This window comes from Acrocarpospora phusangensis (genome assembly GCF_016862995.1).
Lineage (GTDB): Bacteria > Actinomycetota > Actinomycetes > Streptosporangiales > Streptosporangiaceae > Acrocarpospora > Acrocarpospora phusangensis.
Map to the genome: position 1 here is coordinate 1 of NZ_BOOA01000007.1, position 56,437 is coordinate 56,437.

General features: G+C 70.1%; 54 protein-coding genes (1 of these 54 cut by a window edge). 28 read left to right on the plus strand and 26 right to left on the minus strand.

What is annotated here, in order from left to right; all coding sequences use genetic code 11:
• On the minus strand, positions 1–1,198 hold a 1,198-nt coding region (locus Aph01nite_RS41160; protein WP_239161432.1), incomplete at its 3' end, for a rhamnulokinase.
• A gap of 44 nt (positions 1,199–1,242) precedes the next feature.
• Positions 1,243–2,223, minus strand: a complete 981-nt coding sequence (locus Aph01nite_RS05765; RefSeq protein WP_307836761.1) for a LacI family DNA-binding transcriptional regulator — start codon at positions 2,221–2,223, stop codon at positions 1,243–1,245.
• Positions 2,224–2,396: 173 nt separating this feature from the next.
• Between Aph01nite_RS05765 and Aph01nite_RS05770 the strand changes: the two genes are divergently transcribed.
• The 7 genes from Aph01nite_RS05770 to Aph01nite_RS05800 all read left to right on the plus strand — a co-directional run bounded on the left by Aph01nite_RS05770 (position 2,397) and on the right by Aph01nite_RS05800 (position 10,691).
• Positions 2,397–3,908, plus strand: a complete 1,512-nt coding sequence (locus Aph01nite_RS05770) for a sugar ABC transporter ATP-binding protein (protein ID WP_204039696.1) — start codon at positions 2,397–2,399, stop codon at positions 3,906–3,908.
• Entirely contained in the window at positions 3,905–4,945 is a 1,041-nt protein-coding gene (locus tag Aph01nite_RS05775) for an ABC transporter permease (protein ID WP_239161417.1), read from the plus strand. Before Aph01nite_RS05770 ends, Aph01nite_RS05775 begins: the two co-directional genes overlap by 4 nt.
• Positions 4,935–5,930, plus strand: coding sequence for an ABC transporter permease (locus Aph01nite_RS05780; RefSeq protein ID WP_204039697.1), 996 nt, complete (start codon positions 4,935–4,937; stop codon positions 5,928–5,930). Before Aph01nite_RS05775 ends, Aph01nite_RS05780 begins: the two co-directional genes overlap by 11 nt.
• A complete protein-coding gene (gene rhaS, locus Aph01nite_RS05785; RefSeq protein ID WP_204039698.1) occupies positions 5,927–7,009 on the plus strand; it encodes a rhamnose ABC transporter substrate-binding protein in 1,083 nt (360 codons plus the stop codon). The genes Aph01nite_RS05780 and rhaS overlap by 4 nt, the downstream gene beginning before the upstream one ends.
• Before the next feature lie 47 nt (positions 7,010–7,056).
• A complete protein-coding gene (locus tag Aph01nite_RS05790; RefSeq protein ID WP_204039699.1) occupies positions 7,057–7,374 on the plus strand; it encodes an L-rhamnose mutarotase in 318 nt (105 codons plus the stop codon).
• Between the two features lie 13 nt (positions 7,375–7,387).
• A complete protein-coding gene (gene rhaI, locus Aph01nite_RS05795; RefSeq protein ID WP_239161418.1) occupies positions 7,388–8,536 on the plus strand; it encodes an L-rhamnose isomerase in 1,149 nt (382 codons plus the stop codon).
• A 139-nt stretch (positions 8,537–8,675) separates the two neighbouring features.
• Positions 8,676–10,691, plus strand: a complete 2,016-nt coding sequence (locus Aph01nite_RS05800; RefSeq protein ID WP_204039701.1) for a bifunctional aldolase/short-chain dehydrogenase — start codon at positions 8,676–8,678, stop codon at positions 10,689–10,691.
• A gap of 235 nt (positions 10,692–10,926) precedes the next feature.
• On the opposite strand, the gene Aph01nite_RS05805 is transcribed toward Aph01nite_RS05800, so the two are convergent.
• Complete coding sequence (locus tag Aph01nite_RS05805) at positions 10,927–11,379, minus strand: hypothetical protein (protein WP_204039702.1); 453 nt, start codon at positions 11,377–11,379, stop codon at positions 10,927–10,929.
• The gene (locus tag Aph01nite_RS05810; RefSeq protein ID WP_239161419.1) at positions 11,376–11,837 is read right to left on the minus strand and encodes a MarR family winged helix-turn-helix transcriptional regulator; all 462 of its coding nucleotides are present in this window, start codon (positions 11,835–11,837) and stop codon (positions 11,376–11,378) included. The genes Aph01nite_RS05805 and Aph01nite_RS05810 overlap by 4 nt, the downstream gene beginning before the upstream one ends.
• A 214-nt stretch (positions 11,838–12,051) precedes the next feature.
• On the opposite strand from Aph01nite_RS05810, the gene recQ reads away from it, so the two are divergent.
• Positions 12,052–13,941, plus strand: coding sequence for a DNA helicase RecQ (gene recQ / locus Aph01nite_RS05815; RefSeq protein WP_204039703.1), 1,890 nt, complete (start codon positions 12,052–12,054; stop codon positions 13,939–13,941).
• A 505-nt stretch (positions 13,942–14,446) separates the two neighbouring features.
• On the opposite strand, the gene Aph01nite_RS05820 is transcribed toward recQ, so the two are convergent.
• The 8 genes from Aph01nite_RS05820 to Aph01nite_RS05855 all read right to left on the minus strand — a co-directional run bounded on the left by Aph01nite_RS05820 (position 14,447) and on the right by Aph01nite_RS05855 (position 19,818).
• Complete coding sequence (locus Aph01nite_RS05820) at positions 14,447–14,722, minus strand: hypothetical protein (RefSeq protein ID WP_204039704.1); 276 nt, start codon at positions 14,720–14,722, stop codon at positions 14,447–14,449.
• Entirely contained in the window at positions 14,719–15,093 is a 375-nt protein-coding gene (locus Aph01nite_RS05825; RefSeq protein ID WP_204039705.1) for a hypothetical protein, read from the minus strand. The genes Aph01nite_RS05820 and Aph01nite_RS05825 overlap by 4 nt, the downstream gene beginning before the upstream one ends.
• 84 nt (positions 15,094–15,177) lie before the next feature.
• On the minus strand, positions 15,178–15,357 hold the full coding sequence (locus Aph01nite_RS05830) for a hypothetical protein (RefSeq protein WP_204039863.1): 180 nt from the start codon (positions 15,355–15,357) through the stop codon (positions 15,178–15,180).
• Positions 15,287–15,589: a hypothetical protein gene (locus tag Aph01nite_RS42555; RefSeq protein ID WP_373872264.1), complete on the minus strand. Its 303-nt coding sequence runs from the start codon at positions 15,587–15,589 to the stop codon at positions 15,287–15,289. The genes Aph01nite_RS05830 and Aph01nite_RS42555 overlap by 71 nt, the downstream gene beginning before the upstream one ends.
• A 224-nt stretch (positions 15,590–15,813) precedes the next feature.
• On the minus strand, positions 15,814–17,370 hold the full coding sequence (locus Aph01nite_RS05840) for a procyclic acidic repetitive family protein (RefSeq protein ID WP_204039707.1): 1,557 nt from the start codon (positions 17,368–17,370) through the stop codon (positions 15,814–15,816).
• A 294-nt stretch (positions 17,371–17,664) separates the two neighbouring features.
• Positions 17,665–18,171: a PH domain-containing protein gene (locus Aph01nite_RS05845; protein WP_204039708.1), complete on the minus strand. Its 507-nt coding sequence runs from the start codon at positions 18,169–18,171 to the stop codon at positions 17,665–17,667.
• Positions 18,172–18,277: 106 nt separating this feature from the next.
• Positions 18,278–18,592 (minus strand): hypothetical protein, encoded by a 315-nt coding sequence (locus Aph01nite_RS05850; protein ID WP_204039709.1) that lies wholly within the window; start codon positions 18,590–18,592, stop codon positions 18,278–18,280.
• Between the two features lie 263 nt (positions 18,593–18,855).
• Entirely contained in the window at positions 18,856–19,818 is a 963-nt protein-coding gene (locus Aph01nite_RS05855) for a hypothetical protein (protein WP_204039710.1), read from the minus strand.
• Positions 19,819–20,046: 228 nt separating this feature from the next.
• Between Aph01nite_RS05855 and Aph01nite_RS05860 the strand changes: the two genes are divergently transcribed.
• Entirely contained in the window at positions 20,047–20,784 is a 738-nt protein-coding gene (locus Aph01nite_RS05860; RefSeq protein ID WP_204039711.1) for a GbsR/MarR family transcriptional regulator, read from the plus strand.
• Here Aph01nite_RS05860 and Aph01nite_RS05865 read toward each other — a convergent pair.
• The 3 genes from Aph01nite_RS05865 to Aph01nite_RS05875 form a co-directional block, all read right to left on the minus strand.
• The gene (locus Aph01nite_RS05865) at positions 20,774–21,577 is read right to left on the minus strand and encodes an ABC transporter permease (RefSeq protein ID WP_204039712.1); all 804 of its coding nucleotides are present in this window, start codon (positions 21,575–21,577) and stop codon (positions 20,774–20,776) included. The two genes, Aph01nite_RS05860 and Aph01nite_RS05865, sit on opposite strands and share 11 nt — an antisense overlap.
• Positions 21,574–22,542, minus strand: a complete 969-nt coding sequence (locus tag Aph01nite_RS05870; RefSeq protein WP_204039713.1) for an ATP-binding cassette domain-containing protein — start codon at positions 22,540–22,542, stop codon at positions 21,574–21,576. Before Aph01nite_RS05870 ends, Aph01nite_RS05865 begins: the two co-directional genes overlap by 4 nt.
• Positions 22,543–22,626: 84 nt before the next feature.
• A complete protein-coding gene (locus Aph01nite_RS05875) occupies positions 22,627–23,166 on the minus strand; it encodes an EXLDI protein (protein WP_204039714.1) in 540 nt (179 codons plus the stop codon).
• Positions 23,167–23,359: 193 nt separating this feature from the next.
• On the opposite strand from Aph01nite_RS05875, the gene Aph01nite_RS05880 reads away from it, so the two are divergent.
• Positions 23,360–24,577 (plus strand): cytochrome P450 family protein, encoded by a 1,218-nt coding sequence (locus tag Aph01nite_RS05880; RefSeq protein ID WP_204039715.1) that lies wholly within the window; start codon positions 23,360–23,362, stop codon positions 24,575–24,577.
• Here the strand turns inward: Aph01nite_RS05880 and Aph01nite_RS05885 are convergent, their stop codons facing one another.
• Both Aph01nite_RS05885 and Aph01nite_RS05890 read right to left on the minus strand, forming a co-directional pair.
• Entirely contained in the window at positions 24,578–25,024 is a 447-nt protein-coding gene (locus Aph01nite_RS05885; RefSeq protein ID WP_204039716.1) for a hypothetical protein, read from the minus strand.
• 60 nt (positions 25,025–25,084) lie between these two features.
• Complete coding sequence (locus Aph01nite_RS05890; protein ID WP_204039849.1) at positions 25,085–25,417, minus strand: TetR family transcriptional regulator C-terminal domain-containing protein; 333 nt, start codon at positions 25,415–25,417, stop codon at positions 25,085–25,087.
• 32 nt (positions 25,418–25,449) lie between these two features.
• On the opposite strand from Aph01nite_RS05890, the gene Aph01nite_RS05895 reads away from it, so the two are divergent.
• The gene (locus tag Aph01nite_RS05895) at positions 25,450–26,004 is read left to right on the plus strand and encodes a hypothetical protein (RefSeq protein WP_204039717.1); all 555 of its coding nucleotides are present in this window, start codon (positions 25,450–25,452) and stop codon (positions 26,002–26,004) included.
• A 53-nt stretch (positions 26,005–26,057) separates the two neighbouring features.
• On the opposite strand, the gene Aph01nite_RS05900 is transcribed toward Aph01nite_RS05895, so the two are convergent.
• The 3 genes from Aph01nite_RS05900 to Aph01nite_RS05910 all read right to left on the minus strand — a co-directional run bounded on the left by Aph01nite_RS05900 (position 26,058) and on the right by Aph01nite_RS05910 (position 30,310).
• Positions 26,058–26,639, minus strand: a complete 582-nt coding sequence (locus tag Aph01nite_RS05900; RefSeq protein WP_204039718.1) for a DUF1707 SHOCT-like domain-containing protein — start codon at positions 26,637–26,639, stop codon at positions 26,058–26,060.
• Positions 26,640–26,910: 271 nt separating this feature from the next.
• Positions 26,911–28,299 carry an extracellular solute-binding protein gene (locus Aph01nite_RS05905; protein ID WP_204039719.1) on the minus strand — a complete coding sequence of 463 codons (1,389 nt, stop codon included), beginning with the start codon at positions 28,297–28,299 and terminating at the stop codon, positions 26,911–26,913.
• Positions 28,300–28,357: 58 nt separating this feature from the next.
• Positions 28,358–30,310 (minus strand): hypothetical protein, encoded by a 1,953-nt coding sequence (locus Aph01nite_RS05910; protein ID WP_204039720.1) that lies wholly within the window; start codon positions 30,308–30,310, stop codon positions 28,358–28,360.
• A gap of 436 nt (positions 30,311–30,746) precedes the next feature.
• Between Aph01nite_RS05910 and Aph01nite_RS05915 the strand changes: the two genes are divergently transcribed.
• Both Aph01nite_RS05915 and Aph01nite_RS05920 read left to right on the plus strand, forming a co-directional pair.
• Positions 30,747–31,826, plus strand: coding sequence for a sugar ABC transporter substrate-binding protein (locus Aph01nite_RS05915; protein ID WP_204039721.1), 1,080 nt, complete (start codon positions 30,747–30,749; stop codon positions 31,824–31,826).
• 155 nt (positions 31,827–31,981) lie between these two features.
• A complete protein-coding gene (locus tag Aph01nite_RS05920; RefSeq protein ID WP_204039722.1) occupies positions 31,982–32,158 on the plus strand; it encodes a hypothetical protein in 177 nt (58 codons plus the stop codon).
• Positions 32,159–32,167: 9 nt separating this feature from the next.
• Here Aph01nite_RS05920 and Aph01nite_RS05925 read toward each other — a convergent pair whose 3' ends face one another.
• On the minus strand, positions 32,168–32,494 hold the full coding sequence (locus Aph01nite_RS05925; RefSeq protein WP_204039723.1) for a hypothetical protein: 327 nt from the start codon (positions 32,492–32,494) through the stop codon (positions 32,168–32,170).
• Positions 32,495–32,556: 62 nt separating this feature from the next.
• Positions 32,557–33,750: an ROK family protein gene (locus tag Aph01nite_RS05930; RefSeq protein WP_204039724.1), complete on the minus strand. Its 1,194-nt coding sequence runs from the start codon at positions 33,748–33,750 to the stop codon at positions 32,557–32,559.
• Positions 33,751–33,915: 165 nt separating this feature from the next.
• On the opposite strand from Aph01nite_RS05930, the gene Aph01nite_RS05935 reads away from it, so the two are divergent.
• On the plus strand, positions 33,916–35,943 hold the full coding sequence (locus Aph01nite_RS05935; protein ID WP_204039725.1) for a beta-galactosidase: 2,028 nt from the start codon (positions 33,916–33,918) through the stop codon (positions 35,941–35,943).
• On the opposite strand, the gene Aph01nite_RS05940 is transcribed toward Aph01nite_RS05935, so the two are convergent.
• Positions 35,940–38,606, minus strand: coding sequence for an AAA family ATPase (locus Aph01nite_RS05940; protein WP_204039726.1), 2,667 nt, complete (start codon positions 38,604–38,606; stop codon positions 35,940–35,942). The genes Aph01nite_RS05935 and Aph01nite_RS05940 overlap by 4 nt on opposite strands.
• 41 nt (positions 38,607–38,647) lie before the next feature.
• Positions 38,648–39,238 (minus strand): RNA polymerase sigma factor, encoded by a 591-nt coding sequence (locus tag Aph01nite_RS05945; protein WP_204039727.1) that lies wholly within the window; start codon positions 39,236–39,238, stop codon positions 38,648–38,650.
• Between the two features lie 277 nt (positions 39,239–39,515).
• On the opposite strand from Aph01nite_RS05945, the gene Aph01nite_RS05950 reads away from it, so the two are divergent.
• The 5 genes from Aph01nite_RS05950 (at position 39,516) to Aph01nite_RS05970 (ending at position 44,651) form a co-directional block, all read left to right on the plus strand.
• Positions 39,516–40,712 (plus strand): hypothetical protein, encoded by a 1,197-nt coding sequence (locus Aph01nite_RS05950; protein ID WP_239161420.1) that lies wholly within the window; start codon positions 39,516–39,518, stop codon positions 40,710–40,712.
• A gap of 154 nt (positions 40,713–40,866) precedes the next feature.
• Positions 40,867–41,847 carry a sugar ABC transporter substrate-binding protein gene (locus tag Aph01nite_RS05955; protein ID WP_204039729.1) on the plus strand — a complete coding sequence of 327 codons (981 nt, stop codon included), beginning with the start codon at positions 40,867–40,869 and terminating at the stop codon, positions 41,845–41,847.
• Positions 41,844–42,878, plus strand: coding sequence for an ABC transporter permease (locus tag Aph01nite_RS05960; RefSeq protein WP_204039730.1), 1,035 nt, complete (start codon positions 41,844–41,846; stop codon positions 42,876–42,878). Before Aph01nite_RS05955 ends, Aph01nite_RS05960 begins: the two co-directional genes overlap by 4 nt.
• Positions 42,875–43,723: an ATP-binding cassette domain-containing protein gene (locus Aph01nite_RS05965; RefSeq protein ID WP_204039731.1), complete on the plus strand. Its 849-nt coding sequence runs from the start codon at positions 42,875–42,877 to the stop codon at positions 43,721–43,723. The genes Aph01nite_RS05960 and Aph01nite_RS05965 overlap by 4 nt, the downstream gene beginning before the upstream one ends.
• Positions 43,710–44,651, plus strand: coding sequence for a pirin family protein (locus tag Aph01nite_RS05970; RefSeq protein WP_204039732.1), 942 nt, complete (start codon positions 43,710–43,712; stop codon positions 44,649–44,651). The genes Aph01nite_RS05965 and Aph01nite_RS05970 overlap by 14 nt, the downstream gene beginning before the upstream one ends.
• 337 nt (positions 44,652–44,988) lie before the next feature.
• Here the strand turns inward: Aph01nite_RS05970 and Aph01nite_RS05975 are convergent, their stop codons facing one another.
• Complete coding sequence (locus Aph01nite_RS05975) at positions 44,989–45,150, minus strand: hypothetical protein (RefSeq protein WP_204039733.1); 162 nt, start codon at positions 45,148–45,150, stop codon at positions 44,989–44,991.
• 27 nt (positions 45,151–45,177) lie between these two features.
• On the opposite strand from Aph01nite_RS05975, the gene Aph01nite_RS05980 reads away from it, so the two are divergent.
• From Aph01nite_RS05980 to thrS, 6 genes are all read left to right on the plus strand, one after another.
• Positions 45,178–45,795: a C40 family peptidase gene (locus Aph01nite_RS05980; RefSeq protein ID WP_204039850.1), complete on the plus strand. Its 618-nt coding sequence runs from the start codon at positions 45,178–45,180 to the stop codon at positions 45,793–45,795.
• A gap of 378 nt (positions 45,796–46,173) precedes the next feature.
• Positions 46,174–47,430, plus strand: coding sequence for a BtrH N-terminal domain-containing protein (locus Aph01nite_RS05985; protein WP_204039734.1), 1,257 nt, complete (start codon positions 46,174–46,176; stop codon positions 47,428–47,430).
• 62 nt (positions 47,431–47,492) lie between these two features.
• Positions 47,493–48,353, plus strand: a complete 861-nt coding sequence (locus Aph01nite_RS05990) for a sulfotransferase family protein (protein ID WP_204039735.1) — start codon at positions 47,493–47,495, stop codon at positions 48,351–48,353.
• Positions 48,350–49,489, plus strand: coding sequence for a glycosyltransferase family 4 protein (locus tag Aph01nite_RS05995; protein WP_204039736.1), 1,140 nt, complete (start codon positions 48,350–48,352; stop codon positions 49,487–49,489). The genes Aph01nite_RS05990 and Aph01nite_RS05995 overlap by 4 nt, the downstream gene beginning before the upstream one ends.
• Before the next feature lie 22 nt (positions 49,490–49,511).
• Positions 49,512–50,105, plus strand: coding sequence for a glycoside hydrolase family 25 protein (locus Aph01nite_RS06000; RefSeq protein ID WP_204039737.1), 594 nt, complete (start codon positions 49,512–49,514; stop codon positions 50,103–50,105).
• Between the two features lie 57 nt (positions 50,106–50,162).
• Complete coding sequence (gene thrS, locus Aph01nite_RS06005) at positions 50,163–52,139, plus strand: threonine--tRNA ligase (RefSeq protein ID WP_204039738.1); 1,977 nt, start codon at positions 50,163–50,165, stop codon at positions 52,137–52,139.
• Between the two features lie 377 nt (positions 52,140–52,516).
• Here thrS and Aph01nite_RS06010 read toward each other — a convergent pair whose 3' ends face one another.
• A complete protein-coding gene (locus Aph01nite_RS06010) occupies positions 52,517–53,002 on the minus strand; it encodes an Asp23/Gls24 family envelope stress response protein (RefSeq protein WP_204039739.1) in 486 nt (161 codons plus the stop codon).
• Between the two features lie 133 nt (positions 53,003–53,135).
• On the opposite strand from Aph01nite_RS06010, the gene Aph01nite_RS06015 reads away from it, so the two are divergent.
• From Aph01nite_RS06015 to Aph01nite_RS06025, 3 genes are all read left to right on the plus strand, one after another.
• The gene (locus Aph01nite_RS06015; protein WP_239161421.1) at positions 53,136–53,681 is read left to right on the plus strand and encodes an HIT family protein; all 546 of its coding nucleotides are present in this window, start codon (positions 53,136–53,138) and stop codon (positions 53,679–53,681) included.
• Positions 53,682–53,767: 86 nt separating this feature from the next.
• Positions 53,768–55,570 (plus strand): ATP-binding protein, encoded by a 1,803-nt coding sequence (locus tag Aph01nite_RS06020; protein WP_239161422.1) that lies wholly within the window; start codon positions 53,768–53,770, stop codon positions 55,568–55,570.
• Positions 55,571–55,673: 103 nt separating this feature from the next.
• Positions 55,674–56,437: the 5' portion of an exonuclease SbcCD subunit D gene (locus Aph01nite_RS06025; protein WP_204039741.1), read on the plus strand. It continues 388 nt past the right edge of the window; 764 of the gene's 1,152 nt are visible here — the first part of the coding sequence; it begins with the start codon at positions 55,674–55,676; its stop codon lies off the right edge, out of view.

Genomic DNA, 56,437 nt, shown 5'->3' on the forward strand with positions numbered 1-56,437 from the left:
GATCGCTCGGCGGCTCCTGGCCGGTACGGCGGCATTCGGCCGCGATTCGCGCGGGAATGTCCCCCGGCGGGAGAAATATCGGCGTATCGGGGTCGACAATGGCGGCGAACGGCTGGGCTTGCTCGGCGGCGGCGAGCAGCGGGCCCAGCGCCGGGTCGCCCCATGCGCGCAGGGATTCTTGGAGCAGCCACAACCCCATGACGTTCCGCAGGTACCGGACCGTGCCGTCGATCCCGGCCTCGTTCGTGAACCCGGCCTCCCGGCTCTCCGCCGTCAGCACGGGCGCTGACAGTTCCACCCCCGCCAGCGACCAGGTACCGCAGGAGATATACGCGAAATCCGGATTCGCGGCCGGCACCGCGGCCACGGCGGACGCGGTGTCGTGCGAGGCCACCGCAGCCACCCTGCCCGCCCAGCCGATCTCCTCAGCCACATCGGCCGTCAGCTTGCCGGACCAATCGGTCAGCGTGGAGGCCGCCGACGTGCCCGCCCAGCCGATCTCCGTGCCCGTTCCAGCCGGACCACCGGGTGCGCGCAGAGGCGGAACCGGACCGCCTGGTACACGCAGAGGGGAAAAAGGAACGCCTGCAGCAGGCGGAGGGGGAACCGGACCGCCTGGTGCAGGCGGAGGCGGAACTGGACCGCCCGCTGCGCGCAGCGGGGGAAAGAGCCTGGCGGGCAGTCCGAGCCGCTCGATGAGCGGGTATGCCCAGGTCTGGGTTCTGACGTCCAGAAGCCCGGTGGTGGAGGCGTTGGTGAGTTCGGCCCCGATCTCCCCGGTGAGCCAGTACGTGAGCAGGTCGGGGATGAGAAGCATCGTCTCCGCGTCCTCCAGCCGCCGCTCCGACAGCAACTGGTAGACGGTGTTGAACGGCAGAAACTGCAATCCTGAAATGTCGTACATGTCGGCGGGGGAGACCCTGGCGAGGGTCCGGTCCATGACGCCGTCCGTCCGCGCGTCCCGGTAGTGCACCGGGTTGCCGATCAGAGAGCCACGAGCGTCGATCAGGCCGTAGTCGATGGCCCAGGAGTCGATGCCGATGGACGCGGCGGGGCCGGCGGCGCGCAGGCCGTACAGGATCTCGCGGTAGAGGCCGAGGATGTCCCAGTGCAGGGTGCCGCGCACGCGGACCGGGCCGTTCGGGAAACGGTGGGCCTCGGTCAGGGTCAGGCCGCCGCCGCTCAGCTCCCCGGTCATGACGCGCCCGCTGGACGCACCCAGGTCGATGGCCGCGAACCTGCTCACCGGGTGGACTCCCGGATCACCAGCTCGGGCTGGAACATGATCTGCTGATGGGCGTGCGTGTCGGGGTGGTCGCATTCGTCCAGAAGTAATTCGGTGGCCACCCGGCCCAGCTGGTGCGTCGGCTGGCGGATCGAGCTCAGCGACACCGCGGAGGCCGCCGCGAAGTCGATGTCGTCGTAGCCGATCAGCGCCACGTCGTCCGGCACCCGGACGCCCGCGTGCGTCAGCCCGCGCAGCATGCCCAACGCGAGTAAATCGTTCGCGCAGAAGATCGCGTCCGGCAGGTCGCCCTCGGCGATCATCTTGGCCGCCGCCTGCTGGCCGGCCCTGGGCGTCATCGCGGCCATCTCGATCACCCGCAGCGGCGCCCCGCCCAGCGCGCGCTCGGCGCCCACCCGGCGGTCGATGCACTGGCGGATGGTGAGCGGCCCCGTGACGTACGCGATGGACTCCGCGCCGCCGGAGAGCAGGTGGCTGACGGCCGTCGTGCCGCCCACGATGTCGTTGACCGCGACTGAGCACTGGTCGGCGCGGTGCGCGGGATGGTCCACCAGGACCACGCGGATGCCCCGGTCGCGCAGCCGGTCCAGCCGGGTCGGGTCCTCGTCCGACGGGGTGATCAGCACGCCGCGGACCCGCTGCTCGGCCAGGACGAGCAGGTTGCGCTCCTCCTTCGTCCGGGACCCCGCGGAGTTGCTGAGGATCACCGCGTACCCGAGTTCGCTGGCGACCTCCTCGACCCCGGCCGTGACGTCGGTGAAGAAGGGGTTGCCGATGTCGATCACGGACAGCCCGATGGTCTTGCTGTGCCCGGCCCGCAGGGTCGAGGCGGAGCCGTGCCGGACGAAGCCGAGTTCCCGCACCGCCTCCTCGACCTTGGCCCGGGTCGCCGCGGACACCTTCTCCGGCCGGTTGAGCACGTTCGACACCGTGCCGGGTGACACGCCTGCGCGCTCGGCGACGTCCCTGATGCCCACGGGGCTATGCATAAGGCTTGATTAAAACGTAACAACCGTGGTTCCGGCAAGAAGACCCCATGGTGGGGTGCATGCCAACGAGAAATCGCACCTTAACCAGCTATTGACGGTCCAGAAACACTGACCTACTCTCCTCCACAACTTTGAAACGTTTTTCTAAGTCAGGAGGGGGCATGGCCGACACGCCGCCCGTACTGGCGCTCCGAGGGGTCAGCAAGTCCTTCGGCGCGGTACGCGCGCTGCGCGAGGTCTCCCTGGAGCTGGCCGCCGGGGAGGCGCACGCGCTGGCGGGGGAGAACGGCGCGGGCAAGTCCACCTTGGTCAAGATACTCTCCGGGGTGCACCGGCCGGACGCGGGCCAGATCCTGCTCGACGGCGAGCCGGTGGAGTTCCACGGCCCCGCCGACGCGCAGGCCGCCGGAGTCGCGGTGATCTACCAGGAGCCGACGCTTTTCCCCGACCTATCGGTGGCCGAGAACATCTTCATGGGCAGCCAGCCGCGCGGCACGCTCGGCAGGATCGACCGGCGGGCCATGCGCGCCCAGGCCGTCGCCCTGTTCGACCGGCTCGGCGTCCCGCTCGACCCCGACCGGCCCGCGCGCGGCCTGTCCATCGCCGACCAGCAGCTGGTCGAGATCGCCAAGGCCCTGTCCCGGGCCGCCCGCGTGCTGATCATGGACGAGCCGACCGCCGCCCTGTCCGGCAACGAGGTGGCCCGCCTGTTCGGGGTCGCCCGCTCGCTCCGCGAGCAGGGCTGCGCCATCCTGTTCATCTCGCACCGGCTCGACGAGATCTTCGACCTCTGCAGGCGGGTGACCACCCTCCGGGACGGCGGGTACGTCGCGAGCGACCTCATCTCCGCCATCACCCCCGACGACCTGGTCCGCCGCATGGTCGGCCGGGACCTCGACGCGCTGTTCCCCAAACAGGACGCCGCCTTCGGCGAGGTGGCCCTCCAGGTACGGCGGCTGACCCGCGAGGGCGTCTTCACCGACGTCTCCTTCGAGGTCAGGCGCGGCGAGATCGTCGCCCTGGCCGGCCTGGTCGGCGCGGGCCGCAGCGAGGTCGCCCGCGCCGTCTTCGGCGTCGACCGCTGGGACGCCGGCTCGGTCGAGGTCGCCGGACGCCGCCTGAAGCCCGGCAGCCCGTCCGCCGCCATGGACCTCGGCCTGGCCCTGGTCCCCGAGGACCGGCGGCAGCAGGGCCTCGTCATGGAGTTGTCCATCGAGCGCAACATCGCCCTGGCCGGCCTCGGCGAGGTCCGGCGCGGGCCGCTCATCTCCCGCGTCGCCGAACGGGTGCGCGCCGCCGACTGGGCGCAGCGGCTCCAGCTCAAGCACCGCAGCCTCTCCGACGCGGTGGACGTGCTCTCCGGGGGCAACCAGCAGAAGGTCGTACTGGCGAAGTGGCTGGCCAGGAAGCCGGCCGTACTGATCGTGGACGAGCCCACGCGGGGGATCGACGTCGGAACGAAGGCCGAGGTGCACCGCCTGCTGTCCGAGCTGGCCGTCGGCGGCATCGCGGTGCTGATGATCTCCTCCGAGCTGCCGGAGGTGCTCGGCATGGCCGACCGGGTGCTGGTCATGCACGAAGGCCGGCTGGTCGCGGAGATCCCCCGCGAGGACGCGACGGAGGAGACGGTCATGGCGGCGGCGACCGGCAGGCCGGCAGGAGGAGGGGCGTGACCACCACCGCGAATCGACCGGAGGTCTCGCTCCGGACCGGCGGCCGCGGGCTCGTCGACCGGGTGGGCCGGGTGCGGGAACTGGGCATCGTGGCCGCGCTGGCCGTGCTGTTCGGGATCACCGGAGCCGTCAACCCCGAGTTCCTCAGCCTGGACAGCCTGCGCGACATCCTGCTCAACTCCGCGATCATCGCCACGCTGGCCGTCGGCCAGACCCTCGTCGTGATCACCAGGAACGTGGACCTGTCGGTCAGCTCGGTGGTCGGCCTGTCCGCGTTCGGCGGCGCGCTGATCCTCGCCGACCAGCCCGGGGTGCCGATCGCCGTCGTGGTCGCCGGATGCGTGCTGCTCGGCGCGCTCTGCGGCGCCCTCAACGGCCTGCTCGTCGGGGCCGCCGGCGTCCCCGCCCTGGTCGCCACCCTCGGCACCCTGTACGCCTTCCGCGGCATCGACTACGCCTGGGCCGGCGGACGCCAGGTCAACGCGGCGGACATGCCCGAATCCTTCCTCTCCCTCGGCTCCGGATCGCTCCTCGGGATCCCGCTGCTCGTGCTGGCCGCGGTCGTGGTGCTGCTGGCCGTCGGATGGATGCTGCGCAATCTCCGCTCCGGCCGCGAGCTGTACGCGATCGGGTCCAACCCGGCGGCGGCCGTCCTGGCCGGAATTCCGGTGCGGAAGCGCGTGATCACCGCCTTCGTCGCGAGCGGGGCGCTGGCCGGGCTCGCCGGAGCCATGTGGGCGGCCAGGTTCGGCACGGTCGACGCGGCCGCCGCCACCGGCAAGGAACTCGACGTCATCGCCGCCGTCGTGGTCGGCGGCGTGGCCATCTTCGGCGGCAGCGGCACGGTCTACGGCGCGGCCCTCGGCGCGCTGCTGCTCACCGGGATCAGCAGCGCCTTGGCCGTCCTGCGGGTGGACGCGCTCGCCCAGACCGCCATCAACGGCGCGCTCATCATCGCCGCCATCGTTCTGGACCGGCTGCTCGCGCTGCGCGTCGCCGCGGCACTGCGCCGAAGGAGGTACCGCGATGCCCGCTGACGCTTCGCGCCCCGGGACAGGCCTGTTCCACCGCTGGGAGGGCCTGATCCTCATCCTGCTCGTCGCGGTGACGACCTGGGCCTCGCTCGGCGTGGACGGCTTCGCCAACAGCTCCAACGTCTCCTTCCTGCTGCTGGACGTGACCGAGATCGCGTTGATGGCGCTGACCATGACGCTGGTCATCGTGGCCGCCGAGATCGACCTGTCGGTGGCCTCCACGCTCGGCCTGTCCTGCGCGGTTCTCGGCTGGCTCTGGAACGCCGGGCTGCCGATCGAGGCGATCATGCCGATCTGCCTGGTCGCGGGGGCGCTGTGCGGGGCGCTCAACGGCTACCTGGTGACCAGGCTGGGGCTGCCGTCCCTGGCCGTCACCATCGGCACCTTCGCCCTCTACCGCGGCCTCGCGTACGTGATCCTCGGCGACCAGGCCGTGGCCGACCTCCCGCCCGCGTACACCGGCCTGGCCTCCGCCACCCTCGGTCCCATCCCGGTGATGACGCTGCTGGTCGCCCTGCTGGCCGCCGGGTTCACGGCGATCCTGCACTTCACCTCGCTCGGCCGGGCCATCGTCGCGCTCGGCTCCAACGAGGAGGCCGCGTTCTTCTCCGGAATCCGGGTCAAACGCATCCGTTTCTGGCTGTTCGTGGCCTCCGGCGCGATGGCCGCCCTCGCCTCCCTGATCTTCACATTCCGGTACGCCTCCGCCCGCGCCGACAACGGCTCGGGCCTGGAACTGGCCGTGATCGCGGCCGTCCTGCTCGGCGGCGTGTCCATCTTCGGAGGGCGCGGCACCCTCCCCGGGGTGCTGATGGCGGTCCTGCTGCTCGGCGTCGTGCGCAACGCGCTCATCCTCGCCGACGTGGCCAACGAAGTCCTCAATTTCGTGACGGGCCTGCTGCTCGTCGCGTCTGTGCTGGCGCCGAATCTCGGGGCGGTCTGGCGGCGGCGTTCCTCTCCACCACTCGAAGGGAAATCGGCATCATGACTACGCGTACGGTGTGGCGTCCCATGGCGCTCGTAGCCGGTCTAGCCCTGCTCGCCACCGCCTGCGGCGGAACCACCAGGGAGGACGTGGCCCAGCAGGCGTCCGCCTCGGCCGCCGCGCCCGCCTCTTCGGCCGCCGCCGACCCGAATGCTCCCATCAAACCGGGATTGAAGATCGCTTTCCTGCCCAAGCAGGTCAACAACCCGTATTTCACCATCGCCAACGGCGGCGGCATCGACGCCGCCAAGGAGTTCGGCGGCGAGGGCAAGGAAGTCGGCCCGTCCGAGGCCAGCGCCTCCTCCCAGGTCTCCTACATCAACACCCTGATCCAGCAGAAACAGGACGCCATCGTCATCTCCGCCAACGACCCCAACGCCGTCGTACCCGCCCTCAAGCAGGCCAGGGACGCCGGGATCAAGGTCGTCAGCTACGACTCCGACACCGCGCCGGAAGGCCGCGACCTGTTCGTCAACCAGGCCAGCGCCGAGGACCTCGGCCGCACCGAGGTCCAGCTGCTCGCCGAGCAGATCGGCCACAAGGGCAAGATCGCCATCCTGTCGGCGACCCCGAACGCGACCAACCAGAACACCTGGATCGAGTTCATGAAGGACGAGCTCACCAAGCCCGAGTACAAGGACATGGAGCTGGTCAAGGTCGCCTACGGCAACGACGAGGACCAGAAGTCCTTCACCGAGACGCAGGGCCTGCTCCGCGCCTACCCCGACCTGGCCGGCATCATCTCCCCGACCACCGTCGGCATCGCCGCCGCCGCGCGCTACCTGTCCGACTCCAAGTACCGCGGCAAGGTCAAGCTGACCGGCCTCGGCACGCCCAACCAGCTGCGCAAGTTCGTCAAGGACGGCACCATCGACGGCTTCGAGCTGTGGAGCCCCGGCGACCTCGGCTACCTCGCCTCGTACGCGGCCGCCGCGCTCGCGTCCGGGCAGATCAGCGGCGCCGAGGGCGAGAAGTTCAAGGCCGGGAAGCTCGGCGAGTACACGATCGGCGCCGGCGGCGAGATCCTGCTCGGCAAGCCCACGGTGTTCACCAAGGACAACATCGACGACTTCGACTTCTGACGCGTTTCTGAAGTTTCGCGCTGGTTGCTCAGGCACCTGGAGGACCCATGGAACGCGTCTGCTTCCTGCTGAAAGTACGGCCTGAGCGGCTGGCCGAATACCGCGAGCGCCACGCGGCCGTGTGGCCCGGCATGCTCGACGCGCTCCGCGCGACCGGGTGGCGCAACTATTCGCTCTTCCTCCGCGAGGACGGCCTGCTGGTGGGCTACCTGGAGACCGACGACTTCGCGGGGGCCCGCGCGGGGATGGCGGCCACCGAGGTCAACGCCCGCTGGCAGGCCGAGATGGCGCCGTTCTTCGAGTCACTCGACGGGCGGCCCGACGAGGGCATGCGACCACTGACCGAGGTGTTCCACCTTGACTGAATCGGGGACGACTGTGGATATCAAGGCTCTCCTGCGAGCGCAGCACATCGAGACGCCGTCCTGGGCGTACGGGAACTCGGGCACGCGGTTCAAGGTGTTCGCCCAGCAGGGAGTGCCGCGCGATCCGTACGAGAAGATCGCCGACGCCGCGCAGGTGCACCTGTTCACGGGCGTCGCCCCCACGGTCGCGCTGCACATCCCGTGGGACCGCGTCGACGACTACGCCGACCTGGCCCGGCACGCCCGCGAGGCCGGCGTGGGCATCGGCGCGATCAACTCCAACGTCTTCCAGGACGACGACTACATGCTCGGCAGCGTCACCCACCCCGACGCCCGGGTCCGCCGCAAAGCCATCGGCCACCTGCTCGAGTGTGTGGACATCATGGACGAGACCGGCTCCGACACGCTCAAGCTCTGGTTCTCCGACGGCATCAACTACCCCGGCCAGGACGACATCCGCGCCCGCCAGGACCGCCTGGCCGAAGCCCTCGACGAGGTCTACGCCCGGCTGGGGCCGTCCCAGCGGTTCCTGCTCGAGTACAAGCTCTTCGAACCGGCCTTCTACGCCACCGACGTGCCCGACTGGGGCACCGCCTACGCGCACTGCCTGCGTCTCGGCCCGAAGGCGCAGGTCGTGGTGGACACCGGCCACCACGCGCCCGGCACCAACATCGAGTTCATCGTGGCCTTCCTGCTCCGCGAGGGGAAGCTCGGCGGATTCGACTTCAACTCGCGCTTCTACGCCGACGACGACCTGATGGTGGGCGCCGCCGACCCCTTCCAGCTCTTCCGCATCATGTACGAGGTGGTGCGCGGCGGCGGTTACAGCGCCGACGTGGCTTTCATGCTCGACCAGTGCCACAACATCGAACCCAAGATCCCCGGCCAGATCCGCTCGGTCATGAACGTCCAGGAGGCGACCGCCAAGGCTCTCCTGGTCGATCGCGCCGCGCTCGCCGCGGCCCAGTCCGCCGGGGACGTCCTGGGCGCGAACGCCGTGCTCATGGACGCGTACAACACCGACGTCCGCCCGCTCCTGGCCGAACTCCGGGAGGAGATGTCGCTCCACCCCGATCCGATGGGCGCGTACGCGGCGTCCGGGTACGGCGCGAAGATCGTCGCGGAGCGGGTGGGCGGCGCCCAGGCGGGCTGGGGGGCCTGAGTCCTCGCGCCCGGATGAGTGGTCGTCGGTGCCGCTCATCCGGCCGCGACCCAGGGGGAATCGATCATGGATCAGGATCGCCCGCCGGGTGTTCTGACGCGCGCGGCGTCTTCGTTTGATGGTCATTTGAGGAGATGTGATGAATCCAGTCGTCGGTGAGCTGCTGCGACGGGCCCATGAGCTCGGCGCCGACCCCCGCAACACGAACTATGCCGGAGGGAACGCCTCCGCCAAGGGAGTGGCGGAGGACCCGGTCAGCGGGAGCGACGTCGAACTGATGTGGGTCAAGGGGTCGGGTGGCGACCTGGGCACGTTGACGGAGTCCGGGCTGGCCGTGTTGCGACTCGACCGTTTGCGGGCCCTGACCGGCGTGTATCCCGGGGTCGGCCGCGAGGACGAGATGGTCGCCGCCTTCGACTTCTGCCGGCACGGCCTGGGCGGCGCGGCGCCCTCCATCGACACGGCGATGCACGGCCTGGTCGACGCCGCCCACGTCGACCACCTGCATCCCGACGCGGGGATCGCCATCGCCACCGCGGCCGACGGCCCGGCCCTGACCCGCGCCATCTTCGGCGACCGCGTGGTCTGGGTGCCGTGGCGGCGGCCCGGTTTCCAGCTGGGCCTGGACATCGCCGCCGTGCGCCGCGACAACCCCGGCGCGATCGGCGTGATCCTCGGCGGGCACGGCATCACCGCCTGGGGTGACACCTCCGACGCGTGCGCGAGCCACTCCCTGGAGATCATCAACACGGCGAGCGCATACCTGACCCAGCACGGCAGGCCGGAGCCCTTCGGTCCCACGCTGTTCGACCCCCTCCCGGAAGCGGTCAGACGCGAACGCGCCGCCGCCCTGTTCCCGCTGGTCAGAGGCCTGGCCAGCACCGACGCCCCGATGGTAGGCCACTACACCGACAGTTCCGGGGTGCTCGACTTCCTGTCCCGCGCCGAGCATCCCCGCCTGGCCGCCCTCGGCACCTCCTGCCCCGACCACTTCCTCCGCACCAAGGTCGCGCCCCTGGTCCTCGACCTGCCGCCGGACGCCGGCCTGGACACGGTCGCGGCGCGCCTGCGCGAACTGCACGCCGCCTACCGCGACGACTACGCCGCCTACTACCACCGTCACGCCACCCCCGACTCGCCGCCGATGCGCGGCGCCGACCCGGCCATCGTCCTCGTCCCCGGCGTCGGCATGTTCTCCTTCGGGCGCGACAAGCAGACCGCCCGCGTCGCCGGGGAGTTCTACGTCAACGCCATCAACGTCATGCGCGGCGCCGAATCGGTCTCCTCGTACGCGCCGATCGAGGAGTCGGAGAAGTTCCGCATCGAGTACTGGGACCTCGAAGAGGCCAAACTGCGGCGGATGCCGCCGCCTCGGCCGCTGGCCACGAGGGTCGCGTTCGTGACCGGAGGTGGGTCCGGCATCGGGGCGGCCACCGCGCGCCGTCTCGCGGCTGAGGGAGCCTGTGTGGTCGTCGCCGATCGGGATCTCTCGTCGGCGGAGAAGGTCGCTCAGGAACTCGGGGAGAGCGCGATCGCCGTACAGGTGGACGTCACCTCGGAGGAGGAGATCGCCGAGGCTGTCCGTACCGCCGTGCTGGCGTTCGGCGGTGTCGATCTGGTGGTCAACAACGCCGGGCTGTCACTGTCCCGATCCCTGCTCGACACCACGGCGGCCGACTGGGACCTCCAGCATCAGGTGATGCCCCGGGGCTCCTTCCTGGTCTCCCGCGAGACTGCCCGAGTCATGATTTCTCAGGGTATGGGCGGGGACATCATCTACATCTCCTCCAAGAACGCCGTCTTCGCGGGTCCCAACAACCTCGCGTACGGAGCCGCCAAAGCCGACCAGGCCCACCAGGTTCGCCTGCTCGCCGCCGAACTGGGGGAGCACGCGATCCGCGTCAACGGCGTCAACCCCGACGGCGTGGTCCGCGGCTCCGGCATCTTCGCCTCCGGCTGGGGCGCCAACCGTGCCGCCGTGTACGGAGTGCCCGAAGAACGCCTGGGGGAGTACTACGCCCAGCGCACCATCCTCAAACGAGAGGTCCTCCCCGAGCATGTGGCCCAAGCCGTCTACCTCCTCACCCAGCTGACGCACACGACCGGGCTGCACATCCCGGTGGACGCCGGAGTCTCCGCGGCCTTCCTCCGCTGAGAACTGCGGTTGGTCGTGGCCGGCTCCACTCCCGGGTCTGATCAGCCCATCGATGCGGCGCTGGTGCCTGACGCTCCTCGGCCTTGCGGCTTGCCTGAACTCCAAGGCCGGCGCGGCTTCGCTGCCGGTCATCGTTGTGCCCTGGCCAGAGCGTCCTGACGGTCTCTGTGGCGCCGGTGCGGAGAGTACGGTCACCTGCGTCAACGGTGCCGGATGACGGCGAGAGGCAGGTGTGTCAGGCGCTCTTAACGCGTGACCGGCGGCCGGACAGTCGCAGGCCTTCGCGGGCGTTGATCGACATCAGTGTGAGGTTGACTGCGCCGGCGATCAGTTCGAGCGACTGGACGGCGTAGAAGTGGATGCCGAAGTCTCCGCGGGAGGCGAGCATCGCCAGGTAGAGGGCGCACGGGACCAGGATCAGCAGGCCGTTTCCGGCGATGAACCGCATCCGGCGCTTCTTGGCCAGAATTCTCGGGGCGCGGGTCGCGCCGGACATCGACGATCCGGTCGCTCCGGCGGTGATCAGTGCGGGGATCAGGATGAGGAATCCCCACGGGATCGCCTGTTTCACCGATGCGATCATGCTGTCCGAGCCGAACAGCTCGACCGTGACGGTGGAGATCCAGAACGTCGGAATCATCGATAATCCGGCGATCGCCGCGATCAGATGGATGCGTTTGAGCGTCATGTTTCCTCTCTCGGAGAGATTTCTTCTTCGGATCCGTCGGCCTCAAGGTTGTCGATCATGCGGGTGACCAGCTCCAGGCACACGGCCACCTGTTCCGGGGTGAACCCGCGCATCGCCACCGCGTTCACCCGCAGTGCGGCATTCACGAGGTCGTCCTGCACCTCGCGCGCGCGGTCGGTGAGCATGATCAAGGCCCGCCGGCGGTCTGCCGGGTCGGGGACGCGCTGGATCAGCTCGTCGCGCTCCATGCGCTGGAGCGTGTGGGCCATCGTCGACTGGTCGATCTTGACCTGATCGCAGAGCTGGTTCTGCGTCACCCCCTCCTGCTCGTACAGCGCGAGGAGCTGGGCGAACTGGCCAGGGACGACGCCGTGGGGGGCGACCCGGACCCGCAGCGCCTGCGCGAACAGGCGAGCCACGTGATTGATCTGGTACCCCATCGAGTCCTGGCGCTTCACGACTACCTGCCTCCCGTATGCATTGCTTGCCATGTATATTTCCATGGCAAGCAATGTATTGCAAGCCATGTATTCCTGCTCGGCTGCCGGTCGTCCGGCCAAGCCGTGTCTGATGCACGTCGCGCTGCGGTGCCGGACGGTTATCCACAGGTTGGATCCGGGGGGCGTTGCGGTCTCGTAGGGTGGGCGGGTGCTTTCCCCCCAGGGCGGGCCGATGGACGACGTCGAGACGTCGGATGCCACGGCGAGCGCCGCCACCCACGTGCTGCGGAAGATCTTCGGCTACGACACCTTCCGGGAGGGGCAACAGGAGATCATCGAGCACGTCGTCGACGGCGGCGACGCCCTGGTCCTGATGCCGACCGGCGGTGGCAAGTCGTTGTGCTACCAGATCCCCGCCCTGGTCAGGGATGGTGTGGGCGTGGTGATCTCACCCCTCATCGCCCTCATGCAGGACCAGGTGGACGCGCTGACCGCACTCGGCGTGCGGGCGGGTTTCCTCAACTCCACCCAGGGCATCGACGAGCGCCAGGCGGTCGAAGCCTGCTTCGTCGCCGGTGAGATCGACCTGTTGTATCTCGCGCCGGAACGCCTCCGGGTGGACTCCACGCTGCGTCTCCTCGAACGCGGCAAGATCTCGCTGTTCGCCATCGACGAGGCGCACTGCGTCGCCCAGTGGGGGCACGACTTCCGCCCCGACTACCTGGCGCTGTCCGCCCTCCACGAACGCTGGCCCACCATTCCCCGGGTCGCGCTCACCGCCACCGCCACACCCGCCACCCACGCCGAGATCGCAGCCCGGCTGAACCTGGAGAACGCGCGCCACTTCGTCGCCAGCTTCGACCGCCCCAACATCCAGTACCGGATCGCCCCCAAGAACGAGCCCAAACGCCAGCTTCTCGACCTCCTGCGCAACGAGCATCCGGGGGACGCGGGCATCGTGTACTGCCTGTCCAGGGCCTCCGTCGACAAGATGGCCGAGTTCCTGACCCAGAACGGCATTCCCGCCCTGCCGTACCACGCGGGTCTGGACGCCCGGACTCGGGCCGCCAACCAGGCGCGATTCCTCCGCGAGGACGGCCTGGTCATGGTGGCCACGATCGCCTTCGGCATGGGCATCGACAAACCCGACGTCCGCTTCGTGGCCCACCTCGACCTGCCCAAATCCGTCGAGGGCTACTACCAGGAGACCGGCCGCGCCGGTCGTGACGGCCTACCGTCCACCGCCTGGCTCGCGTACGGCCTGCAGGATGTGGTCCAGCAACGCCGCTTGATCGACACCTCGGAAGGCGACGACACCCACCGCCGTCGTCTGGGCACTCATCTGGACGCCATGCTCGCCCTCTGCGAGACGATCGACTGCCGGCGGGTCCGGCTCCTCGACTACTTCGGCCAGAAGAGTTCACCCTGCGGGAACTGCGACACCTGCAAGAACCCGCCGGAGTCCTGGGACGGCACCATCCCCGCCCAGAAACTCCTCTCCACGGTTCTCCGCCTCCACCGCGAACGCCGCCAGAAGTTCGGCGCCGGCCAGATCGTCGACATCCTCCTCGGCCGCAAGACCGACAAGGTCCTCCAGCACGACCACGCCTCCCTCACCGTCTTCGGCATCGGCACCGAACTCCGCGAAGCCGAATGGCGCGGCGTGATCCGCCAACTCCTGGCCCAGGGCCTTCTCGCCGTCGAGGGCGACTACGGCACCCTCGTGCTCACCGACGCCAGCGCCGAGGTCCTGCGCGGCAACCACCAGGTCCTCCTCCGCCGCGAACCGGAACGCAAACCCTCCCGCTCGTCGAAATCCGACCCCAAATCCACCGCTGCCCGCCCCCAGGCTTCCGACCTCTCAGAATCCGCGCTCGCCATCTTCGAGAACCTCCGGACCTGGCGCGGCGCCACCGCCAAGGAACAGGGCCTCCCCGCCTACATAATCTTCCACGACGCCACCCTCCGCGAAATAGCCACCCGCGTCCCCAACTCTCTTGCCGAACTCGGTCAGATAAACGGCATCGGCGAAAACAAACTCGCGAAATACGGCCAAGCAGTTCTAGACGTCCTGAACAACCCGGACCCCGAACCCAACCCTGAACAGTCGGTACTCCTTTAGAACCCCTAACAGAATTAGGCCGGTCACACTTGGCGCCGGTGCGGCGAGTAGTGTCACCTGCGTTAACGGTGCCGGATAACAGCGAGAGGGCCGGTGCCTCGGGTCGCTCTGTTAAGAACCTCTAACGGAATGAGGCTGATCATTTTTGGCGCCGGTGCGGCGAGTAGTGTCACCTGCGTTAACGGCGCCGGATAACAGCGAGAGGGCCAGCGCCTCGGGTCATTTTGTTAGGCTCTTTAAGCGCATTTAGCGCCCCAAATCTCCGCACGGCTCACATCTCTTCACGGAGTGAACGGCGTACTTGGAACCAGGCAGCGAGACGTGTCACCTGCGTCAACGGCGCTGGATGGCGGTGAGGATCCGGCGTTTGGCCGCTCCGCTACCTGCGTCTGCGGTGCCGGATAACGGTGAAGATCCGACGTCTGACCGTTCCGTCGCCTGCGTCAGCGGTGCTGGATAGCGGTGCGGGACCGGCGTCTGACCGCGCTGGCATTCGGTGGTCCGGTCAGCAGTGCCGTCTGAGGCGGCATTTGTTGACGGTGATGCGCAGTGTTCCGTTGGAGTAGTTCAAGCTGTAGGAGGAGTTGCCACTGTTGGTGGAACCATTGGTATTCAAGAAGTTGCCGCTGTTGACGGCTCTGTAGCCGATATGGTTTCCGCTGTTCCTGCTGTTGCCGGTATTGGCGGTGTCCCCGCTGGAGTTGCGGTTCGGGGAATCCCCTGAGTCGCCCACGCCGATGGGGGCGATGGCCATGGCGGCGATACATAGCGCGATCATCATCGTCCGGCCTGCCTCACGGTGATTTCCTGGCCGCCGTTGGCGAGGTTATCGCTGTTGGATGCGTTACCGCTGTCGCCGGCACCGTTCGTGTTGGCGAAGTTGCCACTGTTCACGGAGCCGCCAAGGCTGAGGTGGTTGCCGCTCTCGACTGAGTTGCCGCTGTTCACCGAGCCGTTGACGCACCGCACGGGAGAGTTCTCCAGCGGGGAGTCGTGGCTGGTAGGCAGGTTGCCGCACTGGGTGCCGACCGGGTCGCCTGGCTCGGTGCCGGCGATGCGGGTGAGTTGCGGGTGGGGGTCTTCGGCGGGCGCGGGTCTTGCCCAGGCCGCCGGCGTGGTCAGCGCAGCTCCGTATCCCGTCATGACGATCAAAGCCGCCCCTATCCAGACCCTCACGGGTCGCCCCCTTCGCCTACGACGCGCGACGATCTTAACAGAGAGTAGTCGAGTAACTCCTTATGGCGATTGCGTGCCTGTCGGGTGGTGGAAGCCGAGCGCCGGGCTGTAGATCATGAATTCCAGGCCCGGACGCAGCTCCTCGCGGGTGGACAGCAGGTCGTTCAGTTCACTCTTGCCAATGATCGAGCGCAGTGAGGTCTGCGCTACCTGACCGATGGCGGAGAGGTAGTTCTGCACCTCGGTCGTGGCCCTTCAGCGGAGCCTGCGCCCGGAAGTAGCGGAGCCTGCACCCGGAAGTAGACGACGGCGTCCACCTGGACGAGACGTTGTCGCGGGTGATGCCCTCCTGGGTGGGCACCGGCATTGTGATGATCTGGACGTTGACCTTCCTCAGGCGGTCCACCAGAGGGATAGCGGGGTGAGTCCGGCTGGACGCCCGGGCGCGGACTCTTCCGAAACGGAAGATCACGCCTCGTTCGACCCGCTTGACGACGCTGACCCCGCTGAGCGCGGCCGATAGGGCGGCAATCGCCAAGAGTCCGAGCGTGACATAGGTGACAATGGGAGTTTTTCCACCTGGTAGCTAGGGCTGCCAGGCGGAACTTGCACGGGGGAAGGCGCAGGGAAAACGTGAAGATCGACGGCCTGGGGGCAGACCTATCGACGGCCTGGGGGCAGAGCTACTGCCGGCGTCTAGAACGGCCAGGCGGCGATGCGCGCCATCTCGATGAGCGGGATGGCGGTGAACCAGCCGCTGGAGACGTTGGTGATGATGTGTTCTTGGCCCGGGGTCGTGATGGCCTCGGCGGTTTCCGCTGCGGAGTCGGGGTGCGTGAGGATCACGACACGGTTGTGGTCCTTCAGATGGTCGCGTATGGCACGTGCCGGGCTCGCCACTCCGCCGATCGGGTGGAGACTATCGACCGTTTCCGGCAGGGACCGGCCCCGAAGGGGCACGTGGGCGGTGACTGTGCCGAACTCGACCAGATCGGCCGACGATGCGCGCAGGGCGAGTGCTGCGCCGAAGACGGCGGCGGCGTCAGCGTGTGTGAACGACGGACTGGCAGGGCCGACCGTCGAGTCGGATCGTGGGTCGGACTGTGGGTTGGCTCGTGGCTCGGACCGGGGTTCGGACCGTGGGTCGGGTCGCGGGTTAGACCGTGGCTCGGATCGTGGGTCGGGTCGTGGGTTGGACCGGGGTTCGGATCGGGGTTCGGATCGGGGTTCGGATCGTGGGTGGGGCCGGGGGTCGGATCGGTCGATCAGTACGAGGGTGTGCCCGGGCAGGGCGGGGACGTTGGTCAATGACAGGTGGGCAGCTTGGCGTAGGGCGGATGACCAGCGGGATGCCGGTACCGACCGCATGGCCGCGTAGATCTCTAGTGGGGTCACTCCAGACCGGATGACGGAGGCCGGATCCGCGAGGTCGGCCGCTATGGCATGGGCGACCTCGTCGCACAGGCCCGTTCGGTCGAAGTCAGCCAAGTGGGCGAGTCGGTCCTGGTAGGACATGGAGGGTAGGACCGCGATCCAAGCCGGTGCCGTCATGTCGCCGAGTAGCCAGCGCTCGATCGTCTGCCAGGACATGCCGGTGAGGGCCAGCCTCTCGGCCGCCTCCGGCCGCTGCAGCAGGGTGGCGCGCCGTTGGGCGGGGATCCAGTGGAGGGAGCGGCGGGCGCGTAGCAGGGGCAGGCCTGCCGGGACGCGTTCCACGAGGTTGCGGCGGCGGTCGACCGCGTGGCCGAAGACCTTGGCCTGCTGGTCGCTCGCGGGGACCGGGTGGGTCAGGCCGAGTACGTCGGCGAAGCGCATGGCGGCTCCCGGGCTGTCGTACGTGGCCAGGGCGGCCTCGTCGTAGAGGCGGATGGTCGCGTCCGCAACGCCCTGCCTGATCGGCTTGGGGATGGCCCGGCCGTATCGGTGGATCCAGTAGGTGAGGAGTTCGCCGGGTTCGTCGGCCCGTAGCAGGGCCTGGCTGATGGTCTTTCTGGTGCCGGTCGTTCCGGTCGAAAGGCGGGCGTGTGCCAGTTCGGCGACGATGGCCAGGCGAAGGCGGCGGAGTGAGTCGTGGCGGGTCATCCAGTCGGCCAGTCTCGCCAGCCAGGCGTCGTCGGCCACGGCCAGTCGGTGGGCGAGAACGGTGAATCGTTCTGCGGGAAACCTGGCGTAGCCGGCCGAGAGGGCCCGTGAGACGAGGAGGAAGATCTCCCTCCTGGTCGTCTCGACGACGGTGAGCGCGCGCGTGCGCATGGACAGCTCAACTCCATTGGATCGGGGAAAGGTCAGGAATGTGCCGCCCGTGCGCTGCGGGCCGCCCGGAATCGTCCGCGTTTCGCCGGGCGGCCCGCTGTTCACACGTCCCGGGAATGCCCGTCCCGGTTATGGAATCCGACATATTCCGTGGAGAGGCGGCATGCTTTCCCTCCGTACCGGTCTGTCGGCTTCTCCACTATGTGACCTGGGGAAATGGTATTGCAAGCGACATTTACGGGTTATTGACGGGGTCTTCGTAGGAATCGCGTAAATGTGCGTCAGGGGTATTCATCAGAAGGGGGTCACGCGTACGCCACGTCTGCGCAGGGCGTCGAGGAAGGCTTTGTCGTCGGCGGGGGTGAGGCCGTAGCAGGTTCCCCGGTTGGTTTTGATCAGGAGGATGCGGTGGGTGGGCCGGGTCGCGCACATGCGTACGCGGCCGATGCCGAGGCAGTGCATGGCGTACAGGGCGATGCCTGGCAGTGCTATCACCGCGAAGGGTCTGGGTGACAGTTGGACGCGGGTGACCGAGACGATCTCCGATAGGGGGATGCGGTAGCGCAGGAGGGGGCCGTACTGGGCGGTCAGGGTGGTGGCGGAGACCGCGTACCGCATGAGGGGGAAGCAGAAGGTCAGGGCCGTCAGGTAGGCCGCCATCGGGGTGAGGAGGAGGGCGATGACGGTTTCCGGGTGGGTGCCGGCGGCGAGACTGTTCGCGGCCGAGAATCCGACCGGCGCCGCCACGACGGCCAGGGACACGTAACCGCGTGACGGGCGGGGGCGGAAGAACTCGGGCACTATCGGAGACTCGGGAAGCATCGGAGAGGATCTTCTCGGAGCTGCCGGCTCCGGTGCGGCCGGTGCCGGACCCCTTGAACGAGTGGTCACGAACGCTCAGCCTCCCTCAGTCGGCGTGATCGACGGCGAGGGCCGCGCGGCGGCGGGCGCGCGCTCCGTACACGCCGCCCGTGACCGCGGCCCCGAGAAGTACGGCGAGCCTGACAAGGTCCGGACCCGTGAAGGTCAGCAGTCCAACCGTGTTGACCAGGAAGCCCGTGGCGAACAACCAGGCGATCACGCCCGTCAGCAGGGCGGCACCCATGTGCCGCGCCCACCCACCGAACAACCCGACCACCGCCGCTATCACCGCGACACGAGTTCCGGTCTCGGTGCCCGGAACGCTCAGCGCGACGATCGAGCACGCCAGAATCACCGCCACGAACCCAATGTTGATCAGGAATTCGAACGGGAGCCGCGAACCTGGTCTACGGGGGAGCGCCCTTCTCAACCCATGCGGTGGTTCCGAGGGCTCCTCAAGCGCTGGGACGGAGAGCACGGTGGACATCAAGTCCTCCAAAGGAGTAGATGCCCCCATCGTCTCCGCTGTTCAGCCGCGATCCCGTGTTCCCATACGACACATTTACGGCGGAACCCAGAATCTCTACGCCTTTCTGACAGCCGCTCAGGTGCGGGCCATCAAACTCAAACAACTCGTGACGAAGCCGCTCTGGCCACGACGATCGTTCTCGCGGAGGTGACCCCGGTGAGCAGTACCACGACCGCGAAGGCGAGGAGCGTCGCCGCGTCCGGATGGATCAGGGACTGGCCGCGCCCGGCCTGCCAGGTCACCACCGCCACCAGCCCGGAGTAGCCCAGCACGGCGCTCCCGACCAGGCGGGCGCGCACCCGTTCGTCGCGCAACCACACGTGCCTGGCCGCGAGCGCGCCCAGCACCGCGGTGACCAGGAGCAGCACCTGGACGCCGTGCAGGGCGACGAAGTGGGGCACCCGGAAGTCGCCGCCGGTCGCGCTCCAGTTGGTGAGGGGCATGCCGTGCCCGTCGGGGTCCCCGATGCCGTGCGCCTGATACATCGGCACGCGTCCGCCGTTGGCGTCGGTCAGCGTACGGGGATGGATCTCGGTGACCATCCAGTAGATCGGTAAGAGCATGCCGACGGTGGCCAGCACGAGTCCCGCGCGGATCGCCCGGTTCAGGTCAGGGCCGCCGGTGCGCTGGATCAGCACCACGGCCGCGATGATCAGTTGCGAGATGAGGACGATCATCACGCCGTACGTGAGGACGGGGACCAGGGCCAAGGTGACCGGATCGGTCTGATCGGCGTTGAAGTGGCTGAAGGTGCCGCGTGCCGCCTGGATCGTGATGGCGGCGACCTCAATGCCCGCGGCCAGCGCGAAGGCGGTGCCGATCCACCAGCCCAGCCGCTTCCCTTTGCGCAGCCGGGTGAGGAGCCAGGCCAGCGTGCCGGTGTAGAGGGCGAAGGCGAAGCCGAACTTCAGCGGCTTGACCCAGACCGGCTCCCCGAGCAGGGTCCGGCCGTCCAGCACGAGCCCGGCCGCGGAGACGAGCACGAGGCCCAGCATGAGGACCGCGCAGATCAGCAGAGGGCGATGCCAGGCGCGCAGGGGCGCGAGAAAGGACGTCATGAGAGCTCCGATCGCAGCGACGAGCAAGCGAGGCTCAGTCGCGATAGTACGTGTTCGGATTTTCTCAAACGCTAACTTGCCTTCACTGAATCGTCAACGACGAAAGTCCAATTAATCAGGCATATCTCCGAATTTTGCAATGGATGTGAGAGTGAATGCAAGAGTGGCTTGCAATGAGATGGGCGCGAACGCAATACTGGCCTTCACCACGACAGGAAGAGCGCACCGATGCCCGGAGGCAGGCTCACCCAGGAGGACCGCAGGCTGATCGCCGAAGGGCTGGCCGAAGGTCTCACGTACACCGAGATCGCCGGCCGCCTGAACCGGCCGATCTCGACCATCAGCCGGGAGGTGATCCGCAACGGCGGCCTCACCGGATACCAGGCCGTCCAGGCGCAGCAGGCGACCGACGGGCGGGCCCGCCGAAGCGGGCCCGCCCCGTCCCGGTCACCGCGGGCCGCCGCCGACGCGCACGGGCGGGACCCCGAGGCCGTACGCGACCTCGAGGAACAGTTCACCGCGTTGGTGATCGCCACCGGGCTGTCCCGGATGACCGCCCGCGTGCTCACCTGCCTCTACACCACCGACAGCGGCAGCCTGACCGCCGCCGAACTGGTCGAGCGCCTCCAGGTCAGCCCGGCTTCCGTCTCCAAGGCCATCGGCGAACTGGAACAGCAGGAGCTGATCCGGCGGGAACGCGACCCCCGCCGCCGTCGCGACCGGTACGTCATCGACGCCGACGCCTGGTTCCGCAGCTGGATGGCCAGCGCCCGCCAGAACGTCATGCTGGCGGATCTCACCCACCGGGGAGCCGAGGTCCTGGGCGTCGCCACACCCGCCGGCTCCCGGATGCGGGACATCGGCGAGTTCTTCGAGCACGTCGGTCACACCATGATCCAGGCCGCCGAACAGTGGCGGCAGGCGTACTCCGCGCGGAGGCCGCCGGCGGATGGCGTCACTGGCTGACGGCGCGCTTGTACAGCCGGGTGGCCAGTGGCACGAACACGACCAGGATCAGCACGGACCAGCCCACCGACACCGCCACCGCGTGCTGGAGCGGCCACGCGTCGGGCACCGGCCTGAGCGGGCTGGTGTTGCCGAACAGCTCGCGCGTCGCCTGGACGAACGTCGACACCGGGTTCCATTCGGCGACGAGCTTGAGCGGGCCCGGCAGCCGGGCGCTGTCGACGAACGCGTTGGACAGGAAGACCAGCGGGAACGACACCAGCGTGGCGATGTTGTTGAACATCTCCGGTGTACGCAGGGCCAGTGCGACCGTGGCGGTCACCCACGAGAACGCGTACGCGAAGAAGAGCAGCAGCAGGACCCCGCCGACGGCCTCCAGCGGCGACGAGTGCACCCGCCAGCCGACCAGCAGCCCCACCAGGCCCATCACGACGATGCTCGTGACGTTCATGAGCATGTCGCAGAGCGTCTGCCCGACCAGTACGGCCGACGGCGCCATCGGCAGCGTGCGGAACCGGTCGAAGATGCCCTTCTGCAGGTCCTGGGTGAGCGTGTAACCGGTGATCTGCGCGCCGGTGACGATCGTCTGGACGAAGATCCCGGGAAGCAGGTACTCCGTGTACGAGATGCCGGGCAGGTCGATCATGCTGCCGAAGACGTACGAGAAGAGGAGGACGAAGACGATCGGGAGGATGATCACGCCGCCGAGCAGGTCGGGGGCTCGCCTGATCTTGAGAGCGTTGCGCTTGCTGATCGTCACGCCGTCGGCGATCGCCATCTGGAGCGTGTTCACTGGGCCGTCTCCTTGTTGTCGTCGGTGGCGGCCTGGTGGCCGGTGAGGGTCAGGAAGACCTCGTCGAGGGTCGGTCGCCGCAACCCGGCGTCGCGTACGGTGACCCGTTCGTCGGCCAGCCGGCCGAGCGCGGCGGTGAGGGAGGCGGCGCCGCCCGCCACGGGGATGGTGAGGCGCAGCGCGGTGAGATCGGTGTGGACGTCGGCCAAGGCCGACGGCGCCAGGACCCGGCGTGCCGTCTCCAGCTCGTCGGTGCTGGTCACCGAGAGTTCGATGCGGTCGCCGCCGACCTGGTCCTTGAGCTCGTCGGCGGTCCCGAGCGCGATCACCCGTCCGTGGTCGACCACCGCGATCCGGTCGGCCAGGCGGTCGGCCTCCTCCAAATACTGCGTGGTGAGCAGGACCGTCGTGCCGCCCGCGACCAGGTCGGCGACGACCTCCCAGAGGCTCACCCGGGCGCGGGGGTCGAGTCCGGTCGTGGGCTCGTCCAGGAACAGGACCGGCGGGTCGGCCACCAGGGCTCCGGCCAGGTCGAGCCTGCGCCGCATGCCGCCGGAGTAGCCCCGCACCGGGCGATCGGCCGCGTCCGTGAGGTCGAAGCGCTCCAGCAGTTCGCGGGCGCGCTGCTTGCTGCGTTTGGTGCCCAGGTGGTACAGGCGGCCGACCATCTCCAGGTTCTCGGCGCCGGTGAGGTGGTCGTCGACGGCCGCGTACTGGCCTGAGGCGCCGATGCGGGAGCGCAGGCGTGCGGCGTCGGCGACGACGTCGAGTCCGGCTACGGTGGCGTGCCCGGCGTCCGGCCTCAGCAGCGTGGTCAGGATTCGCACGGTCGTCGTCTTGCCCGCGCCGTTGGGGCCGAGCAGGCCGAAGACCGTGCCTTCGGGGACGGACAGGTCGATGCCGTCCAGGGCGGTGACGGCGCCGTACTTCTTGACGAGGCCTTCAGCGGTTATGGCGGGGGACATGAGGCTTTCTCCTCGGATCGATGAGGGCATGGCGAAATGGCGGATGGTCGGGTGTCGGCCATCCGGCGGGGTGGTGGGCTTGAGTTAGATGTCGAGGTCCTCGACGGCGGGCCGGTTCGCCAGGTCGGCGATCAGGTCGTAGAACTCGTCGGGGATCTTGCCGCGGAGCTCCTCGAAGGTGTCCACGACGTCAAGGGTGGCCTCGCCCTGGATGAAGCCCCAGGTCGAGTCGGTCAGGCCGAGATAGGTTCGCCAGGTGCCGCGGGAGAAGAGTCCCTCCAGCCAGTTCTCGGCGCCGGAGTTGTCCGTCCAGTCGGGTGAGCGGTCCAGGTGCAGGACGTACCTGCCCTGGCGGGAGCGGTACACCTTGAACATTTCAACCCGGCTGCCCTGGGTGCGGCCCCATTCGCCGAGCAGCACTCCGGAGAAGCGCTTCTTCTGGCCGGTGCCCTGGCCGACCTTGACGATGATCTCGTCGTAGCCTTCCTGGCGGCCCTCCTCCATCTCGACGTAACGTCGCAGCGCAACGCTGATCGCCGTGGACAGCTTGCCTCCGGCGAGCTCCTGCGCCCGCTGGAACACCGGCAGATCCTCATCCGAAACGTAGATCGTCTTATTGGGCATGGCTCCATCCTAGCGTGTATACGTATAAGCCTACATATACGGTGTGATGGGTGTCTACAAGACGTCTCTTGACTGGTGCCGTCGCGAGGTGTGATGTCGGTGTGGGGCCACGGTCATGCCGTCAACGGGGACAGAGCGGCCAGGTCGTCGTACGTGAATGATCTCCTTGATGCGAGCCGATCCGGAGGCACCCGTGACCGCGCCAGATCTGCGTTTGCCCGTACCCGGCGAGCACGTGTTGCGTACCTACACGCGGTTCCGTGAGGCGGGGCCGATGGTTCCGGTGGAGTTGCCCGGGGGCGTCAACGCGTGGGCGGCGACGACGTACGCCGCGATACGGGAGGTTCTCAGCGGGGACAGCAAGGTGTTCGGGAAGAACTCCTCGCACTGGGCCGATCTGCAAGACGGCAAGGTGCCGCCGGACTGGCCGATCCTGCAGCTGATCCTCGGTGAGCACATGCTGATGCGGGACGGCGCGGAGCACCGGCGGCTGCGCGGCCTGCTCTCCAAGGCGTTCACGCGCGCCCGGGTCGAGGCGCTGCGGCCGCGGATCGAGGAGATCGTCGACGGGCTCCTGGACCGTGTCGCCGCGGAGGGCGCGGGCGGCGAGGCGGTGGTGGATCTCGTGCCGCTGTTCAGCGACCAGGTGCCGACGGCCGTCATCTGCGAGATGTTCGGTGTCGACGGGCCTCGCCGCAGCGAGCTGCGCGAATGGACGCAGAAGCTGTTCTCGCAGGTGACCACGCCCGAGGAAGCCCAGGTGGCCGGGGGACAGCTGTTCGCCTACCTGGGCGAGCTCGTCGAGGAGAAGCGCCGCGAGCCGGGAGACGACCTGACCAGCGCGCTGGTGCGCGCGCAGCAGGACGAGGACCGCCTCTCCCCGCAGGAACTGGTGGACTCCCTGTTCCTGCTGCTCATCGCAGGCCACGAGACCACGGTCAATCTGCTCGGCCACGCGATCGTCAACCTGCTCGCCCATCCGGACCAGCTCGCGCGCGCCAAGGCCGGAGACCTCTGGGACGCCGTGGCGGAGGAGACCCTGCGCTTCAACGCCCCGATCGCCGCGGCCCTCTTCCGATACCCCCTGGCGCCGGTGGAGGTCGCCGGCGTCCAGATCCCCCAAGGGGACCCGATCATGGTCTGTCTCGGCGGCGCGGCCACCGATCCGGAGCAGTACGGGCCCACCGCCGGCGCATTCGACATCAGCCGGGAGCAGATCGGCCATCTCGCGTTCGGATACGGGGCGCACACGTGCCTGGGCGCGCCGCTCGCGCGCCTGGAGGCGTACATCGCGCTGTCCAGGCTGTTCGCGCGGTTCCCCGGGATCGAGGCGGCCGTGCCCCTGGACGACATCGCGTACTCGCCGTCGTTCCTGTCCTACGGGCCGCTGTCGATCCCGGTCCGGGTCTGATCAGCAGAGCGGGGCCGGGGACGGGATGATGACGTTGGAGACGCCCCACCAGCCCGCGATCGTGATCGATTGGATTCCGTAGGTCGAGCCGTCGGGCCTCCTGAACCAGACACCCGCGTAGATCTCGTCCCGATCCGCGATGTCCTCGTTGAGGCGGTTCTCGTGAATGTTCATCGTGACCGTCGAGGGGAGGTCGCAGTCGACGTAGTAGGTGTGGATGCGGTTGTCGCTGATCGTGTCGTCGCCCCAGAGGTTGATCTTCCAGATGACGTCGCCGGGGCTCTTCGGCGGGCAGGTCAGGAACAGGTCCACGAAGTGGTTTCTCGACGGGCCGTTTAGCAGATTGCAGGAGCCGGCCTGGGCCGCGCTCGCCGATCCCGCGGTGAACATTGTCAGGCCCATGACCACCGCCGCGGTCGCGGCGGCGAGCCGGATGAGTTTCTTCATTTCGTACGCCCTATCGGTTTCAGGAGGTGTTTGCCTCCTGGGGCGTGACATTGCGTTCCATCAGGGGTCCCGCCCGTTGGATAGCCGGCGGTCGAGGATGGCCAGGGCTCGCTCGGTGGTGAGGTGGCCCAGCAGTAGATCGGAGGCCAGGCCGTCCACGAGGGCGAGCAGAGTGTCCGCGGCCAGTTCGATGTCCTCGTCCTCGGCGGGCGCCGCCATCCGGACGAGGCCGGCTACCGCCGCGGTGAGTTGGGTACGGCCCTGGCGGTAGCGCTCGGCCAAAGACGGATCGTTCAGCGCCCTGATAAAGACGGCGACGCTCACGAGGGTCTGCGCCCGGCTGTCGGGGCCGGTCGGCAGCAGCGCGGTGAGCAGAGCTTTGAGGAGAGCCAGCGGTTCCGCCGGCTAGCGCGCACCTCGTTGGCGTGTCGATCGGTGGCTGGCTGGCCTGCAATCAGGCGATACGCGCCCCCGCGAGAGTCGCGTCGATCAGTCTGCTCGATCCGGCCGCCACCCTGGGTCCTCGGCATCGTCCTCTCCGTCAGTCACTGGAAGGGCTCGCGGTGCCGCTGCTCGCGCCCGACCCGTCGAGGTACCGGCTCGACCTGGCCTACCGGGCCAAGGATTCGCTGACGCTGAGCCTGACCAGCCGCAGTGATCGATCCGCGCGTCCTCAGGCGAGGATGGAGGTTCTCGTCACGCCTGTGCCTGCTGGGTTCGCCCCGCCGGGGACATGCCTGGTCGTGCAGCCGGGACCCGCCGTCAACGGGTTCGAGGGCGACGCCGCCTGCCGAAGCATCGGCCCCAACCGCTGGCAGCGCGCCGATCGCGATGCCGTCCAGCTCGTCGAACGCCGCGGCGCCTTCCTGGTGGTCGTCGCCGGTCACCTGTCCGGAGTGAGCCTCGCCGACCTCAGCGCGGTGGCCGGCTCGCTGCGGCCCACGACCGCGCGAGCCCTGCGCGCGGCGGCCAGGACCTGAACCGAAGCCGGCACCCCCGACCGGTCCTCAGGTCGATTGGGCGAGGGTTCCGCTCACCACTGCCAGCGCCAGAACCTGCGGCGGTGGCGGACCACGAGGTTCCCGGCGCGCTGTTTGCCGCGGATGACGAAATGGTGTCCGGCACCGGGGAAGGCGGACATGGTGGCGCTCACCCGGGAGGAGCCCGCGATGAGTTCCACGTTGTCGATGTCCACCGTCGCGCCCTGCGGCAGCACGAGCACGGTGCTACCCGCGAACACGTCGAGCTCGATGTCGACGACCGGCTGGGTGATCACCGCGTCGGTGAAGTCCAGTTTCACCGATCCGGCCTTGGCCGTCACGAGCAGCAGCCTGGGCACCACCCACCGACCCCGCCGCTTCAGGGACGAGGCCGTCGTACGCAGTTCGGAGCGCTCCGGGGCCGTCACGGACATCGGGCCGCCGGGCAGGTCGTGGACGAACCGCTCGACCTCCCCGAACGTACGCGATTCGAGCACGCCGTTGAGTCGTTCCTCGAACTCCTCCAGGCTCAGCCGCCCGTCGCCGACCGCCACGTGCAGCCGCTCGATGACAAGGTCCCGGTCGGCGTTGGACATCCGCGACTCCGGACCCCGCGGCGCAAAATCTCCGCTCACGCCGCAAACTCTAGGTGATCGGACCCGAACTTCCATACTTCGATCCCAGGAAAGATCAACGACGCTAGGCCGATGCTCTCGCGGGGCCAGCCGGTGACCGCACGATTCAAGGTCGCCTAGTGCGGTGTCCGATAACGTTCACCGGCTTGGAGCCGTGCGATCGCCGAGGCCAGCGAGGCGCTTCGACCCGGCGAAGGTTTGTGGTCACGGCACTAGGTCGTGCCGAAAGGGAACGGCCTAAGGTCAGGTGGCCGGGAGCACGCGGGGAAGGTCAGCGGCAGACTGAGGAGGGGGAGCCTTCGGGGAGGCGGCCGGTGGTGGCGCGGGTGAGGGCCGCGGAGAAGGTGCGGTAGTAGGCCTCGTCGGCGTCGGTGGCCTCGCCGGTGACGATCGCGCGGGCGCAGCGGCGGAAGACGTCGCTGAAACGGCTGTAGTGGGGGATCGGCGGGCGGATGCCGGCGTCGGCGATGGCGGCGCGGACCGTGACGGCCAGGGTGCGGAAGTCGTCGCGGTAGGTCGCGGCGTCGGGGGCGTCGCCGAGGTTGAGGCAGTCGTTCGCCGTGGCGAAGCCGCGTGCGACGTACGAGTCGATGTCGTACGCGTCGGGCACGACGGGCGCGTAGCTGCCGCAGGCGAACAGTTCGGACTGCACCTGCGGCGTGGTCAGGTGGTCGATCAGCGCCCGGGCGGCTTCGGCGCGTGCGCCGTCGAGGCTGCTGGAGACCGCCAGGACGGAGCCGCCGAGCACGCCGCCGGGGACGGGCTCGATCGTGAAGGACAGCCGCCCGTCGTCCGCCCGGAATCGGTCGGCCGCCGCGAGGGCGCCGAACGCGGACGGCCAGTTGCGCATCACGACTGGACCCGGGGAAAGGCGGAACTCTTCGACGCTGTCGCGTTCCTTGAACCGGGAGGAGGCGAGCATGCCCGGATTCTCCCGGTAGAGACGTGCCCACCGGTTCAGCCCGGGCTGGAACGCCCGCCGCAGGGCGGGCCCGGACGGGATCTCGTCGACGAACCCGGCGAGGTTCGAGGTGCCGATGGCCTCCATGAGGTTGATCGATCCGCCCTCGTAGTCGTCCAGCTGGACGATGATCTTCCCGGTGGCCGGGTCGTCCGGGACGGGGTCGCGGTGCCAGGCGCGCCGGATCAGGTCGGTTGTGTCGCCGCGCGAGTAGAGCAGGGGGACGTCGGCGGCGAACGGCACCCCGTACTGGCGGCCCTGGTATTTGCCGACTTCGACGGTGCGGTCCAGGAACGGCCGGGCGGGCAGGGCGATCTCGGTGATCGCGCCGCTCGCGGCGAACTCCGGCAGGTGGGCCACGTCCAGGACGAGCACGTCGAACGGGCAGCCGTCCGCGGAGGCGGCCATCTCGACCCGCTTCTCGTCGGTGACGGGCGAGATCTGCACGAGCGCGGCGCGGTACCCGTTGCGGGTCCACGTCTCGACGGCTTGGCGGCGCTGCTGGTCGACGCTCTCGTCGTACCCGGCGGCCACGGTGAGGACGCCGGGCTGCGGGGTGCAGGCGGCAGTCTCGTCCGTACGCCAGGGCGGGCCGAACGCCAGCCAGCCCAGGACGGCGCCCAGCGTCGCGGCGGCCACGAGCCGGATCCCGGAGGCGGAGATCCTGCGGGAGAGAAGCCGCCGCACCCGGCCGGTCATCGGAACCTCGCCGGGGATGTGTGTTCCAGAAGCTCGGAGAGCCGCCGCGCCTGATCGGTCATCGGGACCTCGCCCACAGCAGGAGGCGGCCGGCGTCCAGGTCCGCCAACTCCACACAGGTGACCGGCGCGGGCTCGCCACCCGGCTCGGGGAGGGCCGGCGGGCACGGGACAGAGCCCACGTTGACGACGGCCAGGCGGGATTCGGTCGCCAGCGCGGAAACCCGGTCCCTGAGGTTCTCGACGACATCGCTCAGGTCGGCGGAGGTGCCGGGCGCGGTGTCGGTGACCGCCACGAAGACGTCGGCGTCGGCGCGGGCGGCGGCCAGCAGGCCGACGGCGGTGTCCAGGTCGAGGTCCCACGCGCGCGGCGTCCACTGCTGCACGTAGCGGCGGATGTTGTCGGCTTGCAGGGCGGCGGTCTCCAGGCCGTACTCCTGCCGGATCTCGGGCGGCCCGTCGCCGCCGCCCGCGAGGCGGCGCGGGACGGTGAGGGACACCTCGTCGGTGGAGTGCAGCGCGTCGAGGATGCGCTCGACCGCGCCCACCCCACGGGACAGATGGGTACGCATCGAGCCGGATCCATCCAGCAGAAGGGCGATGGCGACGCTCCGTTCGGCACGGGTGGCGGCGGCCAGCGCCGCCCGCATCTCCTCGGCACCGTCAGCGGCGGCGGAGGCCGTGGCCGAGACCGATCCGCCGACGGGCGGACCGAAGCCGTGCGCCCGCAGCCCCCGCTCGGACGCCAGCCGCTGGGCCAGCGCCCGGGCCGCCTCCGCGCGGGCCGACCCGGCGCGTCCGGGCCAGGTCAGCAGGACCGCGGGGTAGTCGAGCGTGCCGATCGAAGGCGTCAGCGGCAGTTGCTCCCATTTGCCGGGGCGCGGCTCGGCGGGACAGCGGCCCCGCAGCCCGTCCTGGTAGCCGCGGCGCAGATGGGCGGGGATCACCAGGGCGGAACGACGGGGCCGCTCACTCTCGGAAGAGATCGCCGCCGGATCAGCCGCGGGATCCAGCGTCGTGTCGTCCCGGAACCGGCACAGCAACTCCAGAGGATCGGCGTGACGCAGCGGATCGGCCTCGCGGAGCACGCTCTCCGCCCGGTCGACGGAGCCGAAGACGCCGGAACGCCCGAGCACCGGCATCGCCGCCAGACCGGCGCCGGAAATGAGCGGATCCGGGCGCTGGATGTGCCTGCCGTCCTGCGTGAAATGCCGCAGCAGCAGATCCCGCGTCGCCGCCGGCCCGTCGGCCGTGGCCGCCGCCAGCGCACCCTCGACGGTACGCCGCTGGGCTTCGGGAACCGCCAGCACCAGGTCGTCGGTCGCCACCGAGCCCAGGCGTTCCGCCGCCACCGCCGAAGCCCGGCCCGGAGCCGCGAGCACCACGTCCGCGACGGCCGCGCTCTCCGCGATCCACAGGTCGGGCCGAGGCCCGATCAGGCGTACGCCGTCCGCCGACCGCCACCCCGCCGCCAGCGCGGCACCGATCCGCGACACCGGGGGAGCGGCCCGAACCCCGACCCGTACCGGCGGGCAGCCCTCCACGGCCACGTCGGCCTCGTGCTCGCGCGCGATCGTCTCGTACACGGCCACGTCCTCGGGCGGCGCCATCACCGTCAACTCCAGCGGCTGCGCGCACGGGTCGTTCCGCAGCGCCAGCCAGCGGTCGAAGGTCAGCGCCAGCGACACCACCCCCATCGCGGTCACCACGACCAGCAGCCACAGCAGACCAGGCCAGAGACGACCCCAGAGCCGGGTGAACCAGTTGCGCGCGCCCGCCCTGCTCATCAGCCAGCCGGTGGTCAGCCCGGCCAGCAACACGAGCCCGCCCACGGTGGCGACCCCGGCCGCCCACGGATCCTCGCCCACCAGCTCCTTGAGCACCGCGTTGCCCCCGGCGACCAGGGTGGCCAGCGCGGCCACGATCGCCGCCGCGGCCTCCAGCACCCTGACCGCCCGCGATAACCATGTCGGCCGCTCCTCGCCTTCCGGCGGGACCGCGGACTCGCTCATGGCTCGCTTCTCCCTACGGCTCGTACGCCCCGGGTGGCATAGATCACATCCTGCCCCGGGAACGCGCAGGACGACAGGCAATCAACTGACTCGTGTCCTGCCCTGCCCCAATCTGGCCCGAGATAGCGGCTGCCGCCGGAAGCCCGCGATCCGATGGACACTTCGGGTGCGGAGCCGGGTCGAACTCCGCGCCCAGCCACCGGGGCGCCCTCCGGGAAATGCCACGTGCCGTCGGTCGTGCGTGCCCGCGAAAGTCGTAGCCGAGGTGCCGGGAATATCGGCTGGCCTTCTCATAATCCGCGGATTGGGCTCGGCTCGGTTATCGGCCGGCCGGTTCATTCCTTTTAGAGGCTCTTATGCGAATGCCTTTACAGCACCGGCCGCGATGGTCACAGTATCGGTATATGGACGGCCTGTCGTGCCCCGGGGAGCCGGATTGAAGCGCAGGAACAGCCCACGTGCCGAACTGCTGACCGACCTTGGGATATCCCTCGCGAGCGGCACCATCCTGGCCGTGGCGGCCACCCTGCTGCCGCTCGGGGAACTGCCGGGAATCCTGGCCTCCATACCCACCTGGCTGCTCGTCGGGTCGGTGACGACCCTGGCGGCGGCCGCGGCCTTTCTCGTCGCGAGGAGGCTCGGCGGGCGTGACGACCAGGCATTCGTCATGATCTCGGCGTACTCGCAGACGCGCTGGCTCGCGGATCTGCTCTCGCACCTGTCCCGGTCCCTCGACCGGCACGGCATCGACCTGGTCGTGAAGCTTCCGCCGCACGACCACACCGGGCGCAGCCAGCTACAGGTCCTGGACGCGCTGCGGCGGAAGCGGCGCTCCTATGTGGGCGGTTTCCTGGTGACCGACCATCTCGACCAGGTGGCGGGCGAACTGGGCGAGGCGTGCCGGGCGCTCAACCAGCCTGTGCTGTTTCTCGACATCCGGCCATTCGGTGACCCGGGGGATTTCCCTCCGCGGTCGGCGTTCGTCGGATGTGACGCCGGGGAAATCGGCGAGATGGGCGCGCGGTGGCTGGCCGACGATATGAAGGAACGCGGAGTCGGGAATCCTGTCGTGCTCGTCATCGCCGGTGATGCGCAGGCCGAGCGTGAGACGCGTTTCGAGGCGCGTTTCCGTGAACTCGTGCCGTCCGCGAAAATCGAAATCACGTCCATGGGGCTGTTCACGCGTGAACGGGCGCGGGAGATCACGGCTAATCGGCTCTCCCGCCGCGGGCCGCCGCTGGACGCCGTTTTCTGCACCAACGACGAGATGGCGCTGGGCGCGGCGGACGCGGTCCAGGCGCATTCGCCCGTGAGCGATCTGGTGATCATCGGGGTGGACGGGAGTCCGGAGGCGTACGCGGCGATCGACTTGGGCAGGTCGCCGTTCCGCGCGACCGTGGTGCAGGATTCCCGGCGCATCGCCGAAGTGGCCGTCGACGCGCTGATGCGGCTGCGCGCGGGGGAGCGGGTGCCGGTCGAGCTCACGGTGCCGATCGCCGTGCACCCCATCCGGTGACGTCCAGCGGGTGATCGTATGTTAGCCGTCTCGGTGCCGTACATCGAGATCTGGAGGACAATGCGGGTCATGCCTGAGGACGCGCCCACCTGGCTCAGCGTGGCCGACGCGGCGGCGGGGGAGCGCTGGCCCGGCTGACGGCCCTGGAGGGATCCGTGGCCCGGCGGGCCGCGCCGCACGTCACGGTCCTGCTGATCTCGCCGGACTCCTCCGCCGAGATCGCGGAGTCGCTCATGTCGGCCGCACCACCGCCGGTCGGGGGCCGGGAACACCTCGACCCCCGGCTCACCGGCCTGGTCGGACGGATCCAGGGACTCCTCGCCGAGAAATGACGCGAGTGGTCAGTTCGGCTGGGCGGCGAGGCGGTCGAAGAGGGCCAGCGCGGCCTGGCGTACGTCCTCGGGGGAGATGCCGGCGAGGGCGGTTCTGGCCTGGTCGGCGTCGCGGGTGGTGGCGCAGGTGATGGCAACCGAGGCCGCGGCGGCGTGTTCGAGGGTCCCGGCGGGTTCGCTGTCGGCCAGGGCGCGGGCGCTGTCGGCGAGGTCCAGGTTGTCGATGGTCACGGCGGTCTCCATTGCGATCTCGCGGCCTGAGGTCATGGTGGGGCACTGACCGTACCAGGTGAGCCGGATTCGGTGGGTGACCCCCTCGTCCTGGGCATGCCGCATCGCCCGCATGTCCTGATATAGGTGGCAAAGCGCCTGGCGGGAAGGTTTTGCCGAATCTTGGATCAGAGGGCGGCGGCCTCGCGGGCCGGGGCGGCCGTGTTGCTGAGCAGGAACTCCTCGATCACCAGGGTGGCCGCGCCCAGCGCCACCGCGTCGGGACCGAGCCGCCCCAGCACGATGGAGGCCGTCGAGAACGGCTGCGTGAGGCAGTTCTCCGCCGCCGCCTTCTTGATCTTGGTCAGCAGGTGGTGCCCGAGGGTGAGGCCGGCCCAGCCGCCCACCACGATGCGCTCCGGGTTGAACAGGTTGATCAGGTTCGCCAGGCCCGCGCCCAGGTACTCCACCGTCTCGTCGATCACCGGCGACCCCGAGCGCACCAGCTCGGCCAGCTGCGCCTGCTCGGTCGCGGTGTCCAGGGGCAGTCCGGCACGCTCCAAAATGGCCTCGGCCCCGATGTACGCCTCCAGGCAGCCGCGCCCGCCGCACCGGCAGGTCCGCCCGCCCAGCGCGATCTTCGTGTGGCCCCACTCGCCGGCGCTGCTGTTGGCGCCCCGGTAGGTGACGCCGTCGGTGATGATGCTGGCGCCCACGCCGGAGCCGATCAGCGCGATGACCGCGTTGCGGGAGCCCCGGCCCGCGCCGAACCAGAGTTCGGCCTGGCCCATCGTCTTGGCGCCGTTGTCCACGTACAGGGGGAGCGAGGTGCCCTCGCGGAGGAGCGCTCCCAAAGGCACCGAGTCCCACCCGAAGGTCTGTGCGTGGATGAGCGCGTCGGGGCCGGACTCCACGATGCCGGGCACGCCGACGCCCACGCCGAGGACCTGGCCGGGGGCCACGCCGCTGTCGGCCAGCACGGCCTCGATGCCGGCCAGGATGTGCCGGACCACCAGTTCGACCTCGTGGCCGCCGGGACGCAGCGCGTACTCCGCCTTGGCCTTCTCGTTCATGTCGAGGTCGAACAGCTCGACCCGGACGTGGGTCTCGCCGACGTCCACGCCGATCGCGTAGCCGTACACCGGGTTCACGCGGAGCAGCACGCGGGGGCGGCCGCCGTCGGAGTCGACCAGGCCGGCCTCGACGATGACGTTGTCGGCGAGCAGGTCCCCGGTCACGTTGCTGACCGTCGCCGCGCTCAGACCGGTCAGCGCGGTCAGTTCGTGGCGGCTGGTGGGCCCCACGAAGTAGAGCGCGCGCAACAGCACCGCCCGGTTCCCCTTCCGGAGGTCGCGTACCGTCCTGCGCTCTGGCCTTGCCATGATCTTCCTCCCCCATGTCCGAGCCCACGTTAGCTCAGGCTTTGAAATAAGTCATCTGGGGGCTCACCTGGTATGAGGAGATCCAATGGTGACTTTTTTCAAGATATATACTATGTATTAGGGCAATCTTGAGAACGCGATGATCCACGACGAAACGGAGTGAGCGTGACCATCGAGGTCCGCGACGGGGTGACCGTCATCGAAGGCGAGCCCGAGGCGCTCGTCACCGCCGACTATCCCTACTACCGGGACGACCCGGCGGTGTGGGCCGACCGGCTGCGCGCGATCCGGGACGATCTCGGCATCAATGTGATCACCTGCTACCTGCCCTGGCGCCACCACCAGCCCACCCCCGACGGCCCGCCGGACTTCTCCGGCCAGACCCATCCCAGCCGGGACGTGGTCGGCTTCCTCGCCCTCTGCTACGAACTGGGGCTGCGGGTCATCGCCAAGCCCGGCCCGTTCATCCACGCCGAGACCAACTACGGCGGACTGCCCGACTGGGTCTGCCCCCGCGTCAACCCGGCCATCGAGCCGCTGCTGGACGCGCGCGGCGAGGCGTCCGCGTGGCTGGGCGAGCCGCTGCCCGCGCCGCTCGGGCCGGTGTTCGACCCGCTGGTCACCCAGTGGCTGGCCGCCACCGGCAAGGAGGTGCTGGAGGCGGCCACCTGGCCGGAGGGCCCGGTCATCCTCATGCAGATCGCCAACGAGGGCATCTTCACCAGCGGCGCGCTGCCGCTGTCCGCCTACGACTACAGCGCCTCCGGCCTCGGCTTCTTCCGCTCCCGCGTGCAGGCCTGGTACGGCACCCCGGAGGAGTACAACCGAGTCCACGGCACGGCGATCGGCGACTGGGCGGACGTCCAGCCCCCGCGCGAGTGGACCGCGCCCGCGCGTTCGGAGGAGCAGCAGGGCTACGCGGACTGGGGGCGCTTCCACGCGGAGTACCTGGCCGAGGTCTACCACCGCTGGGCGGCGGCCGTGAACTGCCGGGTGCCCGTGGTCGTCAACCTGAACCCGCCCGCCGAGCACCACCACTCCTTCGACGACTGGCTGGCCCGGGTCCGCCCCGAACTCTGGGACCGCATCCACTACGGCTTCACCAACTGGATGGGCGTCGTCTCCGCCAACCCCGGCTCCCAGGCCAGGTACGTGCTCGCCGCCAAACGCGCCCCCGGCCCCAACCTGGAGGAGAACTGGGGCTTCTCCGAGTTGTACGACCCGGCCTACGCCGACGCCACCACCAGCTTCCACCAGTCCCTCCTGGCCCTGGCCGCCGGCGCGACCGGCTTCAACGTGTACACGGGCGTCGGCACCTCCGGCTGGCTGGAGGGACTGGACTCGGTGCACGACTCGCCGTACCCGGACTCGGCGCCCATCGCGGAGGACGGCACGGTCACCCCGAAGGCCCACGCGGTCCGCTCACTGGCCGACTTCTTCGCCCAGCACGGCGCCGAGTTCCTGGAGTGCGTGCCGGAGACGGGCGCCAGCTACGGGCTCTACCTCCCGTACGCCGGGATCGCCGCCTGGTCGGGCCCGGAGGAGGGCCCGCAGCTGGGCCGGTCGCTGCGCGCGTTCCACGACCGGATGCGCGCGGCCGGCCGCGACTACCGGGTGGTGGAACTGGAGAGCGCGGACGGCCTGGCCGAGCACCCGCGGCTGACCGTGCCCGGCGGCGCGTTCATGCACCGCCACGTGCAGCGGCTGCTGGCCGGGCACATCCGGGCGGGCAACCAGGTGGAGATCGACGGCGAGGTGCCCGAACTGGACGAGTCCCTCCGGCCGTGCCGCATCCTCGCCGAGGCGTACCGGGAGGGAACGAGCCTCGATCTGCCCGAGACCCGGGTCAGGGTGGTGGACGGCCACGCGGACGTGTTCCTGCGCACCCACCCGGACCGGGACGTCTCCTACCTGACCGTGCTCACCATGAGCGACCACGAGGGAGCCGTCCTGGTGGAGCTGGACGGACGCCCGATCGAGCTGATCACCGCCCGCGGCGGCGCGGCCGTGGTCAGGCTGGCCGGCGGCGAGCTGGACGACTTCCTGGTCAAGGGCGTGAACGGCTACCTCGACTCGGCCGTGCCCGCCGGCGTGAAGGTCGGCGCGGAGATCCTCATCGCCGACCACCCCGCCGACCTGGACCGCATCGGCGGCGAGTTCCGCGTGCACGAGGGCCAGCCCTCAGGCGGTTAACCGATCCTGAGCCGGGCGGCCAGCGCCGCCCGGGAAGGGATGCCGAGCTTGGCCAGGATGTTGGTCATGTGGTACTCGACCGTCTTCACGCTCAGCATCATCTCCCGGGCGATCTGCTTGTTGCCCAGCCCCGCCACGGCGAGCCTGGCCACCACGTTCTCCTGAGCGGTGAGCCCTTCGTGCCGGTCCCCGGACGGAGCCGCGGGGGACCGGCCGCAGGCCTTCAGCTCCTGCGCGCACCGCTCCAGGTAGGGCAGGGCGCGCAGCTCCTCGAAGAGCGTGTGCGCCACGGTCAGGCGCGCCGCGGCCTCGCCGCGCCGGCCCGCCCTGCGCAGGAACGCGCCGTGCGCGAACTCGGTCCTGGCCCGCTCGAACGGCGTCGCCCCCCGCGCCGCCTCCTCGAACGCGGCCACCGCCTCGGCCGTCTCCCCGCGCGCCGCGTGCAGCGCCGCCCTGGCCCGCGCCAGGGCGGCCATCGCCGGGCGCCGCCGCCGCGCCGCCGCGAGCTCCGCGTACCGATCGTGTACGGCCTGCGCCTCCTCCGGCCGTCCGGCCGCCACCAGCGCCTCCACCAGCAGGTCCGGCCACGGCAGCACCCCCGGCTCGGAGATGCCGGACGCGTGCCTGATCCGCGTCAGCGGCCACAGCGCCGCGATGACCCGGTCCGCGTCCCCGCGCACCGCCGCCAGGAACGCCGCCGCCGTCGCCAGATAGCCGCCCGCCGCCACACTCGGCGTCCGCACGTCCCGCAGCCGGGCCTCGGCCGCCCCGAACTCGCCCCGCGCCGCCAGCGGCCACACCAGCAGCGCGTTCACGTACGGCGTGAGCCAGTACTGCCCGCAGTCCTCCTCCAGCGACACCACCAGCGTGCCGTGCGCGAGCGCGTCGTCCCACCGGCCGAGCCGCACCTCGGCCTGCGCCAGCAGCGCGGTGGCCAGCAGCCGCGTCGACATGTCGCCCGGCGCGACCCCCGCCACCACCCCGCCCAGGTCCGCGTGCGCGCCCTCCAGGTCGCCCGACCAGGTCCTGATCGCCCCCCGGGCGATGAGCGTGTCCCGCTCCCCGGCGGTCGCGATCGCCGGATCGGGCAGTTCGCCCACCTGGCCGTCGTGACCGCACAGGAACGCGCTCACCGCCTGGAAGTACGGCAGCAGGCCCGCGCCCGGGGCGGCGAGCGCCAGCGCCCGCCGCGACCAGGTCAGCGCGGACTCGGCCCGGTCGTGCACCAGATGCAGCAGCGACAGCGAGCCCGCGATCCGCCCGGCCAGGATCGGCTCCGCCTCCGGATCGCAGTGCTCCCAGGCGGCCTCCAGCAGCGTCAGCGCCCGCCCGCTGTCCCCGGTCACCTGCTCCAGCGCCCCCGACACGAACGCCCGCGCCGCCGGCAGCGCGATCGGGCCCGCCGCGATCTCCGCGGCCCGCTCCACCTGGCCGGACTGGAGCAGCGCGTGCACCGCCTCGGCGTGGCACAGCGCGCGCTCCCGGCGCGAGGTGGTCAGCTGCGCCGCGCCGGCCAGATGGTCGGCCGCGCTCTCCCACAGCCCGCCGGCCGCCTGCTCCCGCGCCAGCTCCGCCATCTCGGCGGCCAGGCCGTCGTCGGCCCGCAGCACCGCCCGCATGCGGTGCCGCAGCCGGGTCGTGCCGTCGGTCACCAGCTTGGCCGCGTCCCGGTGCAGCCGGGTCCGGTCGCGCGGGCGCAGGCCCTGGTAGACGGCCGCCCGGGTGAGCGGGTGCGGGAACGTCACCATCAGGTCGCCGGCGGCGAACCGGTGCGCCAGCAGGTCCAGGTCCACGGCCTCGTCCAGCAGCACGATCGCGTCCGCCGTGCCCGCCAGGCGCTCGGCCTGCCAGAGCGGGCACGACTCGCCGAGCACGCTGGCCGCCTCCACCAGGGCGCGCGTCTCCGCGCCCAGCCGGGCCAGCCGGTCGGCCACGTCCCCCGCGTACGGACGGGGGGCCGGCAGCGAACCCAGCGGGTCCGCCAGCACCTCGGCCGGAGCCTGGCGGAGCAGCGCCCCCGCGTAGAACGGGTTGCCCGCGGTGTGCGAGCGCAGCCGGGCCAGCGCGGCGGCGCTCAGCGTCAGCCCGGCACGGGCGGCCAGGTCGCCCAGCTCGGCCACGCTCAGCCCGGCCAGCGTGAGCCGTACGGCGTCGGCGAGCAGGCGGCGCAGCCCCTCGGGCAGGCGGGCGTCGGAGCCCTCCCGGGTCACCACCACGACGAGCACCCGGTCGGCGCGCAGGCGGCGCAGCGCGAAGGTGAGCGCGTGCAGCGACGGGCAGTCGGCCCAGTGCGCGTCGTCCACCACGATCGCCACGGGACCGTGCTCCTGCAGTTCGCCCAGGACCTCCAGGAGCAGGCCGCCGGCCTGGACCGGCCCGCCGTCCGCCGAGGGCCCCGGCCTCCCCGCGAGCGCCAGCAGCTGCGCGGCCACCCCGTACGGCAGGCCGGTCTCCATCTCCTCGCCGCTGGCCGTGAGCGCGAAGAAGCCGGGGGCCTCGGCGAGCGCGCTCCGTACCAGCGCGGTCTTGCCCATGCCGCAGGGGCCCTCCACGAGCACCAGGCGGGGACTGCCCGCGCGGGCCAGGTCGAGCTGGGCCGCCAGCGTGGCCCGCTCCCGGACGCGCCCGACGAGCGTCTCCCTCTGGTCGGTGAGGATCGTCACATCATTTAGGAGGGCCGCCGGCGGGCTCTGATACATCGCATTCAGGCTTGCTCTCTGGCCAATTTCGCCCGGAGCGTCTTCAGGCACCGTGCCCGGGTCGGTCCGATGCTGCCGATCGGCATCTCCAGCCCGGCGGCCACCTCCGCGTAGCTGGGCGCCGGGCTGGCCAGCTGGACCCGGAGCAGCCGGCGGCAGCGCACCGACAGCTGCTCGAAGGCGCGCAGCAGCCGCCGCATCCTGGCCTCGTCCAGGACCAGCTGCTCGGCCTCCAGGACCAGCCGCTCGGGGGAGCGCTCGTCTGGCCTCAGGTCGAAGACGAACGCGTCGCCGGTGGGCGCGACCCGCTGCCGGGACCTGGCCAGCCGGATCGCCTCCCGCCGCGCGGTGGTGGCCAGCCAGCCGCCGATGCGCTCGGGATGCTCGATCCGGTCCAGCTGCTCGGCCAGTTTCAGCCACGTGGTCTGGCAGGCGTCGCTGCGGTCGTCACCGGCCAGGCCGTAACCCGCGGTCACCGCCCAGATCAGCCCGCTGAACCGCGCCACGAGAACGTTCCACGAGGCCACGTCACCGCTGGCCGCTCCTTTGACCAGCTCGGCGGGATCGCCAGGGTCATTCGGAACGGTGGCGTCCATGGTGCTCCTTCGGGGGGCGGCGGCAGCACTTCGGGTCGGTCCGACAGACGAGATCTAGCATCGATTCGGCCCGGGGGAAACCCGATCGGCGCGGCTCGCCCCGCATAGCTGGAATTCCCGATTGCGGCGAGCGGAGCGCCTGGAATCCCTGGTTTCCCAAGTGTCACAGGGGTTTCGCGCGCGGTTCCGGCGACATTCTGGAATGATCGCGTCGATATCCCGTCGGACATCGAGGAATGACGGACTGATGCCTCCTTTAGATCAACTCACCGCCTTCGTGTCTGCCAATCCCGTCGGAGCGGCCATCCTCGGCGTATTCGCACTGGTCGCCATATTCATCGCGCTCTTCGCGCTGCGCGCGCTCTACCGGGCCTGCGCCCGGTTCGTCCGTGACTACGTGGCCGTCCGCCCGGCCGAGGACATCCTCACCATCGTCGCCGCCAGTATCGCCACCGGCGTGTCCGCGCAGGGCATGTGGCGCTTCTCCGGCGACGTGCTGGGCTTCGACGGGCCGCTCCGGCTGCTGCTGTTCGCGTTCATCGAAGTCGCCGTCATCACCAGCGCCGTACGGGCCCGCCGCAACATGCGCGAGAACTACTCGGCCGGCATCGACGGCATCGCCGTCTGGGCGCTGACCGGCCTGTCCGCCGTGCTGTCCAGCATGGACGCCCGCAGCCTGCCCGAGGCCCTGTTCCGGCTGGCCGCGCCGCTCGTCGCCGCCTGGCTCTGGGAGCGCGGCATGGCCATCGAGCGGCACCGCATCACCGGCCGCCAGCGCATCCACTGGCGGCTCACCCCCGAGCGGGCCATGGTCCGCCTCGGCCTGGCCGAGGCCAGCGACCGCACCGCCTCCGAGGTGGACGCCCACCGCCGCCTGACCCGGGTGGCGCTGGCCGCCAAGCGGGCCCGCGCGCTGCGCGCCGCCGGGGCCTCCGACCGCCGCATGCGGGCCGCCCTCACCAAGCTGGACCGGGCCATGGACCAGGCGGTGGAGCACACCGGCCTCGCCATCGACCAGGCCAGGCAGGAGGCGCTGCTGTCCCAGATCGGCGCGCTCTACAACACCACCGCCCTGATCGACCTGCACCCGCCGGTGCCGTGGGAGCCGGAGGAGCCGCCCGCGGCGCCGATGCTGGCCCTGATGGCGCCCGACGACGAGGACGAGCGCCGCGAGAGCAAGCCGGAGACGCCCGTCGACACCCTGCAGCGCGCCACCATGATCCGTACGGCCCGGGCGTACTGGGACGCGCAGATCGAGAACAAGTGGGTGCCCCGCGCCGCCGACATCGCCAGGGAGACCGGCGTCCCGGTGGACACCGCGCGCGAGTACCGGTCGCTGTGGAAGCTGGAGGCCAAGGCGCACGCGCTGATCGAGGCCGCGTACCTGGAGCACGGCATCGTGGACACCGGGTCCTTCCCGGCGGTGCCGCCGTCGGACCGGATCCTGTCGGTCAACGGCGCCTCGGTGAGCTAGCTCGCTTCCGGAACAGCCCCCTGACGGCGCCGTCAGGGGGCTGTTTCGTGTTCTTGTAACGAATGTATGTCATTACAAAGTCCTGACATATCTCCCTTTCGGGCGGCAAGAACTCCTATCACATAGGGGTTTTCAGCCGGTGAAGGGAGAACCCATGTTCCGTCCGAAGCCGTTAGTCATCCTCTGCGCGCTGGCCCTCGCCGCCTGCACCAGCCCCGCGAGCCCGTCCGCGCCGGGCGCCGCCTCCACCACCGCTCCCGCCCCTGCCGCCGCAGGCGACGCCGCGTACGCGGTGGTCACCCACGGCGGGACCGGCGACGCGTTCTGGGACGTGGTCAAGAACGGCGCCGAGGCCGCGGGGACGGAGCTCGGCGTCACCGTCACGTACGAGGGGGACGGCGACCCGCAGCGCCAGTCGCAGCTGATCGACGCCGCCGTGAACAAGAAGGTCAACGGCATCGTGGTCTCGATGGCCAACCCGGACGCGCTCCGGGCCGCCATCCAGGGCGCCGTGCAGGCCGGCATCCCGGTGATCACGATCAACTCCGGCCAGGACAAGTCCGCCGAGTTCGGCGCGATCACCCACGTCGGCCAGGACGAGCGGGTGGCCGGTCAGGGCGCGGGCGGCAAGCTCAAGGAGGCCGGGGTCACCAAGCTGGTCTGCGTTGTGCACGAGGCCGGGAACGTGGGCCTGGAGCAGCGCTGCGAGGGCGCGAAGGAGACACTCGGCGGCACGGTCGAGAACCTCCAGGTGGACATCAACAACCTGCAGGAGGCGCAGTCCACCATCCAGTCCCGGCTGCAGGCAGACACCTCCCTGGACGGCGTGCTCGCGCTGAACCCGGCCGTGGGTGCCGCCGCCGTGGGCGCGGTCAAGGGCGCGGGCTCGGCCGCCAAGGTGGCCACCTTCGACCTCAACGCCGACGTGATCAAATCGGTCGAGGCGGGAGAGATCCTGTTCGCCGTCGACCAGCAGCAGTACCTCCAGGGCTACCTGCCGGTCATGCTGCTCAACCTGTACAAGACCAACCTCAACGTGGTCGGGGGCGGGCATCCCGTGCTCACCGGGCCCGGCTTCGTGACCAAGGAGAACGCGGCCCAGGTGGCCGAACTGACCGGCAAGGGCACCCGGTGACGCTCGTCAAGGAGAACCCGGCCGCGTCCGCCTCCGGGCGGGCGCGGCTGCTGCTCGCCCGCCCGGAGACGGGGGCGCTGGTCGGCGCCCTCGTCGTGTTCGCCTTCTTCGCCGCGCTGTCGGAGGTGTTCCGCAGCCCCGCCGGGATCGCCAACTGGCTGGACCCCGCCGCCACCCTCGGGATCATGGCCGTCGCGGTGGCGATGCTGATGATCGGCGGCGAGTTCGACCTGTCCACCGGCGTGATGACCGGCTCCACCGCGATCGTGACCGGGCTGGTGGCGACCCTGCTCGGCTGGAACGTGTGGCTGGCGATCGGGGTGTCGCTGGTGTTCGCGGTGGCCGTCGGGCTGCTCAACGGGTACCTGGTGATGCGGACTGGCCTGCCCAGTTTCATCATCACGCTGGGCAGCTTCCTGATGCTGCAGGGCCTCAACCTGGGCGTCACCAAGCTGCTCACCGGGACCGTCCTGATCCGCGGTCTGGCCGACGTGCCCGGCTACCACAGCGCCTCGATGGTGTTCGCGTCCACCGTGTCGCTGTTCGGCGGGGCGTTCCGGGTCTCGGTGCTGTGGTGGGCCGCGCTGACCGTCCTGGCCGTGTACGTGCTGCGCAGGACCGCTTTCGGCAACTGGGTGTACAGCGTGGGCGGCGACGTGCGGGCGGCGCGCAACGCGGGCGTGCCCGTGGTCCGTACGAAGATCACGCTGTTCGTCGCGACCGCGGTGGCCGCCTGGCTGGTGGGCACGATAACGATCCTGCGGCTCACCTCCATCCAGGCCAACACCGGCATCGGCCAGGAGCTCATCTACATCGTCGCCGCCGTCATCGGCGGCTGCCTGCTCACCGGCGGGTACGGCTCCGCCGCCGGCGCCACCCTCGGCGCGCTCATCTTCGGCATGGTCTCCCAGGGCATCGTCTACCTCGGCTGGGACGCCGACTGGTTCAAGTTCTTCCTCGGGGCGATGCTGCTGCTGGCCGTGCTCACCAACCAGTTCGTGCGGCGGTACGCGGAGGAGGCGCGGCGATGACCCCCTTGCTGGAAGTCCGCGGGATCGGCAAACGGTTCGGGTCGGTGGTGGCGCTCGCGGACGTCTCCACGCGGGTGTCCGCCGGGACGGTGACCTGCGTGCTCGGGGACAACGGAGCGGGCAAGTCGACGCTCATCAAGATCCTTTCGGGGGCGCATCGGCATGACGGCGGCGAGTACCTGATCGACGGTTCCCCGGTTCGGCTGGGCAGTCCGCGTGAGGCGCTCGATCTGGGGATCGCGACCGTGTACCAGGATCTGGCGATGGTTCCGCTGATGCCGGTCTGGCGGAACTTCTTCCTCGGGTCCGAGCCGCGGAAGGGGTGGGGGCCGTTGCGCCGGCTCGACATCGCGCGGGCCAAGGAGATCACCCGGCGGGAGCTGCTCGACATGGGGATCGACATCCGGGATCCCGAGCAGCCGGTCGGGACGCTGTCCGGCGGGGAGCGGCAGTCGGTGGCCATCGCGCGGGCCGTGCACTTCGGGGCTCGGGTGCTGATCCTGGACGAGCCGACGTCGGCGCTGGGGGTCAAGCAGGCGGGGGTGGTGCTGCGCTACATCGTGCGGGCCCGGCAGCGCGGGCTCGGGGTGATCTTCATTACGCACAATCCGCACCACGCGTATCCGGTCGGCGACCGGTTCCTGCTGCTGAAGCGCGGTCGCGGGCTCGGGGAGTACGGGCGGGACGACATCGGCGTGGCCGAGCTCACGCGGCTGATGGCCGGCGGAGCCGAACTCGAGCAACTCGGGCACGAACTGGCCGGGTACGGGGACGCCGCCGAGCGTCTGGAGGAGGAGGTGACCGCTCTGGCGGCACCCGTAGAGTCGGAGGATGAGCAACCTTGACCAGGAGCCGCAGGAAGACGTCTGCGGAGCGGAGGGGGCCCCGGGGCCGGCGTTCGAGCTGCTGACCGGGCGGGATGTCGTGCTCGGCGGGCCCCGGGCGATGCGGGTGACGCGGACGCTGCCGACTCGGGGGCGGCGCATGGTGGGGGCGTGGTGCTTCCTGGACGCGTACGGGCCGGAGGAGGCGGTGATGCGGGTGCCGCCGCATCCGCATACCGGGCTGCAGACGGTGAGCTGGCTGGTCGAGGGGGAGGTGCTGCATCGGGACTCGGTGGGCAGCGAGCAGGTGATCAAGCCGGGGCAGCTGAATCTGATGACGTCGGGGCGGGGGATCGCGCATTCGGAGGAGTCCGGGCGGGGGGTGCTGCACGGGGCGCAGTTGTGGGTGGCGTTGCCGGGGGATCATCGGTTTGCGGGGCCGCATTTTGAGCATCATGCGGATTTGCCGGTGTTGGAGTGGCCTGATGGGAGTGCGGTTACGGTGATCATGGGGGAGTTGGCGGGGTTGACGTCGCCGGCTCAGACGTACACGCCGTTGACGGGGGCCGAGATTGTCGTGATCTCGTCGTTGAGTCTGCCGCTTCGTACGGACCTCGAGTATGCCGTGATCATGCTTTCCGGGGCTGCCGAGATCGAGGGAGGGACCCTCGAGCCTGGGCCCCTGCTCTACTTGGGTGCCGGCCGCGAAGAACTCTCCATCCGCGCCCTGGAGCCCTCCCGTCTCTTGCTGCTCGGCGGGGAGCCGTTCCAGGAGGAGATCGTGATGTGGTGGAACTTCGTGGGGCGTTCTCACGAGGACATCGTCAAATTCCGCGAGGACTGGGAGGCCGGTCACGGCTTCGGCGAGGTCCGCGGTTTCGACGGCGCTTCTCTGCGCGCTCCCGTCCTACCCGGAACCACCCTGAAACCCCGCGGCCGCGAACGCTGAACGTGGGTCGTGGTTCTCCCGCTTCGGCCATTCTCCGGCGCTCGTCGGCATAGCTTGCGGTGGTTCTCCCGCCCGCCCACCCTTTGTTGAGCTGGCGCTCGGCCCTCCGGATTCGAGCTGGCGCTCTCTCCGGATTCGAGCTGCCTCGGGGCTTTCCAGAGGGTTGGGACTTCCCAAAAGGGTTGGGGCTTCCCGAAAGGGTTGGGCCTTGCCCGTCGGGAGTGCGGCATGGGCCTGGAAGTCCTGGCGGAATGAGGCCGGTGGCTTTGGCGCCGGGGCGGTGGGGGGTGGTTGCCTGCCTTGACGGCGCCGGATAGCGGCGGGAAGGCGGCGGCCCTCAGTTGTTCTTGGGGGGTTGGGTGAGGGTGCGTTCGCGGAGTTTGGTGCGGATTTCGTCGGGGGTGTAGGAGCGGCGGCGGCGTTCGGCGCGGGCTACGACGACTCCGGTTGCGGCGACGCCGGCGAATGCGGCCAGACCGAGTATCTTCCACCAGCGCATGTGCTTAGGGTAGCGATTGTGACCGGGATCAGTCTTGATGAAGCGCTGAATTTGACCAGGACCGGGGATTTGTGGGTGTTCCGCGGGCGTTCCGGGCCTGACAGGGCGATTCAGGTGGCGACGAACAGTCCGGTGAATCATGTGGGCATGTCGGTGGTGATCGAGGATCTGCCGCCGCTCATGTGGCACGCGGAGCTGGGGCGGTCGCTGCCGGACATGTGGACGGGGACGCGCCAGCGCGGGGTGCAGCTGCACGACCTGCGGGAGGCCGTGGTGGTCTGGGCGAACCGGTACGGGCAGCGGGGCTGGCTGCGGCAGCTGGAACCGCAGGTCACACCGGAGATGGAGGACGCGGCGCTGCGCACGGTGGCCCGGCTGGACGGGACGCCGTTCCCGTCGACGGCGCGGCTGGCCGGGCGGTGGCTGCGCGGGAGGCTGCCGTCGCGGCGGGCCAAGGAACTGGCGCTGGAGAGCGCGTACTGCGCCGAGGTGGTGGCGGTCACGTACGAGGCGATGGGGCTGCTGACCAACCGGAAGCAGCCGAACTGGTACGACCCGGGCAGGTTCTGGAGCGGCGACGACCTGGACCTGGCCACCGGTTATCACCTGGGCGGCGAGATTTCGGTACGGATCCCCAAAGACTGACCCCACTCTTTACAGAGGAATACGCCTTTTGTCTGATTTGTCGGGTATGTGGGTATATATCCGGTCAAGGAGGAGGCGTTTCGTGGTCCGGCTCTTGGGGATCCTGATGATCCTGGTCGTGATAGGCGGCATCGCCTATCTGATCGCCGTCGAACTTCTGGGACAGTAGGCACGGGGGACGGGCGCCCCCTAGACTGAGGCGCGGCGGACTCTCCCGCCGAACCTCCTCAGCGGGCACCCACGCGGCTCGCCGTACGCGGGGGCAAAGGGGACGAAAGCGCCTCGGGAGCAGCGGTCACGACATCATCATGACCTTGCGGCAAGCCGGATCGGCGGGCGTGGGCCGGGTTCGGCGCGTGCCGCGAGCGGAGTCATGCGATGACCGGGAAGAAGCAGCTCAAGGCCAGGATCCGGGCCAGGATGGCGAAGACCGGCGAGAGCTACACGACGGCCAGGCGGCACGTGGCGGGACCGCCGGAGGCCACCGAGACCCCGGCCGTGGACGGCGGCTGGCGGCTGCACGGCGGACGGCACCCCGACAGCGCCGTCATCACCAACATCCTGCGCAACGGCGGCGTCGACGTGAGCGAACCGCTGGTGTTCGTGGCCGGCGGCGGCCTCGGCGCGGGCTACATCCTCTGGGAGTTCAAGCACGACGACAGCCGCACGCTCGTGCTCGGCTTCCGCAACCAGTGGCAGTACCCGCAGCGCTGGCTGGAGAAGACCCTCACCCGGCTGGGCGTGCGGTACGACACGCACAACACCGGCGGCGCGCAGGCCGCCTCGCGGCGGCTTGGGGCGGAACTGGACGCCGGGCGCGCCTGCGTGATCATGCCGGACCGCTACCGGATCGGCTACTGGCACCTCCCCGCCGCCCTGGACGGGCGCGGCGGCCACCCGGTGATCGCCTACCGGCGGGACGAGACCGGCGTCTACCTGGACGACCGCAACCTGGCGCGGCTGCGGGTGCCGGCGGAGATGGTGGATTCGGCCAGGGCGCGGGTCGGCTCGTACAAGAACATGCTGGTGGTGCCGCATCCGGGGGAGGTCGCGGCGGCCGAGGCGGTGCGGGCGGGGCTGCGGGACTGCGCCGAGCACCTGTCGCAGGCGTCGGACTCGTTCTCGCTGCCCGCCTGGCGCAAGTGGAGCCGTACCATCCTGGACGAGAAGTCCGCCAAGGGCTGGCCGAAGGTGTTCGCGGACGGGCGCGGGCTGGCCGGGGCGATGCTCTCGGCCTGGGAGGCGATCGAGCCGGTCGGCCAGGACGGCGGCAACCTGCGCGACCTGTTCGCCGACGGCCTGGACGAGGCCGCCGCACTGCTCGGGCTGCCCCTGGGCGGGCTGGCTGCCGAGTTCCGGCGCATCCACGGGCTCTGGCACGGGTTCGCCGAGGCGGCCCTGCCCGCCGCGGAGTACGGCGCGCTGCGCGAGCTGACCGCGGCCGTCCGCGAGTCCCTGATCGCCGACGGGGAGAGCCCGGCGGAGACGGCGCGCGAACTCTGGGAACTGCGGGCCGCGGCCGACCGGGCGGCCGTGGATCTGGACAGGTTCGCCGACATGAGCGAACGCCTCGCCGAGATCTACGCGGCCGAAACCGCGGCCGTGGCCGAACTCCGCGCCATGATCGCAGGGTAAAGACATCCATTCAGGGCATGGACCCAGGGAATTCTCAGGAAAGCCACTTAAGGTCCCCCTGCATGAACTGGAAACAGAAGGTGAACTCCGCGCTGGGGGAGTTCACCGGGTTCCATATCGCCAAGGTCGGCGAGGGAGCCGAACCCGGCAAGGCTCCGCCCGAGCCCGCCGAGGTCCGCGCGCCCGCCGACCCGCGGACCGACCGGCTGCTTCGCGCACCCGTGTTCGTGATGTCGCCGGTCCGGTCCGGCTCCACGCTGCTCCGCGCGCTGCTCAACGCGCACTCCCTGCTGCACGCGCCGCACGAACTGCACGTGCGCCGCCTCAAGGTCGACTTCGGCACGACCCTGGCGGAACGCGCGATGCACGCGCTCGGCCACAACCAGGCCGACCTCGAACACCTGCTGTGGGACCGGGTGCTCCACCGCGAGCTGCTCAGGAGCGGCAAGAGCCACATCGTCGACAAGACGCCCGCGAACGCGTTCGCCTGGGAGCGCATCTCCACCTGCTGGCCGGACGCCCGGTTCGTGTTCCTGCTCCGGCACCCGGTGTCCATCGCGCGCTCCTGGCACGAGGCCGACCCGGTCAAGCGCACCCCGGACGAGGCCGCCGCCGACGCGCTCCGCTACATGAAGGCCGTCCAGCGCGCCCGCAAGGGCCTGACCGGGCACACGCTCCGCTACGAGGATCTCACCGCCGACCCCGAGACCGAGGTCCGGAAGATCTGCGAGTACCTGGGCATCCCGTACGAGCCGGGGATGTTGCGCTACGGCGAGCAGAGCGTGCTCACCAAGGGGCTCGGCGACTGGAAGGACAAGATCCGCTCCGGCGAGGTGCAGCCGGGGCGGGAGCTGCCGGGCGCGGACGAGATCCCCGAACTGCTCCGTCCGATGTGCGAACGCTGGGGGTACCTGACCTCGTGAAGATCCGTTACCTCCTGCTGCACGCGTACGGGATGGGCGGGACGATCAGGACGGTGATCGGGCAGGCCAACGCCATGGTGGCGCGCGGTCACGACGTCGAGATCGTCAGTGTGGTCCGCCGGCGCGACCACGCCCAGTTCAGGATCGACCCCAGGATCACCGTCAGCGCCCTGGTGGACGAGCGGGCCGGGCGCGAAGAGGTCACCTTCAAGGACAGGGTGATGCGCCGCCTGCGCGGCAAGGCCGTGCCGTACGGCGAGTTCGCCGCCCGCTACTTCACGCCGCACGTGGAGCGCGCGGTCACCACGTACGTCGCCGGGCTGGACGACGGCGTGCTGGTCACCACCAGGCCCGCGCTCAACCTGATGGCCGCGCGGCACGCCGGCCGCGGCGTGGTCACCGTCGGCCAGGAGCACATGAACCTGCGCACCCACCACGAGGCCGTGCGCAAGTCCATCGCCCGCTGGTACCCCAAGCTGGCCGTGGTGGCCGTGCTCACCCGCACCGACCAGCGCGACTACGAGCGGCTCGCGCCCGGCGTGCGCACCACGCACATCCCCAACGCGGTGGCCGGCTCCGGGCGCAGGCGCTCCGACCTGAGCAACCCGACCGTGATCGCGGCCGGCCGGCTCCGCGTCCAGAAGGGCTTCGACCTGCTCATCCCCGCGTTCGAGCAGATCGCCCCCGAGCACCCCGACTGGGGCCTGGACATCTACGGCGAAGGCCAGAAACTCCAGGAACTCCGCAAACTCGTCACCCACCCCCGCCAGGTACGGCTCCGCGGCCGCACCGCCCGCCTCGAAGAGGAACTCGCCGACGCCTCCGTCTTCGTGCTGAGCTCCCGCTTCGAGGGCCTGCCGATGGTCATGCTGGAGGCCATGGCGCACGGCCTGGCCGTGGCCAGCTTCGACTGCCCGACCGGGCCCGGCGACGTGATCGTGGACGGGGTCAACGGGCTGCTCGTGCCGCCGGAGGACGTACCCGCCCTGGGCCGGGCCATCTCCCGCCTGGCCGGCGACTCCGACCTGCGGGAACGTCTCGGCGCGGCCGCGCTGGAGACGGCCGGGACGTACGCGCCCGAGGTGGTGATGCCCCGGTGGGAAGAGCTCTTCACCGAACTGCTCGCGGCGCGTTAGCGCGGTCATTACCCTCATACCGGTGATCCAGGGCATCGATGTCTCGGACTGGCAGGGCGCGATCGACTGGTCCGCCCACGCCGAGACCGACATGGGGTTCGCGTTCGCACGGGCGACCGAGGGCGACGGCGTGGTGGACGCCCGATTCACCGAGAACTGGGCCGGCATGGGGCGCAGCGGACTCGTCCGCGGCGCCTACCACGTGGCCCACCCGGTGGGAGACGCCCTCACCCAGGCCAGGCACTTCCTCGACACGGCCAGGCTCGCCCCCGGCGACCTGGCCGCCGTCGAGTTCAAACGCGACGACGCCCTGCCCGCCGAGAAGGTCGCCGCGTTCGGCCGCCGCTGGTGCGCCGAGGTGGCCCGCCGCTGCGGCTTACGTCCCCTCGTCTGGACGCACGCCCACTTCGCCGCCGAGGGGCACTGCGAGGGCCTGGAGATCTACCCGCTCTGGGTCACCGCGCCCGGCCACCCGATGGGCCGCCCGGCCGTGCCGCCGCCCTGGGACACCTGGACGATCCACCAGTACGCGGCCAGCCCGGCCGACCTCGACTTCTTCGCCGGCACACTGGCCGAGCTGCTGGCCCTCGGCGCACCCGACAAGCGAGCGAAATAGGTCCGCCGGTCCCGGTAGAGTCGGCAGTCACAGCCCGCTCAACGCGAAGGAGCCATCGTGTCTGCCGCCCTCGAAATACACCTCACCCTCGCCGGAGCCGAGCGTGCGGTGGCGGCGGGGACGACGTACGGCGAATTGCTGGAAGCCGACGGCAGGACGGTCATCGCCGCCCGCGCCGGAGGCGAGCTGAAGGACCTCGCGGCCCTCGTCGCCGACGGGGACGAGGTCGAGCCGGTCCTGATCGACAGCCCCGACGGGCGGGCCATCCTGCGGCACTCCACCGCGCACGTCATGGCCCAGGCCGTCCAGGAGATCTTCCCCGAAGCCAAGCTGGGCATCGGGCCGCCGGTCGAGAACGGGTTCTACTACGACTTCGACGTGAAGGAGCCGTTCACGCCGGACGACCTCAAGCGCGTCGAGAAGCGCATGCGGGAGATCGTCAAGCAGGGGCAGCTGTTCGCGCGGCGGCCGGTGTCGGACGCGGACGCCCGGGAGGAGCTGGCGGCGGAGCCGTACAAGCTGGAGCTGATCGGGCTCAAGGGCGGCGCGGCGCAGGACGGCGCGGACGGCGCCGACGTGGAGGTGGGCGGCGGCGAGCTGACCATCTACGACAACCTGGACCCGAAGAGCGGCGAGCTCTGCTGGAAGGACCTGTGCCGCGGGCCGCACCTGCCGACCACCCGGGTCATCCCGGCGTTCAAGCTGATGCGCTCCGGCGGCGCGTACTGGCGGGGCAGCGAGAAGAACCCGCAGCTGCAGCGGATCTACGGGACCGCGTGGGAGTCGCGCGAGAAGCAGGACGAGTACCTGGAGTTCCTGGCCGAGGCCGAGAAGCGCGACCACCGCAAGCTGGGCGCCGAACTCGACCTGTTCTCCTTCCCCGACGAGCTGGGCTCCGGCCTGCCGGTCTTCCACCCCAAGGGCGGCACCATCCGGCGCGTCATGGAGGACTACTCCCGGCGCAAGCACGAGGAGGCCGGCTACTCCTTCGTCAACACGCCGCACATCACCAAGGACAACCTGTACAAGACCTCCGGGCACCTGGAGTGGTACGCGGACGGCATGTTCCCGCCCATGGAGCTGGAAGGCGCCAAGTACTACCTGAAGCCCATGAACTGCCCGATGCACAACCTGATCTTCCGCGCGCGCGGGCGCTCCTACCGTGAGCTGCCGCTGCGGACGTTCGAGTTCGGCACGGTCTACCGGTACGAGAAGTCCGGCGTGGTCCACGGGCTCACCCGGGTGCGCGGCCTGACCCAGGACGACGCCCACATCTACTGCACCCGCGAGCAGATGCGCGACGAGCTCAAGTCGCTGCTGCGCTTCGTGCTCGACCTGCTCCGCGACTACGGCCTCAACGACTTCTACCTGGAGCTGTCCACCAAGGACCCGGTCAAGTTCGTCGGCACCGACGAGGACTGGGCCGAGGCCACCGAGACCCTCCGCGAGGTCGCCGAGTCCGAGAAGCTGGAACTCGTCCTCGACCCCGGCGGCGCGGCCTTCTACGGCCCCAAGATCTCCGTCCAGGCCCGCGACGCGATCGGCCGCACCTGGCAGATGTCCACCATCCAGCTGGACTTCAACCTGCCCGAGCGCTTCGACCTCGAATACTCCGCCGCCGACGGCACCCGCCAGCGCCCGGTCATGATCCACCGCGCCCTGTTCGGCTCGATCGAACGCTTCTTCGGCGTGCTGACCGAGCACTACGCGGGCGCTTTCCCGGCGTGGCTCGCGCCCGTGCAGGTGATCGGCATCCCGATCGCGGACGCGCACGCGCCGTATCTGCGGGAGGTCGCGGACCGGCTGCGCGCGAAGGGCATCCGGGTCGAGGTGGACACGTCGTCGGACCGGATGCAGAAGAAGATCCGCAACGCGCAGAAGTCGAAGGTGCCCTACATGCTGCTGGCGGGGGATGAGGACATCGCGGCGGGCGCGGTGTCCTTCCGGTACCGCAGCGGGGAGCAGAAGAACGGGGTCCCCGTCGAGGACGCGATCGCCGAGATCGTCGACACGGTGGAACGCCGTCTGGTGTAGTCACGGATCGCCGCCGGGCCGGGCTTCGGCCGGGCTCGGTGGTGTGGTGAACCCGCAGTTCGTGTGGCTTTGGACGCGGACTGCGGCGGGTGCCCAAGCCGGTTCTCGTTGCGATTAGACGCGGGATCGCGGTTCTAGAGGCGTTGTGACGGGTTCAAAGGCGTTGTGACCAAGGTCCGGCCCGGCCGGGCTTCTCGTGTGGGTGGGATCCCAGAGTCGAGAGGCCCGGGCCGGGTCCGGGGAACGCCCGGGCCGGGGTCCGGGGGAGAGCCCCGGGCCGGGATCCGGGGTCCGGGGGGCGGGGCGGAGCCCCGGGTTGATCAAAAGGGTGGGTGGGTGGGAGAACCACCTCAGCAAAGGACGGGTGGGAGAACCACTCAGGCCGTAGTGGCATCTCCGGGGAGGCGCACGTCGTCCACCGTCACGTTGACCTCGACGACCTCCATTCCGAGCATCTGCGCCACCGACGTGGCGACGTTGGATTGCACCTCGGCCGCCACCTCCATCACCACATGCCCGTAGACGATCACGATCGTGATGTCGATCGCCACCAGCCCGTCCTGGATCTCCGCCCGTACGCCCTGGTTCGCCCGCTTGCTCCCGAGCCCGATCCGATCCCGCACCGACTCGAAGGCCCGCTCGAAGTCGCCGCCGAGGTCGGCCACCCCGGGCACCTGCAGCGCCGCCAGCGCCGTGACCTTCTCCACCACCTCATCCGCGACGGTGATCTTCCCCTTGAGCCCGGCCACCGAGATGGCGTCCTCGTGCGGGCTTTCGGCGGCCGCCGCGTTCGCCGCGTTCTCCTCGGCCGCTCCGTCGATCACGGTCTCGCCGGTCTCCTCGTAGGACACGACTTCGGTCATGTTGATCATCTCCTCGGGGGGTCAGGGCTGGAATTCTGCCGGAAGATCTGGCGCTTTGTCCGCCGTTAGCCCGTTACATGCTGACCCTGGTCCGCCGCTCCCGCCCGTCCGCCCCGGTCATATGCTGGCCGTCATGACAGACGACCCGGGGCCGCCGTCGGGGGCGGGCGTACCTGACGCTTTCGGACGACTCTGGACTCCGCACCGCATGGCGTACATCAAGGGCGAGAACAAGCCGACCGGCGCCGGCGCCGATGATGGCTGCCCGTTCTGCGAGATCCCCAAGCATGACGACGAGGACGGCCTGATCGTCGCCCGCGGGTCCGTCGTGTTCGCCCTTCTGAACCTGTATCCGTACAACTCCGGGCATCTGATGGTCTGCCCGTACCGGCATGTGGCGGACTACACCGAGCTGAACCCCGCGGAAGTGGTCGAACTGGGCGAGTTCACCCAGCGCGCCCTGCACACGCTCCGCAAGGCCAGCGGCGCCCAGGGCTTCAACGTGGGCATGAACCTCGGCCAGGTGGCGGGCGCGGGCATCGCCGCGCACCTGCACCAGCACGTCGTCCCCCGCTGGGGCGGCGACACCAACTTCATGCCCGTGATCGGCCAGACCAAGGTCCTCCCGCAGCTCCTCCGCGACACCCGCCAGCTGCTCGCGGACATCTGGCTCGGCTGAGCGGGCCCCGGATCGTCGGTGGGGGACGTTACGCTGCGGTCGTGCCGGACGGACGGGTGAGCCGTGTGGCGACGGGAGGGGAAGGCGTGACCGTGGAAGCCGCCGGAGCCGGTGCGGACGTCGGAGCCGGGGTCGGGGCCGGTGCCGGCCTGTCGGCCGAGATGGTCGGCCGCGTGCTGGGCACGCAGTCCGCCTCGCCGCTGTCCTTCTGGATCGGCCTGGAGGCGGGCAAGGTCGTCCAGCTCGACGACGTCGTGGTCACCAGACGCGAGGTGCCGGGCTACGGCCCGGTGCTGGTCGCGGGCATCGTGACCACGGTCGAGGCGCGCCACGAGGGGGCGGCGTTCGACTCGGACGTGTTCCTGATCGCCGAGGGCAGCCTGCCGGCTGCGGTCGTGGAGGTGGCCGAGGTCAAGGTCACCCGGATCGAGCCCGAGGTGTTCGTGCCGCCGCTGCCCGGCGCCCCCGCCTACCGGGCCCAGGGCGCGGAGCGCGACCAGGCGCTCTACTTCGACGTCATGGAGCGCCGCATCCCGATGGGGCTCGGCCGGGACGGGCTGCCCGCGTTCGTGAACTTCGACTTCCTGGACGGGACCAGGGGCGCCCACGTCTCGATCTCCGGCGTCTCCGGCGTGGCCACCAAGACCTCCTTCGCCACCTTCCTGCTCTACTCGATCTTCCATTCGGGCACGCTGGGGGCGGAGGCCGCCAACACCAAGGCGCTGATCTTCTCGGTCAAGGGCGAGGACCTGCTCTTCCTCGACTACGACAACACCCGGCTGGACGACCCGGCCAGGGATCAGTACGCGCGGCTCGGGCTGCCCGCGCGGCCGTTCAAGAGCGTGCACGTGTTCGCGCCCCCGCGTCCGGGCGACCCCAACGCGGTCCCGCACGTGTCGGCCAGGACCCGCGGCGTGAGCGCCTTCTACTGGACGCTGGCGAGCTTCGTCGAGCAGGAGCTGCTGCGCTTCGTGTTCGCCGACGCCGACGACGAGCGCGCGCAGTACAGCCTGCTGATCGGCCAGATGGCGGCCAGGCTGCGGGCCGCCGCCCAGCCCGCGGGGGACTCCGGCGCGATCCGCTTCGAGGACGGGCCGGTCTGCCGGACGTACCAGGATCTGGTGGACTTCATCGACGACCGGCTCACCGACGAGGGCACCCGGGTGGCCTGGACCGGCGCGCCCATGCCGCTGGGCACCATCAACGCCTTCCTGCGGCGGCTCAGGACCTCGATCCGGTCGCTGTCGCCGATCGTCAGGGGCGACCTGCCGCCCGGGAAGCCGCACACCATCGCCACCTCCGACGCCCAGGTCTCCATCGTGGACCTGCACAACCTGCCCGAGCGGGCCCAGCGTTTCGTCGTCGGCGTCGTGCTGCGCGGCGAGTTCGCCCGCAAGGAGAGCACCGGCTCGGCCCGCCCGCTGCTGTTCGTCGTGCTGGACGAGCTGAACAAGTACGCGCCGCGCGAGGGCGACTCGCCGATCAAGGAGATCCTGCTGGACGTGGCCGAACGCGGCCGTTCCCTCGGCGTCATCCTGATCGGCGCCCAGCAGACCGCCTCCGAGGTGGAGCGCCGCATCGTCGCCAACTGCGCCGTCCGGGTGGCCGGACGCCTCGACCCCGCCGAGGCCGCCCGCGCCGAGTACGGCTGGCTGCCCGCCACCGCCAGGGAACGTGCCACCATCGCCAAGCCCGGCACGATGTTCGTGGCGCAGCCGGAGATCCCCGTCCCGCTCGCCGTGTCCTTCCCGTTCCCGGCCTGGGCCACCCGCCCGGCCGAGGCGGCGGTCCTGCCCGCCCTCGGGTCGGGTTCCTCCCGTGCCGCCCCGGCCGACCCGTTCGCCGGCCTGACCGCCGTGGCCCCGGAGGATGACATCCCGCCCTTCTAACTCATACGGCAGCCGTCACGAGCCGCACGACAGTCCGGCCACGACGACCCGCCCACTTCAGGTCCGCAGGAAGCCCGCCCGACAGCGCCATGACAGGAGTCCGATGAAGATCCTTCACACCGCCGACTGGCATGTGGGCAAGGTGCTCAAGGGGCGCGGCCGGATCGACGAGCACAGGGCGGTGCTGCGGGAGCTGGTGGGGATCGCGCGGAGCGAGGACGTGGACGCGGTGATCGTGGCCGGGGACCTGTTCGACACCTCCGCGCCCACGCCGGAGGCGCAGGCCCTGGTCATGCCCGCCCTGATGGCGCTCAGGGAGGACGGCCGCCAGGTGGTGGTGCTGGCGGGCAACCACGACAATCCGTACCTGCTGGATGTGTACCGGCCGGTGCTGGGGGCGCTGGGCATTCACGTGCTGGGCACGTTCCGGCGGCCCGACGGCGGCGGGGTGATCACGTTCACGGCGCGGTCCGGCGAGCCGGTGCGGCTGGCGGTGCTGCCGTTCCTGTCCCACCGGCACGTGGTCCGCGCCGCCGAGGCGCTGACCGAGACCGCGGCCGAGCACAACCGCGGCTACGCCGAACGGTTCGGCCAGCTCGCGTCGGCGCTGACCGCCGGATTCACGCCCGACACCGTGAACCTGGTGACCACGCACGGAACCCTGCCGGGAGGGAAGTTCGGCGGCGGCGAGCGTGAGGCGCAGTCGATCTTCTCCTACTACTTCGAGGCCACCGCCTTCCCTTCCACCACCCAGTACGCGGCCCTCGGCCACCTCCACCGCCGCCAGCAGATGCCCGGCCCCTGCCCGATCTGGTACAGCGGATCGCCCCTCGCGGTCGATTTCGGCGAGGAACGCAACACGCCGGG

Bases quoted from the DNA above. Each gene is read 5' to 3' on its own strand.
- Aph01nite_RS05770 (WP_204039696.1), top strand. From the start codon at position 2,397: ATGGCCGACACGCCGCCCGTACTGGCGCTCCGAGGGGTCAGCAAGTCC.
- Aph01nite_RS05780 (WP_204039697.1), top strand. From the start codon at position 4,935: ATGCCCGCTGACGCTTCGCGCCCCGGGACAGGCCTGTTCCACCGCTGG.
- rhaS (WP_204039698.1), top strand. From the start codon at position 5,927: ATGACTACGCGTACGGTGTGGCGTCCCATGGCGCTCGTAGCCGGTCTA.
- Aph01nite_RS05790 (WP_204039699.1), top strand. From the start codon at position 7,057: ATGGAACGCGTCTGCTTCCTGCTGAAAGTACGGCCTGAGCGGCTGGCC.
- Aph01nite_RS05800 (WP_204039701.1), top strand. From the start codon at position 8,676: ATGAATCCAGTCGTCGGTGAGCTGCTGCGACGGGCCCATGAGCTCGGC.
- Aph01nite_RS05805 (WP_204039702.1), bottom strand. From the start codon at position 11,379: ATGACGCTCAAACGCATCCATCTGATCGCGGCGATCGCCGGATTATCG.
- recQ (WP_204039703.1), top strand. From the start codon at position 12,052: ATGGACGACGTCGAGACGTCGGATGCCACGGCGAGCGCCGCCACCCAC.
- Aph01nite_RS05820 (WP_204039704.1), bottom strand. From the start codon at position 14,722: ATGATGATCGCGCTATGTATCGCCGCCATGGCCATCGCCCCCATCGGC.
- Aph01nite_RS05840 (WP_204039707.1), bottom strand. From the start codon at position 17,370: ATGCGCACGCGCGCGCTCACCGTCGTCGAGACGACCAGGAGGGAGATC.
- Aph01nite_RS05855 (WP_204039710.1), bottom strand. From the start codon at position 19,818: ATGACGTCCTTTCTCGCGCCCCTGCGCGCCTGGCATCGCCCTCTGCTG.
- Aph01nite_RS05860 (WP_204039711.1), top strand. From the start codon at position 20,047: ATGCCCGGAGGCAGGCTCACCCAGGAGGACCGCAGGCTGATCGCCGAA.
- Aph01nite_RS05870 (WP_204039713.1), bottom strand. From the start codon at position 22,542: ATGTCCCCCGCCATAACCGCTGAAGGCCTCGTCAAGAAGTACGGCGCC.
- Aph01nite_RS05875 (WP_204039714.1), bottom strand. From the start codon at position 23,166: ATGCCCAATAAGACGATCTACGTTTCGGATGAGGATCTGCCGGTGTTC.
- Aph01nite_RS05885 (WP_204039716.1), bottom strand. From the start codon at position 25,024: ATGAAGAAACTCATCCGGCTCGCCGCCGCGACCGCGGCGGTGGTCATG.
- Aph01nite_RS05905 (WP_204039719.1), bottom strand. From the start codon at position 28,299: ATGACCGGCCGGGTGCGGCGGCTTCTCTCCCGCAGGATCTCCGCCTCC.
- Aph01nite_RS05910 (WP_204039720.1), bottom strand. From the start codon at position 30,310: ATGAGCGAGTCCGCGGTCCCGCCGGAAGGCGAGGAGCGGCCGACATGG.
- Aph01nite_RS05925 (WP_204039723.1), bottom strand. From the start codon at position 32,494: ATGCGGCATGCCCAGGACGAGGGGGTCACCCACCGAATCCGGCTCACC.
- Aph01nite_RS05930 (WP_204039724.1), bottom strand. From the start codon at position 33,750: ATGGCAAGGCCAGAGCGCAGGACGGTACGCGACCTCCGGAAGGGGAAC.
- Aph01nite_RS05945 (WP_204039727.1), bottom strand. From the start codon at position 39,238: ATGGACGCCACCGTTCCGAATGACCCTGGCGATCCCGCCGAGCTGGTC.
- Aph01nite_RS05955 (WP_204039729.1), top strand. From the start codon at position 40,867: ATGTTCCGTCCGAAGCCGTTAGTCATCCTCTGCGCGCTGGCCCTCGCC.
- Aph01nite_RS05965 (WP_204039731.1), top strand. From the start codon at position 42,875: ATGACCCCCTTGCTGGAAGTCCGCGGGATCGGCAAACGGTTCGGGTCG.
- Aph01nite_RS05970 (WP_204039732.1), top strand. From the start codon at position 43,710: ATGAGCAACCTTGACCAGGAGCCGCAGGAAGACGTCTGCGGAGCGGAG.
- Aph01nite_RS05975 (WP_204039733.1), bottom strand. From the start codon at position 45,150: ATGCGCTGGTGGAAGATACTCGGTCTGGCCGCATTCGCCGGCGTCGCC.
- Aph01nite_RS05985 (WP_204039734.1), top strand. From the start codon at position 46,174: ATGACCGGGAAGAAGCAGCTCAAGGCCAGGATCCGGGCCAGGATGGCG.
- Aph01nite_RS05990 (WP_204039735.1), top strand. From the start codon at position 47,493: ATGAACTGGAAACAGAAGGTGAACTCCGCGCTGGGGGAGTTCACCGGG.
- Aph01nite_RS06010 (WP_204039739.1), bottom strand. From the start codon at position 53,002: ATGACCGAAGTCGTGTCCTACGAGGAGACCGGCGAGACCGTGATCGAC.
- Aph01nite_RS06015 (WP_239161421.1), top strand. From the start codon at position 53,136: ATGACAGACGACCCGGGGCCGCCGTCGGGGGCGGGCGTACCTGACGCT.